The organism is Streptomyces longispororuber (assembly GCF_024448165.1).
GTDB lineage: Bacteria > Actinomycetota > Actinomycetes > Streptomycetales > Streptomycetaceae > Streptomyces > Streptomyces longispororuber_A.
This window is the reverse complement of sequence record NZ_JAMOLN010000021.1, coordinates 1-56654: the sequence shown is the minus strand read 5'-3', so window position 1 is coordinate 56654 and position 56654 is coordinate 1. Positions and strand designations below refer to the sequence as shown.

The following is a 56654-nucleotide window of genomic DNA, read 5'->3' as shown; positions in this document are numbered from 1 at the left end:
GTCTCGTACGGCACGTTCCTGTCCACGATGGTGACGGCGGCGATCCTGTCGCTGTCCGAGACCGTACGGGAACTGCGGGACGCCCGTGAGGAGTTGGCCCGCCGGGCCGTGGAGCAGGAGCGACTGCGCTTCTCCCGCGACCTGCACGACCTGCTCGGCCACACCCTGTCGGTGATCGTGGTGAAGTCGGAGGCGGCCCGGCGGCTCGCGCCGCGCAGCATGGACGCCGCCCTGGAGCAGGTCTCCGACATCGAGGCGGTCGGCCGGCAGGCGCTCACCGAGATCCGCGAGGCCGTCACCGGCTACCGCGAGGGCAGCCTCGCCACCGAGCTGGACCGGGCGCGTTCGGCGCTGACCGCCGCCGGGATCTCCCCCGTGGTGCGCCAGTCGGGCCGGCCGCTCTCCGCGCAGACGGAGGCGCTGCTCGGCTGGGTGGTGCGCGAGGCGGTGACCAACACCGTCCGGTACAGCGGGGCCACCACCTGCACGATCACCGTCGACAGCACGCCGGAGCGGGCCAGGCTGCGGGTCTCCGACAACGGTTCGGGGCCGGCCGACGCCGCGACCCCCGGCATCGGCGGCACCGGTCTCAAGGGGCTCACCGAGCGGCTCGCGACGGCGGGCGGTTCCCTGAAGGCGGGCCCCGGTCTGCGGGGCGGGTTCACGGTGACCGCCGAACTGCCGGTGGGCGAGCGGGAGTCGCAGCCCGACGTGGCGCTGCCCGCGTAATCTCTCCCTGTGACAGAGATGCCTCAGGACCACCGCCCGGCCAAGAGCGTGCGCGTACTGCTCGCGGAGGACCAGGGAATGATGCGCGGCGCCCTCGCCCTCCTCCTCGGCCTGGAGGAGGACATGGAAGTCGTCGCGCAGGTCGCGGCCGGCGACGTCATCGTCGACAAGGCCCTCGAATGCCGCCCCGACGTGGCACTCCTCGACATCGAGCTGCCGGGCCGCAGCGGTCTGGACGCCGCCGCCGACCTGCGCGACGAGGTCCCGGACTGCCGGGTCCTGATCCTCACGACCTTCGGGCGGCCCGGCTATCTGCGCCGGGCGATGGAGGCGGGGGCGGCGGGGTTCCTGGTCAAGGACGGCCCGGTCGAGGACCTCGCCGAGTCCATCCGCAAGGTGCTGCGCGGCGAGACGGTCGTCGACCCGGCGCTGGCCGCCGCCGCGCTGTCGGCGGGGCCCAGCCCGCTGACGTCCCGCGAGGCGGACGCGCTGCGGGCCTCGGCGGACGGGGCGACCGTCTCCGACATCGCCACGAAGCTGCACCTCTCCGAGTCGACCGTGCGCAACTATCTGTCGTCGGCGATCGGCAAGACAGGGACCCGCAACCGCATGGAGGCGATGCGCTCCGCGCGTCAGCAGGGCTGGCTGTAACGGTCACCCGGCGACCGGTCACGGGGCGCTGCCCGGACCCCGCTCCTCAATCTCCCCCGGCTGACGCTGGGAGGTGCCCCCTGAGGGGCTTGAGGAGCGGGGCATCCAGAGAAGCAGTACCGCGACCGCGACGAGCAGGATCCCGGCGCCCGCCCGGAAGGCCGCGGCGTAACCGTGGGTGAGCGCAACGGGATCCGCCGAACCCGCGGAGCGCCCCGCCGCGACGGTCGAGAGGATCGCGAGGCCCAGCGCGCCCCCCAGCGTCCGGGACGTGTTGACGAGGCCCGACACCAGGCCCGCGTCACCGGGCGCGGCGCCCGACGTGGCCAGCGACGCCAGCGGGGTCATCGCGAAGCCCGCGCCCGCCATCATCACGATGCCCGGCAGCATGATGGTCACGACGTAACTGCCGTCGGCGCTCATCGTCGACTGCCAGGCGAACCCGGCCGCGGTCACGAGGACACCGGCCACCGCCACGTTCCGTGCGCCGAAGCGCGGCATCAGGCGCGGCGCGAACTTGGAGCCCGCGACGACCGCGAGCGAGCTGGGCACGAGGGCGAGGCCCGCCTCGATCGGCGTGTAGCCGAGGACGTTCTGCGCGTACAGCGTCATGAAGAACCACATGGCGAACGAGCCCATGCCGCACACGAACATCGCGGCGTTCGCGGCCGCCACCGAACGCACCTTGAACAGGGCGAGCGGCATCAGCGGCAGTCGCGTACGGGCCTCGACGACGAGGAACGCCGCGATCAGCGCGAGGGCCGCACCGAGCGGCACGAGGGTCGCCGCGGCGCCCCAGCCCTCGGCCTCCGTCTGCACGATGGCGTACGCGAGGGTCGCCGTGCCCGCGGTGACGAGCAGCGCGCCCGGCAGGTCGAGGCGGCGCTCGCCGCCCGCGCGGGACTCCTTGATCCAGCGGGCGGCGGCCGCGAGGACGACGGCGCCGAGCGGCACGTTGATGAGGAGCACCCAGCGCCAGTTCAGGCCCTCGGTGAGGACGCCGCCGACCAGGCCGCCGGCCGCGCCGCCGCCCGCGCCGACCGCGGTCCAGGTGGCGATGGCCCGGGCCCGGGCCGCGCCCTCGGGGACGGCGGAGGTGAGGATGGTCAGGGTGGAGGGGGCGAGGACCGCGGCGCCCAGGCCCTGCACGGCACGTGCGGCGAGCAGCTGCCAGTCGTCCTGGGCGAGCCCGCCGGCGAGCGAGGCGAGGGTGAACAGGCCGAGGCCGACCAGGAACATCCGCTTGCGCCCGAACAGGTCGCCCGCGCGCCCGCCGAGCAGCATGAAGCCGGCGAAGGCGATCGAGTAGGCGTTCACGACCCACTGCAGGCCCGAGGCGCTGAGCCCGAGGTCGGCGCGCATGGAGGGCAGCGCGACGTTCACGACGGAGACGTCGAGCACGACGAGGAACTGTCCGGCACAGGCCACGGCGACCACCAGCCAGGTGGGCGGTGCGGGCCTTCGGTCACGTATCGCGGCATCTGCGGCGGTCGGGGTCTGGAGCATGGATGTCATGGTCGCAGGGCGAGCGCACCCCGTACATCAGGATTTCGGCGCAGCGGTCCCGGGGCTCCGGGTCTACGGCCCGGGTCCTAGGACCCGATATTGCGTTGCCGCCGGGCGGTCCGGTCCGGAGAATCCCCGGGTGACCTCCACCGTCTTCTCCCACAAGCCCGTGCTGACCGGCGAGCGGGTCGTGCTGCGGCCGTTCACCGGGGCCGACGCCGAGACCATGGCCGGGATCATCGCGGATCCCGAGGTGCTGCACTTCACCGGCGGTGACACCGCTTTCACGCCGGAGCGGCTGCGCGAGTGGTACGGCTCGCGCGGTGCGCAGGACGACCGGCTCGACCTGGCCGTCACGGACCGTGCGACGGGCGAGCTGGTCGGCGAGGTCGTCCTGAACGAGTGGGACCCGGCCCACCGCGGCGCCACCTTCCGCACCCTGATGGGCCCGCGCGGCCGGGGCCGCGGGCTGGGCACCGAGGCGACCGGCCTGATCGTCGGGTACGGCTTCGAGACCGCCGGCCTGCACCGCATCCAGCTGATGGCGTTCGCGGACAACCACCGGGCCCGGCACGTGTACGAGAAGGTCGGCTTCGTCCTGGAGGGCGTGCACCGCAGCAGTCAGCTGCGGGACGGCGTCTGGCAGGACGAGGTGACCATGGCGGTCCTCGCCGACGACTGGCGGGCCCGCTGACCGTCGGCCGCCGTCAGGCCCGCCGCACCATGGTCACCACGGCCGCGCCGCCGAGCCCGATGTTGTGCGCGAGTCCGGTGCGCGCCCCGGTGACCTGCCGGGCGCCCGCCTCGCCGCGCAGCTGCCAGGTCAGCTCGGCGAGCTGGGCGATGCCCGTGGCGCCCAGCGGGTGGCCCTTGGAGATCAGGCCGCCGGACGGGTTCACCACCCACCGGCCGCCGTACGTCGTCGCGCCGGACTCGACGAGCTTGCCGGACTCGCCCTCGCCGCACATGCCGAGCGCCTCGTACGTGAGGAGTTCGTTGACGGAGAAGCAGTCGTGCAGTTCGACGACGTCCACGCCGTCGATGCCGGTGCCCGACGCCTCGTAGACCTGGCGGGCGGCCGCCCGCGACATGGGCTGTCCGACGACGTCGATGCACGAGCCGGACGCGAAGGACTCCTCGGTGTCCGTGGTCATCGCCTGGGCGACGATCTCGACAGCCCTCTCCCCCAGGCCCCGTTCCTCGACGAAGCGTTCGGAGACGACGACGGCCGCCGCCGCGCCGTCGGAGGTCGGCGAGCACTGGAGCTTGGTGAGCGGGGTGTGGATGGCCTTGGCGGCGAGGATCTCGTCGACCGTGTACGCGTCCTGGAACTGGGCGTACGGGTTGTTGACCGAGTGCCGGTGGTTCTTGGCGCCGACCGCGGCGAGCTGGGCCGCGGTCGTGCCGTACTTCTCCATGTGCTCGCGGGCCGCGTCGCCGAAGATCTGGGCGGTGGGCGGACTCATCTCGAAGCCGTGCCGGGCGGCCATGATGCCGTAGTGGCGGGCCACCGGGGACGTCTTGAAGTCGGCCCCGGCGTCGGCCCCGCCGCCGAGCGCGCCGCGCTGCATCTTCTCGAAGCCGACGGCGAGCACGCAGTCGCTGGTGCCGCCCTCGACGAACTGGCGGGCCATCATCAGGGCGGTGGAGCCGGTCGCGCAGTTGTTGTTGACGTTGTAGACGGGGACGCCCGTCAACCCCAGTTCGTAGACGGCGCGTTGACCTGCCGTGGAGGCCTGGAAGCAGTAGCCGACGGGGACCTGCTGCACGTCGCCGTAGGCGATCCCGGCGTCGGCGAGCGCGGCACCGCCCGCCTCCTTCACCATGTCCCAGTACTGCCAGTCCCGGCTCTCGGGCTTCTCGAACTTGGTCATGCCGACGCCGACTATGTACGACTTCATGGCTGCGCAGCCCTCCTGCCACTACCTGACGGACCGTCAGATAGTGGCAGGGCGGAGCGATTAACGGAAGGCCGCGTGCCCCGTCAGCGCCTGGCCGAGCGCGAGCGTGTGCATCTCGGAGGTGCCCTCGTAGGTGAGGACGGACTCCAGGTTGTTGGCGTGCCGGATCACCGGGTACTCCAGCGAGATGCCGTTCGCACCGAGGATCGTGCGGGCGGTGCGGCAGATCTCGATGGCCTCGCGCACGTTGTTGAGCTTGCCGAAGCTGATCTGGGCCGGGTGGACGCCCGCCTCCGAGTCCTTGAGCGCCGACAGGTGCAGCGCGGTGAGCGTCGCCTTGTGGAGTTCGAGGGCCATGTCGACGAGCTTCTGCTGGGTGAGCTGGAAGCCCGCGATCGGCTTGCCGAACTGCTCGCGCTGCAGGGCGTAGTCCCGCGCCGCCGTCCAGGCCGAGCGGGCCGCGCCGGTGACGCCCCAGACGATGCCGTACCGGGCCTCGTTCAGGCAGGTCAGCGGTGCGCCGACGCCCCGCGCCCCGGGGAGCTGGGCCGAGGCCGGGAGCCGTACGCCGTCCAGCACCAGCTCGCTCGTCACCGACGCGCGCAGTGACATCTTGTGCTTGATCAGCGGGGCGGAGAAGCCGGGGGCGTCGGTGGGCACGACGAAGCCGCGCACCCCGTCCTCGGTCTGCGCCCAGACGACGGCGACGGCCGCCACCGAACCGTTCGTGATCCACATCTTGCGGCCCTCGAGGATCCAGTCGTCGCCGTCCCGGCGCGCCCGCGTCGTCATGGAGGCCGGGTCGGAGCCGTGGTCGGGCTCGGTCAGGCCGAAGCAGCCGATGGCCTCGCCCGCGGCCATCTTGGGCAGCCACTCCTGCTTCTGCTCCTCGGAGCCGAACCGGTGGATCGCGAACATGGCCAGGGACCCCTGGACCGAGACGAAGGAGCGCAGCCCTGAGTCGGTGGCCTCCAGTTCGCGGCAGGCGATGCCGTACGCGCGGGCCGACAGGCCGGCGCAGCCGTACCCCTCCAGGTGCATGCCGAGCAGGCCCATCTTGCCGAACTCGCGGGCGAGTCCGGGCAGGTCCGGCAGCTCGCCCGCCTCGAACCAGCCGGCGATGTGCGGCTCGACCTTGTCGTCGAGGTACTGGCGCACCGTGTCGCGCACGGCGCGCTCCTCGTCGGTGAGGAGTGCTTCGAGGTTCAGCGGGTCGACGGGGTCGAGGGCGGGGAACGGCATGGGACTCAGGCTCCTTGCGGTGAGGGTGGTGGTGCGGCTCAGTCGGACGGGTTCAGGAGACGGTCGATCTCCTTCTCCTCGTACCCGAGTTCGGCGAGTATCGCGCGGCTGTCCCGGCCCAATGTGGGCGGGGCGCTGCGGACCGGCGGGCGTTCGCCGCGGAACGTGACGGGGAACGCGACCTGCTGGAGGGGGCCCACGTCCGGGTGCTCGACCGTCCGCACCATGCCGAGGGCCGCGGTCTGCGGGCAGGCGTAGACCTCGTCGAGGGTGCGGATGGCGGCGACGGGGACGCCGAGCGGCTTCAGCAGGGCGGTCCAGTGGGCGACCGGCTCGTCGACGAGGACGGACTCCAGTTTGGCGTTGAGCGCCGTGCGGTGCGCCACGCGGTCGCGGTTGGCCGCGAACCGGGCGTCGTCCGCCCACTCCGGGTGGCCGAGGGCGGTCACCAGGCGGCGGAACAGGGCGTCGTTGCCGACCGCGATCACGAAGTGGCCGTCGGCGGCCGGGTACGCCTGGTACGGGACGAGGCTGGGGTGGCCGGAGCCGAGGCGCGTGGGGCGCTCGCCGGTCGCGAAGTAGCCGGTGGCCCAGTTGATGTGCAGGGCGAGCTGGGACTCGTACAGGGACGTCGTGACGTACTGGCCGTGGCCGGTGCGCTCGCGTTCGACGAGGGCCGCGTTCACGCCGATGAGGCCGAAGAGGGCGGCGCCGAGGTCGCCCATGGCGTAGCCGGCCTTGACGGGCGGTCCGTCGGGTTCGCCGGTGAGGGACATCAGGCCCGCGCTCGCCTGGGCCACCATGTCGTAGCCGGGCTCGTCGCGCAGCGGTCCGGTGTCGCCGAACGCGGAGATGTGGAGGATGACCAGGCGCGGGTAGCGCTCGCTCAGTTCCTTGTAGTCGAAGAGGCGGGCCAGCGAGGAGCCGGGGCGGAAGTTCTCCACCATGACGTCCGCGTCGGCGAGCATCCGGTGCACGGCCTCCTGGCCGCCCTCGGACTTGAGGTCGAGGGTCACCGAGCGCTTGTTGCGGTTGGCCGCCAGGTAGTAGGTGGCGTCGGGGCCGTTGAAGGGTGGGCCCCAGGAGCGGGTCGGGTCGCCGCCGTCGGGGTGCTCGACCTTGATGACGTCGGCGCCGAGGTCGGCCAGCGACATGGTGACGTACGGGCCCGCGAGGATCTTGGAGAGGTCGACGACCTTCATGCCCTTCAGGGGCGCCGGGTTCTGGTCAGGCACGGTCGGTCTCCCGGAGGTCGGCGAGCGGGACCCGTCCACCGTCCGCCAGCGCGGTGAAGTGGTCCAGGGCGGGGCGGGGCAGCGCGGCCGGGTCGTCGGTGACGGCGCTGTAGGCGCGCGCGACGAGGAGGGCGCGGCCGTCGCCGGTGGTGCGCGTCTCGTGGTCGGCCTGGTCGTGCAGCAGCGTCTCCATGACGGCGCGGGTCAGCTCGTCGGCGTACCGGCCGATCCGCATCTCCTGCTCGTCGGGCGGGAGTTGGAGGAGTGCGTCGCCCTTCTTGCGGAGCAGTTCCCAGCGGTCACGGGTGGCCGGGCGGTCGCCGTAGGCGTCGGCGAGGGTGGCGTGGGCCTGCTGGCGGCGCATGCAGCGCAGGACGTCGAGGGCGATGACGTTCGACGATCCCTCCCAGATGGAGCCGAGGTGGGCGTCGCGCACCAGGCGCGGGTTGACCCAGTCCTCGATGTAGCCGTTGCCGCCGCGGATCTCCATGGCCTCGCCGGTGACGGTGCGGGCCCGCTTGCACAGGGTGTGCTTGGCGAGCGGGGTGAGGACGCGCACCAGCGCGCGGGCGTCGGCGTCGCCGGCGTCGGCCTCCGTGAGCCGGGCGGCCGCCTCGATCACCAGGTGCAGGGCTGCTTCGGTGTCGAGGATCATCGGGAGCAGCGTGGCCCGCATCAGCGGCTGGTCGAAGAGGGGCTTGCCGAAGACGTGCCGGACGCGGGTGTGGTCGACCGACTCGCGGACGGCGCGGCGCATCAGGGCGGTGGCGCGCATGGCGTTGGAGAGCCGGGAGACGTTGAGCATCTCGGCCATCTGCCGGAATCCGTCGGTGAGTTGGCCGACGGGGGTCGCGTACGCCTCGTCGAGGGTGACCTCGCCGCTCGCGATGGACCTGGAGCCGAGCTTGTCCTTGAGGCGGTCGATGCGGATCTCGTTGCGGCTGCCGTCGGGGCGCAGGCGCGGTACCAGGAACATGCCGAGGCCGCGGGTGCCGTCGCCCTGGCCGGGGACGCGGGCGAGGGTGAGGATCACGTCGGCGGACGGGTTCGAGGCGAACCACTTCTTGCCGGTGAGCGTCCAGTGCGTGCCCCGGTCGGTGGCGACGGTCTCCGTCAGCCCCACGTCGGTGCCGCCCTGCTTCTCCGTCATGAACATCGCGCCGGTGGCCCGGAGTCCGGGGTCGGTGGAGGACAGGGCGGCTATCTCGTCCGCGTACCGCTCGGCGTCGAACAGGCGCAGGATGCGGGCGGCGGAGTCCGTCATGGAGAGCGGGCAGGCCATGCCGAACTCGGACTGCACGTAGAGGGAGGAGAGGGCGTACTTGACCGTGTGCGGGACCTTCGTGGGCCAGCCGAGGACACCGGGCCTGTGGGACATCGCGGCGAGTCCGAAGCGCTCGTAGGCGATGGCCGCGGCCTTGTCGTGGGCGGGGTGGAAGGCGATCTCGTCGACGCGCTCGCCGTCGGCGGCGTACTGGACGAGGCGCGGCGGGTGGGCGTCGGCGAGGGCGGCCTGCCGGTCGAGGTCTCCCGCGGCGAGCTCGCCGAGGTCGGCGAGGAGCGGCTCGACCCGGGCGCGGTCGTCGGCGGCGAGGACGCGGTCGAGCAGCGGGCGCAGGGCGGGGTCGCGGTCGGCGTAGTTCAGGGGCGTTTCGGTGGGCACGGGTGACTCCGGGTCAGGCGGGTTGTGCGGTACGGGAGTTGGTGGCCGGTGCGGTTTCGCGGTCGCCGGTGCGGGCGAGCAGCGGCAGGACGCCCGCCAGGGTGATCGCGGTGTAGGCGAGGCCGAGGGCGACGACCGGCCAGATCGAGCCGAAGGCGGTGAGCAGGTACTGGGAGACGATCGGCGCGGTCCCGGCGAAGAGGGTCGTGCACAGCTGGTAGGACAGCGACATGCCGGTGTAGCGGACCTCGACGGGGAACACGCGGGCGAGGATTCCGGCGAGTGCGGCGTAGTACATGGCGTGCGGGAACGTCGCGAGGCCCATGCCGAGGACGGCGAGCCAGAAGTTGCCGGTGCCGACGAGGACGAACATCAGCGGCAGCACGACGAATTCGGGCAGCAGCATCCACAGCACGGCCTTGCGCACCGGCCACTTGCTCGCCAGCACCGCGCCGAAGGGCTGCACGACCACCTGGACGACGAGCGCGAGGGCGATGACCGTGAGGAACGTCGACCGGTCGAAGCCGAGGTCGGAGGTGGCCCAGGACAGGGCGAACGTCGTCTTCACATAGGTGATGGCGACGCCGGCGGTGCCCGCGAGGACGCCCAGGACGACGAGCAGCGGGTAGTGGGTCAGCACGGTCTTGATGGGGAGCTTGACCGGCTTGTCACGGGCGAGGGCGGCCTGCATCTCGGGCGTCTCGGCGAGCCTGAGGCGGATGAAGAGGCCGACGGCGACCAGGACGGCCGAGAACAGGAACGGGACGCGCCAGCCCCACGACTCGAAGGCGGCGTCCGGGAGTTGGGCGATGCCGAGGAAGGCGATCGTGGCCAGCAGGTTGCCGACCGGGGAGCCCTGCTGGGCGAAGGCGCCGTAGAGCAGCTTGCGCCTGGGCGGGGCGTACTCGGTGGCGATGAGCACGGCGCCGCCCCATTCGCCTCCCATGGCGACGCCCTGGATCATGCGCAGCAGGATCAGCAGGACCGGGGCGGCGGCGCCGATCTGGTCGTAGCCGGGCAGCAGTCCGACGCAGAAGGTGGCGGCGCCCATCATCGTGAGCGTGGTGACGAGGGCCTTCTTGCGGCCGTACCGGTCGCCGAAGTGCCCGAAGATCAGGCCGCCGAGCGGGCGGGCGAGGAAGCCGACCCAGAAGGTGGCGAAGGCGGCGAGGGTGCCGACGGCGGGTGAGGCGCCGGTGAAGAAGATCTTGCCGAGGACCAGCGCGGACGCCGATCCGTAGATGTAGAAGTCGAACCACTCGATGGTGGTGCCGACGAAGGCGGTGACGCCGGCGCGACGGGCGTCACGGGCCCGGCTCGCTGCGTCCCCGGGGACGGGGGCGGCTTGCGGCATGACGAGCGTCCTCTCGTAGCGGCAGATCCCGCTGCGGAGAACGACAGGTGCGGCCCGCCCTCGCTCCGTCGCGAGACGTGGATCACTCTGCACCGCGCCATTAGGTGGTGTCCAAGACCAATAACGCCCTGGATTGAGACGTCATCCAGCATGATCCTGTGCGTCGGGCGGCGTCGGCAGCACTTCCTCCGCCACGCGCAGCACGGCCTCCAGGGCCGCCGACTTGTTGCCGGTGCGCCAGCCGAGGGCGATCGGCAGGACGGGCACCTCGTCCCCGACGAGGGGCCGGAACACCACGTGTTCCAGATGGATGCTGCGGGCGGACTCGACGACCACGGCGACCCCGACACCGGCGCCCACCAGGGCCAGCATGTTGTACGAGTCCGGGGCCTCCTGCGCGATCCGGGGCGCGAACCCGGCGTCGTGGCAGGCCTGCACCATCGCCTCGCGCACCGCCGACTCCCGGGAGAGCGGGAACGTCACGATGGGTTCGCCCGCCAGCTCCCGCACGGGCACCTCGTCGCGGGCCGCGAGCGGATGGCTGTCGGGCAGGGCGAGCACGAGGCGCTCCATGCGGACGACGCGGGCGGTGATGCCGCGCCGCACCGGGAGCGCCACGAAGCCGACGTCGAGGGTGCCGTCGGTGACCCGGCGCAGCGCCTCACCGGTGTAGGTCTGCCCCATCAGCACCAGTTCGATCCCGGGGTGCTGGGAGGTGACGGCGCGGGTGAGCAGCGGCAGCGCGGAGTAGCTGCTGGCGCCCGCGAAGCCGACGGTGACCCGGCCGACCTCGCCGAGGTGCGCGGCGCGCACGGTGCGGCGGACGGCGGAGGCGTCGGCGAGCAGCCGCCGCGCGGGCTCCACGAGCGCCTGCCCGGCCGGGGTGAGACGGACGGTGCGGGTCGTGCGGTCGAAGAGCCTGACCCCGAGGTCCCGTTCGAGGAGCCTGATCTGCTGGCTGAGCGGCGACTGCGCGATGTGCAGGCGCTCGGCGGCCCGCCCGAAGTGCAGTTCCTCGGCCACGGCCACGAATCCGGTGAGGTGTTTGAGCTCCACGGGGGCGACGATACGTCGACCTGTGGGATGCTCCGCCCGGAGATCGTTGTGATGACAGCGTGACGAGTGCGTAGAACTCGTGAAGACGTAGGGGGCGTTTTTATGGAGGGTCATCTCATCAAGGGGGCCAACACCTTCATACCGACGGTGCCGTTGCGCATCGCGGTACGCGGTTGGCTGGACGCGTCGGCGCTGCTGCTGACCGGGGACGGAGCGGTCCGGGGGGACCAGGACGTCGTGTCACCGGGGGCGCCCGCGCATCCGTCGGGCGCGGTCCGTCTCGCCGGGGGCGCGAACGGTACGGCGTGGCTGGAGGTCGAACTCCCGGCGGTCGAGCAGGACGTCGAGCGGGTGCTGGTGGTCGGTTCGACGCGCGGCGGGACGGTCCGGGAGACCGGTGAACCGTCGGTGGAGGCCTACGCGCCCGACGGCACGCCCGTCGCGCGGTACGCGGTGACCGAGATCGGCGACGAGAAGGCCCTGGTGCTCGCCGAGTTGTACCGCCGGGCCGGCGGGTGGAAGTTCCGGGCGGTGGGGCAGGGGCACGAGGCCGGGCTCGACGCGCTGGCCGCCGGCCACGCGGCCGGGCCGGTCCGGATGCAGCCGCCCGTCCAGGACGCGGTGCCCGCCGCCGCACCGGCAGCGGCAGCACCGGCACCGGCACCGGCACCGGCACCGGCACCCACGCCCGTACCCCTCGCCCCCGCACCGGCCCCCGCCCCCACACTCGCGGAACCCGGGCCGACGCCCGCCGTCCCGCCCGTCGCGGACTGGACGTTCGGCCCGGTCTTCGAGCCGCACCTGATCACCGGCCAGGACAACGACGTGATCCAGGTGAACGGGCTGCCGCCGGGCCCGGTCGTCGTCGAGCTGCTGGTCCAGGGGGACGGCTGGACGTGCCTGGCCCCGCTGAACAAGCGCAACAAGGAGGGCGACACCCTCGTCAACAGCACCGAGGAGGACTTCGAGGGGCGCCTGCTGACCACGGTCCCGCCGGGCGGCCCGCTGCGGCTGCGGCTCCAGGCCGAGGGACGGTGGCAGGTGACGGTGCTGCCGCTCACCGCGGCCCGGCGGCTGACCGGCGCGTGGCTGGAGGGGCGCGGCCCCGACGTGCTGCTGCACACCGGCGGCCCGGCGGACTTCGCCATCCAGTACAAGGGCGACAGCAATCTCATCGTCAACCGGTTCGAGCCGGCCGGGTCCGACGACCCCACGGCGCTGCCGCGCGAGGAGAACTTCATCAACGAGATCGGCGCCCGCCGCGAGACCCACCCGCTGCCCGGCGGTCCGCTGGTCGTCCGGATGGAGATGGCGGACGGACCGTGGCGGGCCAGGCTCAAGGGGTTCGGTCCCGAGGACGCGCCGGACCCCGTGGCGGCCGTGCCCTTCGCGGCGCCCGTCCCGCTGTCCGGGCAGTCCCCGGCCAAGACGGCCGGGGGCCGGAAGGCGTCGCGCTGGGGCTGGCGCGGCCGGAGCTGAGCGGGAGCCGGGGCGTCGGCACGTCGGCCTGATCCGGCTCCCCGCCGCACCACCCTGTGGCATGCTCCGCTCACGCCGCCCGGCGTGGAGACCGGGCCGACGGGGGGACGTGACGATGACCGGAGTCCGGGGTGCCCGGCGGGTGCTGCTGCCCGTGGTGGGGGCGGTGGCGCTCGTCCTGCTGGTGATGGCGGTGGCGCACGGTGTGCACCGGCCGGGAAGCGCGGGCGACGCCTACCGGCGCGCCCACCCGGCCCCGACCGCGGTCTCGTCGCCGCGCGTCCCGAAGGACTTCCGCTGCCCCGGCGAGGACCCGTCGCCCTCGCCGACCGGGTCCCCCGCCTCCGACGGGGCCACCGCGCAGCCGGGCGACCACTACGCCGAGAACCACGGCTTCCGCGTGCCGTTCCCGCTGCACGGGCAGCGCCGGTGCGACGGGCTGGCCGCGGTCCGGCAGGTGGAGCACGCGCTGCGGCCGCTGCGTGAGCGCGGCGACTTCACCGCGAAGAGCGCCCAGCGGGCGCTGGTCGCGACCGGCTTCCCCGACGGTGGCGTGCGGGCGCAGCAGGACAGCGGCGGGGTGTACTTCCTCGTCACCGTCGACGAGACGCCGCTGTGCGTGGAGGGCGCCCTGTATCCGGCGGGCCTGCGGGCCGACGCCTTCGGCGGCTACCCCGACCACGTCGGCTGCGACCTGCCCTCCGGCGGCCACTGACCGCCGGCCCCGCCGGACGTCAGTCCCTGGGCAGCCCCAGGATCCGCTCGGCCACGACGTTGAGCTGGACCTGGGTGGTCCCCCCGGCGATGGTCAGACAGCGCGACAGCAGGAACCCGTGCAGCGCCCGCTCGCCCGGCCCCTCCCGCAACGCGCCCGCCGGGCCGAGGAGTTCGAGGGCAAGCTCCGCGACCTTCTGCTGGTGCGGGGTCTGCACCAGCTTCCGCACGGACGCCCCGGCCCCCGGCTCCTCCCCCGCGACCTGGCGCATGGTCGTGCGCAGCCCGATGCAGGCCAGTGCGTGCGCCTCGGTCGCGAGGGCGCCGATCCTGGCCCGGTGGGCGCCGTCCAGGTCGCCGGAGCGGGCGAGGAGCGCCTCCAGGCCCGTGTCGAACGTCAACTGGTCGGCCATGTGGACGCGTTCGTTGCCGAGCGTGTGCCGGGCGACCCGCCAGCCGTCGTCGACGTCGCCGACCACCGCGTCCGCGGGCAGCAGCACGTCGTCGAAGTAGACCTCGTTGAAGAGGGAGTCGCCGGTGATCTCGCGCAGCGGCCGGACGTCGATCCCCGTCGTGTGCTTCATGTCGACGACGAAGTAGGTGAGGCCCTTGTGCTTGGGGGCGTCCGGGTTCGTGCGGGCGAGCAGGATGCCGTGGTCCGCCCACTGCGCGGCGCTCGTCCACACCTTCTGGCCGTTGATCCGCCAGCGCCCGTCCGGCAGCCGCTCCGCCTTCGTGCGCAGCGAGGCGAGGTCGGATCCCGCGCCAGGTTCGGAGAACAGCTGGCACCACAGCAGCTCGCCGCGGAGCGTCGGCGGGAGGTAGCGGTCGCGCTGGGCCTCGGTGCCGTAGGTGAGGAGCGAGGGGACGACCCAGGTGGCGATGCCGAGGTCGCTGACCTTCACCCCGGCCGCCGTCAACTCGCTCTGGACGGCGAGCTGTTGGACGGGTCCCGCGCCGATCCCATACGGCGGGGGCAGGTGCGGCGCCGCGTATCCGGTGGGGGCGAGGGCGCGGCGGGCGGCGGCCGGGTCGAGGCCGCGGGCGGCCTCGACGACGGCGCGGGTCTGCTCCCGGTACGCGTCGGCCTCGGCGGGCAGGTCGAGCCGCAGTTCCCGGCGGGCGCCGGACTCGGCGAGCCGGACGGCGCGCAGCCGGTGGGCGTCGCCCGCGCCGAGCAGCTGGCGGGCGACGACGGCCCGGCGCAGATGGAGGTGGGCGTCGTGCTCCCAGGTGAAGCCGGTGCCGCCGAGGATCTGGATGCAGTCCTTGGCGCAGCCGTACGCGGCGTCGAGCGCGGCGCCCGCGGCGAGCGCGGCGACCAGTCCGCGGACGTCGTCGGCGGCCTCGTCCTCGCCGAGGGCCCGGGCGGCGTCCCAGACCAGCGCGCCCGCCTGCTCGACGCGGACGAGCATGTCGGCGCAGAGGTGCTTGACGCCCTGGAACTGGCCGATGGGCCGCCCGAACTGTTCGCGCACCTTGGCGTGGTCGGCCGCGGTGCGCAGCGCCCATCCCGCGGTGCCGCAGGCGTCGGCGGCGAGCAGCACCGCCGCCAGGTCGCGGACGAGGGAGCCGTCCACGGCGAGCACCCGGCCGGCGGGGACGGCCGCGCCGGCCGCGGCGACCTCCGCGGTGGGTCTGGTCGGGTCGGCGCTCTCGTGGGCGCGCACGGTGAGGCCGGGGGTGTCGGCGTCGACGGCGATCCAGACGGGCCCCTCGGCGCTCTCGGCGGCCAGGACGAGCAGGTCGGCGCCGGCTGCGGTGAGGACGGGCGGCGCGGTCCCGTCGAGCACGAGCCCGTCGGGCCCGGCCACGGCCGTGAGCCCGCCGGGCCCGAACGCGACGGCCCCGATCCGGTCCCCCGCGGCGAGCCCGCGCGCGAGCTCCCGGCGCCCCGCCCGGCGCAGCACCTCGGCCGCGAGGGCGCTGCCCAGGAACGGGCCGGGCAGCGCCGCCCGGCCCGCCTCCTCGGCGACCACCGCGAGATCGAGGAGGGTCCCGCCGCCGCCCCCGTACGACTCGGGAAGGTGCACGCCGAGCAGTCCCTGGGCGGCGAGTCCGTCCCAGTGGGGCGGGCGGTGGCCGGGGGCGGCCGGGGCGTCGAGCAGTTTGCGCACCTCGTCGGGCGGTACGGCGCGCGCGATCCAGCCGCGCACGGCGTCCGCGAGTTCCCGCTGTTCCTGCGTGATGGCGATGCCCATGCGGCGCACGGTAGAACACGTTCCAGTAGAGCGGAAGACCGAATCTGACGCCAAGTCAGAAACCATCCAAGGGTGTTCGGGATCCGGCCCGTGTAATGAAAAGGTCAAGGTTGCCGCTCGTACGACGATCGTCGGAATAGTCGCCCGAGGAAACAGGTTCGACCTACACGAAACCTGCCCGCACGCCGCCGTGCACAGACCCCCGAACCTGCCTTCCGGAGGCCTTCCCTGATGCCCCAGCCGACGACCCCAGACCGCCGAACCGGCGGCGTCGTCCCCATTCTCGCCTTCGCCGGCATCGTCGTCGCGGTGATGCAGACCCTGCTCGTCCCGGTCATCAAGGACCTGCCCGAGCTGCTGAACACCGCGCCGTCCAACGCCACCTGGGTGATGACCGCCACCCTCCTCGCCGGCGCCGTCTCCACCCCGATCATGGGCCGCCTCGGCGACCTCGCCGGCAAGCGCCGGATGCTGCTCACCAGCCTCGCGATCATGGTCGTCGGCTCGCTGGTCTGCGGTTTCACGGACAACCTGCTCGTGATGATCGTCGGCCGTGCGCTGCAGGGCTTCGCCATGGGCGCGATCCCGCTCGGCATCGGCCTGATGCGCGACATGCTGCCGCGCGAGAAGCTCGGCTCGGCGATGGCCCTGATGTCCTCCTCCATCGGCGTCGGCGGCGGTCTCGCGCTGCCGCTGGCCGCGCTCGTCGCCCAGCACGCCGACTGGCACGCGCTGTTCTTCGGCGCGGCGGGACTCGGCGTCCTGTCGATCGCCCTGACCCTGGTCTTCGTGCCGGAGAGCCCGCTGCGCGCGCAGGGCACGTTCGACGTGGCCGGCGCCCTCGGCCTCTCCCTCGGCCTGGTCCTCTTCCTGCTGCCGATCACCAAGGGCAGCGACTGGGGCTGGGGGTCGGGCACCACGCTCGGCCTGTTCGCCGCGGCGCTCGTCGTGCTCCTCGGCTGGGGCGCGATGGAGCTGCGCCTGAAGGCGCCGCTGGTCGACCTGCGCACCACGGCCCGCCGCGAGGTGCTCCTCACCAACCTCGCGTCGATCATGGTGGGTGTCGCCTTCTACGCGATCTCCCTGGTCCTCCCCCAGCTGCTCCAGCTGCCGTCCGCCACCGGCTACGGCCTCGGCCAGTCGATGGTCGTCGCGGGTCTGTGCGTGGCGCCGCTGGGCCTGACGATGATGTTCACCGCGCCGGTCTACGCCCGCCTGTCGGCGACGTTCGGCCCGAAGGTCACGCTGATCCTCGGCATGCTGATCATCGCGATCGGCTACGGCGCGGGCCTCGGCCTGATGAGCGCCGCCTGGCAGACGATCGTGATCTCGGTGGTCGTGGGCGCGGGCATCGGCCTCGCGTACTCCTCGCTCCCCGCGCTGATCATCGGCGCGGTCGACCCGTCCGAGACGGGCGCGGCCAACGGCCTCAACACCCTGATGCGCTCGATCGGCACCTCGGTGTCGTCGGCGGTCATCGGCATGGTCCTGGCCAACACCGCGCACCAGGCGCACGGCGTGGCCGTCCCCACGATGCACGGCTTCCACATCTCGTTCCTGATCGCCACGGCCGCGGTCGCGGTGGGCGTCCTGCTCGCCGTCTTCCTGCCGAAGCGCAGCACGGCCCCGGCCGGACAGCTGCGGGCCAGCAGCGAGGAGGACGCCAATCTGGCCCGCGCCGAGGAGGTGCTCGCCGCCTTCCGCGGCCGGGTCCTCGACCCGGCGGGCGCTCCCGTGGCCCGCGCCAAGGTGACCCTGATCGACCGTCGCGGCCGCCAGGCGGGCGCCGCCCTCACGGACGCGGACGGCCGGTACGCCCTCGCGGTCCCGACGGGCGGCTCCTATGTCCTCGCGGCCACCGCGTCCGGCCACGCCCCGCGCGCCTCGGCCGCCACGCACCACGGCGAGGACCGGGCGGTCGACGTGGACCTGGCCCTGGAGGCGCTCGCCGAATCGGTCCGGTAGAGGCGGCCGGCGGGGCTGCGGGCGGCCCGGTCGGACCCCGACGAGGAGACGCGTCGCGCACAGGTGTGCGACGCGTCTTTCCTTGTCCGGCGGCTCCCGATACCGTGCCGAGCCGACGGCCAAGCGGAGGGGGACGATCGCAGTGCGGCGTTACGACTGGTTACGGCGGATCCACCGGCTCGACCCCGATCAGGACTACCACGAGATCTACGGGATCAGCACGACCCACGAGTTCCCCTGGGACTTCATGCAGGCGCTCGGCTTCGCCCTGTACCGCACGTACGCCGTGCCGAGCATCGGCCGGCTCCTCGCCGAGACGGGCGAGTTCACCGCACGGCCGCAGAAGCGGTACGACGACACGGTGCTCATCCTCGACGCCATCGGCGAGCACGGCATGGAGTCCGAGCAGGGGCGCACCGCGATCCGCCGGATGAACCAGATGCACCGCGCCTACGACATCCCCGACGACGACCTCCGCTACGTCCTGGCCACGTTCGTCGTCGTCCCCAAGCGCTGGATCGACGACTACGGCTGGCGGAAGCTGTCCCCGCACGAGGTGCGGGCGAGCACCAACTACTACCGGGCGCTGGGACGGCGCATGAACATCTCCGGCATCCCGGAGACCTACGCCGGGTTCGAGACGCTCATGGACGACTACGAGCGCCGCCACTTCGCCTACGACAAGGGCGCGTTCGCGGTGTCGGAGGCGACCCTCGACCTGATGGCGTCCTTCTACCCCGGCCCGTTCGGCGCGGCGATGCGCACGGCGTCCCTGTGCCTGATGGATCCGCCGCTGCGCGCCGCGTTCGGCTACCAGGACCCGCCCGGCGCCGTCCAGGGAGCGGTCCGCGGCGGGATGCGGCTGCGCGGCCGGTTCGTCCGTCTGCTGCCGCCCCGCCGCACACCGCACCACGCCCGCGAGAGCCGCAACGTGCGGGGCTATCCGAACGGTTACCGGGTGGCCGACCTCGGCACGTTCCCGAACGGCGCGGGCTGCCCGCGCGGAAACTCGCAGGACAAGCCCGGGGCCGGACAGTAGCCTCGCCCGTCATGAGCTGGCTGCCCGACGACTTCGTCCACCCCGTCCACGTCCCCGTGCCCGGCACGGCGCTGCACCTCCGCCCGATCCGGGAGGCGGACGCCCCGATCGACTACCCCGCCGTGATGGGCTCCCGCGAGCGCCTGTGGGAGATCTTCGGCCCCGCCTGGGGCTGGCCGGCCGAGACGATGAGCTACGAGGCGGACCGGGTCGACCTGCTGCGGCACGAGAAGGAGATCGCCGCGCACCAGTCGTTCAACTACGCGCTCCTGGACGAGGACGAGACCGCCCTCCTCGGCTGCGTGTACATCGACCCGCCCGAGCGCGCCGGCGCCGACGGCGAGATCTCCTGGTGGGTGGTGGACGACCTCGTGGGCAGCGAGGCGGAGCACGCGGTCGACGCGCTGGTCCCGCGCTGGATCGCCGCCGACTGGCCCTTCCGGCAGCCCCGGCTCATCGGCCGCGACATCAGCTGGCAGGACTGGCTGGCGCTGCCGCAGCTCCCGTAAGCCCGTCCTTGCCGGGCCGCGGCAGCCGGCGCCCCGCGCAGACTGCCGCGGGGCCTCGTGTCCTGCCGTTGCCCCGCGCGGACAATGAGGCCGAGGGGGCGGACGATGACGACACGGACGAGAGCCACGGCGCAGAGCACGCGGCCGAGGAAGAACGGCGCGGACCGGCGGTCGGCGGGGCGGGTGCGGAGCACCGGCGTCGCGCTGATCCTGGCGTCCCTCGTGGCGGCGGTGCTCAGCACCCTCGCCTTCGCGGTGTGGCTGCCCCACGACCGGGAGCGCTACCAGGCCTACGGGGCGGCCCCGTCGTGCCAGGCGCACGCGCCGCGGCTGGACTGTCTGAGCGTCTGGCACCTCACCGTCGTGGACGTGGTCGACAAGAGCTCGGGCAAGACCAGCCGGTACGAGGCGACCCTGAAGGACGGCGAGGCGTGGCGGGGCGAGGTCGACTTCGGTGACCCCGGTCCGCTCCTGGAGCGGCTGCGGAAGGACGACCGGGTCACCGCGACCGCATGGCGCGGCGAGATCATGGCCCTCGACAAGGACGGCATCCGGCAGAACACCTCCGAGGCGCCCCGCGACGAGCTCCAGATGAACGCCGCGCTGGGCACGGGCGCGGCGCTGCTCGCCGTGCAGACCCTCGTGTTCGGCGCGGTGCGCCTGGCCCGGCCGCGCGAGCTCGCCCCCTTCACCTGGGACTCGTACGGCGCGCGGCTGTTCTTCACGATCCTCGCCGTCACCTTCGGGGTGGGCCTGCCCGCCGTGTGGCTGGGCATCCCGTGGTGGATCGTGCCCGTCGTCGCGGTGCCCGCCGCGCTGGGGGCGGCGGTGCACTGGTACCGCCGGCCGTCAGTGCCCGGTGTCGAACTGCGGCTCTGAGCCGAGGAGTTCGGACACGTCGGCGCCGACCGGCAGTTCCCGCGGCGCCGCCCCGCGGCGGAACAGCCGGGCCGGGCGCCCGCCCTCGACCGTGGCGCGCTCCCCGTCGACCCGCAGCCACGAGCCCTCCCGCAGCCCGAGCACCGGCACGTCGTTCTCCTCCAGGAACTCGGTGAGCCGCTCCTCGCGGGTCTCGCCCTTGTGCGTGGAGGACGGGTCGGGGTCGAGGTAGTGCGGGTTGATCTGGAAGGGGACCAGGCCCAGCGTCGCGAAGGACGGGGGCTGCACGATCGGCATGTCGTTGGTCGTGCGCAGCGTCGGCGCGGCCATGTTGGTGCCCGCACTGGCGCCCATGTACGGCAGCCCGGCCCCCACCGCCTTGATCAGGGCGTCCCGCAGACCCGTCCGGTAGAGCGCGCTCAGCAGCCGGAAGGAGTTGCCGCCCCCGATGAACACGGCGTCCGCGGCGGCCAGTTGCCCCAGCGGGTCGCCGCCCTCGTGGACGCCGTGCACCTCGATCCCGGCGCCCTCCAGCGCGCCGCGCACCTTCGCCGTGTAGGCGTCGTGGTCGGCGAGCGCGTACGGCACGAACGCGAGGCGGGCCTTCGGCGGCAGGAAGCCGGTGACGGTGTCGAGGGCGTGCTCCAGGTAACCCCGGCCGTACTGGGTGGAGTTGGAGAGCAGCAGCAGATTCACGACGGGGTCGCTCCTATCAACGGGCGGTGCGGGTGGGTCAGTCGGCGGCGCGGGCGCGGCGGGTGCGCTGCGGCGGATGGGTGAGACGGCGCTCCAGGAGCCGGGCGGCCCGGCGCAGCGCGTCGAGGCGACTGTCGGGCCCGTCGGGGAAGCGCTCCTTGGCGGCGCCGAGGCTGAGGCTCCCGTACGGCTCGCGGCCGAGGAAGACGGGCACGGCGACGGTGCCGATCCCGGCGTCGTACTCGCCGACCGTCCACGCGTACCCCTGGGCCCGGATGGCGAGGAACTCCCGCTCCAGCTCGTCCGGTTCGGTCACCGTGCGCTCCGTGAAGCGGGCCATGGGGCGGCCGCGGAAGAGGCGGTGGCGCTGCTCGTCGGGGAGGAACGCGTAGTACGACTTGCTGGTGGCGCCCGCGTGCGCCGGGTACAGCTCGCCGACCAGCGGGTAGTAGCGCAGCGGTCCTTCCTCGCCCTCGACGGCGGCCACGCACCGCATGTGGAAGTTGTCGGGCAGGCAGAACAGGACCGTGTCGCCGGTCGCGGCGCGCAGCTCCTCCAGGACCGGTCCGGCGAGCAGTTCCAGCGAGCCGGAGCGCTCCCAGAGCCTGCCGAGCCGCAGGACCGCCGGGCCGATCCGATAGCGCCGCGTCGCCGGGTCGGAGACCAGGAAGCCGCGGCCGGCCAGCGTCGAGAGCAGCCGCTGGGCGACCGAGGTGTCCCAGCCGAACTCGGCGGCGACCTCCGTCACGCCCCAGTCGGGACGCGTCCGCTCGAAGGCCAGCAGCACGAGCAGGGCCCGGTCGACGGTCTGCAGCGCGCCGGCCGGGGTCTTCCGGTCGAGCGGGATCTCCGGCACGCCATCTCACCATCCAGACCTGAATTGCAAATAACGGGAAACAGTTGCCGACAACGCTATCCGATCCCGAATCTGCTGTCAGCACCGGTGGAAACCGCGACCGGGCGCAGCGCAGTGAGAGGGACCCGCATGTTGAAGTACGTCCTCGATGTCGTCGAGCTGCTGGACGACCCCGATGCCGACGGCAAGCGCGCCGTCGCCTATCTCGACTCGGTCGCGGGCCCTGAGGGCTCGGGCGCCGAGGTCACCACCGTCGACGGCGAGCGCGGGTCCACCGACTTCGTGCTCGTCCGCATCCCGGGCGCCAAGGGCCGCAGCCGGGGCGGCAGCGCCCGCACGCTCGGTGTCGTCGGCCGCCTCGGCGGGGTCGGCGCCCGGCCCGAGATGACCGGCCTGGTCTCCGACGCGGACGGCGCCGCCGCCGCGCTCGCGACCGCCGCCAAGCTCCTGGACATGCGCCGCCGTGGCGACGTGCTCGACGGGGACGTGGTCGTCGCCACGCACGTCTGCCCGGACGCGCCGACCGCGCCGCACGACCCGGTCCCGTTCATGGACTCCCCGGTCGACATCGCCACGATGAACCGGCACGAGGTGACCGAGGACATGGAGGCCGTGCTCTCCATCGACACCACCAAGGGCAACCGCATCATCAACCACAAGGGCCTCGCCCTGTCCCCCACCGTCAAGGAGGGGTGGGTGCTGCGGGTGAGCGAACAGCTCGGCGAGCTCCTGGCCGTCGTCACCGGTGAGCCGTTGGTCACGTACCCCGTGACCACGCAGGACATCACCCCGTACGGTAACGGTGCACACCACATCAATTCGATCCTGCAGCCGGCCACGGCGACCGCCGCCCCGGTCGTCGGCCTGGCGGTCACCTCGGCCGCCGCGGTCCCCGGCTGCCAGACCGGCGCCAGCCACGAGACCGACATCGCGGCCGCGGCCCGGTTCGCCGTCGAGACCGCGAAGGCCTTCGGCGGCGGGCGCCTCGACTTCCACGACACCGCGGAGTTCGACGCCCTCGTGAGCCGCTACGGCTCGCTCACCCACCTGCAGACCCTCGGCAACGCACCCACGGAGTCGTGACGCCATGGCCACCACGAAGAAGAACGTGGGCAGCGACGACTACGCGCTGTCCAGAGTCCCGCAGGACAAGCGGCTCGGCTTCTGGACGATGCTGCTCCAGTGGCTCGCCCAGTCCGGCTCCATCTCGCAGTTCACGCTGGGCGCCACCATCGGCGTCGGCATGACCTTCGGCGACGCCTTCCTCGCCTTCACGCTGGGCGCGGTCATCCTCGAAGTCGTGATCTTCCTGATCGGCATGGCGGGCATGCGCGAGGGACTCGCGACGCCGCTGCTGACCCGCTGGGTCGGCTTCGGGCGCAACGGCTCGGCGCTCGTCAGCTTCGTCATCGCGGTCAGCCTGGTGGGCTGGTTCGGCGTACAGAACACGATCTTCGGCAACAGCGTCTCGTCGCTCGTCGGCGGCCCGTCGTGGCTGTGGTGCGTCGTCGCGGGCCTGGCCATCACGGTCCTGGTGATCTTCGGCTTCCGCTACATGGCGATCTTCGCGAAGATCGTCACCCCGCTGTTCTTCGCGATGGTCGCCTGGTCCGTGATCGACGCGCTCAGCGAGCACTCGCTCGGCGACCTGATCAGCTCGCCGCCGCCCGGCCAGGCGATCCCGCTGTCCGTCGCCGCGACCGCCATCGCGGGCGGCTACATGACGGGCGCGATCGTCGCCCCGGAGATGACCCGCTACAACAAGAAGGGCAGCCACGTCTTCCTGCAGACGGCGTCCTCGATGATCCTCTCCGAGTACATCGTGGGCCTGACCGGCGTACTCCTTGGCCACATGGTCAAGAGCAACGAGGTCTCGCAGATCGTGCTCTCCACGTCCGGCGTCTTCGGCGTCCTCGTCGTCCTGATGTCGACCGCGAAGATCAACGACTGGAACCTGTACGGCTCCTCGCTCGGCGTCGTCAACTTCTTCCAGGTCGTCTTCAAGAAGCGCCTGCACCGCGGCGCCGTCACCATCGCCCTCGGCATCGCGGGCACCGTCCTGTCGGCGGTCGGCATCATGACCCACTTCACCGACTTCCTGACGGTCCTCGGCGTGGCCATCCCGCCCATCGGCGGCATCGTCGTCGCCGAGTACTGGGTGGTGCGCCGGATGCGCAAGCCGCTCGACGAGACGCGGGAAGCGGGCACGCTGCCCACCACGTCCCCCACCTGGGTGCCGATGTCCCTCGTCATCTGGGCGGCGGCCTTCTGCGTCGGCAAGTTCTACGACGGCGGCATCCCGGCCCTGAACTCCCTCGCCACCGCGTTCGTCCTCTACACCGTGCTCGGCCTGCTCGGCTGGGTCAGGACGTACGGCACCACCACCCTGGCCGACGACGAGGACGCGCTCCCCGCCGCCGCCGAGCAGACCCCCGTAGGAGCGGCATGACCACCCTTGCTTCCGAGGACGCCCAGCGCGAGGTCGTCGAACTCTGCGCCGAGCTGATCCGCTTCGACACGTCGAACCCGACGAGCGACGAGCGGGCCTGCGCCCGCTGGGTCGAGGGTCGGCTGGCCGAGGCCGGCATCGCGTCCGAGTTCGTCGAGAGCGCGCCGGGCCGGGCCAGCGTCATCGCCCGCATCGAGGGCGCCGACCGCTCGCGCGGCGCCCTGCTGGTCCACGGTCACCTGGACGTCGTCCCGGCCGACGCGGCCGAGTGGCAGGTGCCGCCGTTCTCCGGCGAGATCCGCGACGGCTACCTGTGGGGCCGCGGCGCCATCGACATGAAGGACACGGTCGCCGTCATGCTGGCGACCGCCCGGCACTTCGCGCGGACGGGCACGAAGCCGTCCCGCGACCTGGTGCTCGCGTTCCTCGCGGACGAGGAGGCGGGCGGCAGGTTCGGCGCGCACTGGCTCGTCGAGCACCGGCCCGACCTGTTCGAGGGCGTCACCGAGGCGATCGGCGAGGGCGGCGGATTCTCGTACGCGCTCGACGACACCCGACGCCTCTACCCGATCGAGAACGCGCAGCGCGGCATGGCCTGGATGGAGCTGACCGCGACCGGGCGGGCGGGCCACGGCTCGTCGCCCAACGACGAGAACGCCGTCACGGACCTCGCCGAGTCCCTCACCCGCATCGGTCGCCACACCTTCCCCGTCCGTCTCATCGAGCCGGTGCGGGCCCTGCTCCAGGAGGCCGCCGACCTCCAGGGCGTGAAGATCGACTTCGAGGCGGAGGACCTGGACGCCGAGCTGGCCAAGCTCGGTCACGTCGCCGACTTCATGCAGGTGGTGCTCCGCAACTCCGCGAACCCCACCATGTTCACGGCCGGGTACCAGACGAACGTGATCCCCGGGAAGGCGACGGCCCGCGTCGACGGCCGCTTCCTGCCCGGCCACGAGCAGGAACTCGTCGACACCATCGACGCGTTGCTCCTCCCCTCCGTCTCCCGCGAGTGGGTCAACCACGACATCGCCATGGAGACGACGTTCGACGGCCCGCTCGTCGACGCCATGTGCGCGGCCGTGCGCGCCGAGGACCCGGACGGCCACCCGGTCCCGTACTGCAACCCGGGCGGCACCGACGCCAAGGCCTTCACCGAGCTGGGCATCCGCTGCTTCGGCTTCAAGGGCCTGAAGCTGCCGGCCGACCTCGACTACGGGCGCCTCTTCCACGGCGTCGACGAGCGGGTCCCGCTGGAGGGGCTGCGCTTCGGGGTGCGGGTGATGACCCGGCTCTGGCAGGGCTGCTGAGCAGCCGGTCGGCGGCGTACGGCAGCATGTGGGCATGACCACCACCAGCGCCCGTCCCGCCGCCGACGTCCTCGCCGCCTTCGAGAACGCCAAGGGGTTCATGCCCCTCGGCGAGGGCCTCGCGCTGTACGCCGCCGCGGTCGAGGCCGCGGCGCTCGGGCTGCCGCTCCTGGAGGTCGGCACGTACTGCGGCCGCTCGACGATCCTGCTCGCCGACGCCGCCCGGGCCGCCGGGGTCACGGCCCTGACCGTGGACCACCACCGCGGCAGCGAGGAGCAGCAGCCGGGCTGGGACTTCCACGACCCGGAGACGGTCGACCCGGTCGTCGGCCGGATGGACACCCTGCCCACCTTCCGGCGCACGCTGCACGCGGCGGGCCTGGAGGACCACGTGGTGGCGCTGGTCGGAAAGTCCCCGCAGGTCGCCAAGGCGTGGGGCGGCAGGCTCGGCCTCGTCTTCATCGACGGCGGGCACACCGACGAGCACGCCACCGCCGACTACGAGGGCTGGGCCCCGCACGTCGCCGACGGCGGTCTGCTCCTCATCCACGACGTGTTCCCCGTCAAGCACGACGAGTGGACGGGACAGGCCCCGTACCGCGTGTACCAGCGGGCACTCGCGTCCGGGGCGTTCACCGAGGTCTCGGTGTGCGACTCGTTGCGCGTCCTGCGCCGAACGGGCGCGGGGATCTGAGGGCGCGGTTAGGCTCGCCTGGTGTCGTACGACGGTCCGGATCCCGATGGCTTTGATGACTACTACAACAACCTCCCCGCGAACTCCGGGGGCACGTCCCGTCTGAACTGGCGGCCGATGCTGATCGCCTTCGCCGCGCTCGTCCCGACGGCGCTCGCCGCGTGGCTGATCTGGCAGGTCGTGAGCGGTCCGGCCGAGAGCGAGCCGCCGAAGGTGCTGCCGGCCCCCGGCCAGTCGTCGACGTCGTCGGCCGGGTCGCCGTCGGACGCCAAGGAGTCGAGCGCGTCGGCATCACCGTCGAAGTCGTCCGCGTCCCCGTCGCCGTCGAAGTCCGCGCCGAAGAAGTCGTCGAAGCCCGCGGGGGGCGGCTCGGGACCGCTCGCGGGCAAGGTCGTCGTCATCGACCCGGGTCACAATCCGGGTAACTTTCGGCACCCGGCCGATATCAATCGCAGCGTGAACGTGGGCAACGGCTCCAAGGAGTGCGACACCACCGGGACGTCCACCAACGCCGGTTACACGGAAGCCCAGTTCACCCTGGACGTGGCGCGCCGCATGAAGGTCATCCTCGAACAGCAGGGCGCCACCGTGCAGTTGACGCAGAACGGTGACCGGGCCTGGGGCCCCTGCGTCGACGAGCGGGCCCGGATCGGGAACAACGCCAAGGCTGATGCCGTGGTCTCGGTCCACGCGGACGGTTCCGCCGCGGGCAACCGCGGCTTCCATGTGATCCTTCCCGCATCCGTGCACGCGGGCGCCGCGGACACCCGTCCGATCGTCGCCTCCTCGCGCGACCTCGGCGAGCGGGTCGCGGGCAAGTTCCTCCAGGTCACGGGGCAGCCCCCGTCGAACTACATCGGTGGCGGCACCGGTCTGGACACCCGCAGTGACCTGGGCGGACTCAATCTGTCGAAGGTTCCCAAGGTCTTCGTCGAATGTGGCAACATGCGGGACTCCCAGGACGCGGGCCGGCTGACCTCCGGCTCCTGGCGGCAGAAGGCGGCTCAGGGCCTGTCTGAGGGAATCGTGAGTTTCCTGCGCGGGTGACCGTCACGCTATGGATCTCGGCAGACACCTCCAGTCGGCGGACGATAGTGTCCTCCGTACGATGAGGGGCCACCCCCGTGCTTGGCGCCGCCTCCTCCGAAGACGAGACGACTGAGAAGGACCTGAAGTGAATATCCGCTCCCTCACTCGAGGCGACGGCGTGGTGATCGGAGCAGCGGTGTTGCTGTTCATCGCCTCGTTCCTCGATATCTACTCCGCCGACGACGCTCCGGACAGCGTCGATTTCCCGAACGCCTGGGAAAGCGGCCCGATCCTGATGAGCGTCGTCCTCTCGGGGATCATCGGAGCCGTACTCATCGTGGTGGCCCGCGGCCTGCCGCAGCCGCGCAAGGTCGCCGGTCTCGACCTCGGCCAGTTCGGCGTCGCCGCCACGGTGTTCGCCGCCTGGGGCGCGCTCGCCAACATCTTCGACCCGTTCAGCGGCGTCAACAACCTCGGCGGATCCAGCGACTCCGGCGTCGACGCCGGCATCGGCCTCATCCTCGCCCTCATCGCCACGCTGGTCATGGCCGCCGCGGCCGTCGCCACCCCCCTGGTCCCCGCCCTCAAGGCGGCCCTCGTCGGTGCGCCGCGTCCGCAGCAGCCGCAGCCGTACGGCGGGCAGCCGCAGGGTGGTTACGGGTACCCGGGCGCCCAGCAGCCCGGCCCCGGCCAGCCGTACGGTGCCCAGCCCGGTCACCCCGGCCAGCCCGGCCCGGGCCAGCCCTACGGCGGTCAGCCGCAGCAGGGCGCCGCTCCGGCGCCGCAGCAGCCGTCGCAGGGCGGGCAGCCGGGTGCGGCGGACTTCTCGCCGTTCTGGTTCGCCGTGCCGGTGCCGCGCCCGCTGTACGCGGAGGACGGCTCGCCGTCGCCGATCGCCGAACTGGCTCCCGGCACCTGGTACTTGGCCGTCGAGCAGCGCGGTCCCGGCCTGGTCGCCCAGACGCAGGACGGCCGTCGCGGCGTCCTCCAGGACACCACCGGCATCCAGCGCGGCTGACGCGCCCGCCGGCCGTAGCGGCCCCTCGCCCGTCTTCCGGGCGAGGGGCCTTTCGCGTACAGTCCCCGGGAAGCAGACCTGACGCACCGTCAGATGACCTGGAGGGGCGCGCATGCGGCTAGGAATCGCACTCGGCTACTGGGGGCGCGGCCCGAACCCGGACCACCTCCAACTGGTGCGCGATGCGGAGGAGTTGGGGTACGACTCGGTCTGGACCGCGGAATCGTGGGGCAGCGACGCGTTCACCCCGCTCACCTGGTTCGCCGCGCACACGTCCCGGATCCGGCTGGGCACGGCCATCGCGCAGATGGCCGCCCGCTCCCCCACCACGACCGCGATGCACGCGCTCACCCTCGACCACCTCTCCGGCGGGCGGATGATGCTCGGGCTGGGGCTGTCGGGGCCGCAGGTCGTCGAGGGCTGGTACGGGCGGCCGTTCCCGAAGTCGCCGCTGACGGCCACCCGCGAGTACGTCGACGTCGTGCGGCAGGTGCTGCGCCGCGAGGGGCCCGTCGAGGTCGAGGGCCGGTTCCACGCCCATCCGTACCGGGGCGAGGACGGCACCGGGCTCGGCAAGGCGCTGAAGCCGATCACCCACCCCCTGCGGGCCGATCTGCCGCTGCTGCTCGGCGCCGAGGGGCCGAAGAACATCGCGCAGACCACGCGGATCGCCGACGGCTGGCTGCCCCTGTACTGGTCGCCGACCCGCACGGACGTCTACGAGGCGTCCCTCACCGGTCTTCGCGACGACTTCATGATCGCGCCGATGGCCCGCGCCAAGGTCTGCGACGACGTCGCCGAGGGGCTGCTGCCCGTCAAGGCGATGCTCGGCTTCTACATCGGCGGCATGGGGCACGCGACCCGCAACTTCCACGCCGATCTGATGGCGCGGATGGGGTACGAGGCCGAGGCGCGGCGCATTCAGGAGCTGTTCGCCGAGGGGCGGCGCGAGGAGGCGGTGCTCGCCGTGCCGGACGCCTTCGCCGACGAGATCTCGCTCGTCGGCCCGCGGCAGCGGATCGCCGAGCGTCTCGAACTGTGGCGCAAGGGGCCGGTGACGGACCTGCTCGTCCTGTCGCCCGACCCCCACACCCTCAAGGTGCTGGCCGAGCTCAACTCGTGAGCCGGTCCGCCCGTCTCAGCGGAATATGGCCACCGCGTCCAGCGTGAGTTCACCCGCCGCCGGATTCCAGGCGCGCACCTTGCCGAGGCAGCGCGCCCGGAACTCGCCCGTGTAGTAGTCCTCGTTCTTCAGCTCCTCCGCGATGCCCTCCTTGAAGCAGGTGACCTTGACCTTCGCCCCGGAGTCCCGGCCGCCGTAGGGGGCGTACAGGATGACGTCGTGGCCGGGCGTCTCGGTGGCGGTGAAACGGCCGGTGACCGAGACGAACTCGGTGGTCACCCTGGACAGGGGAACCGGCGACCCGGCGCCCGCCTGCCCCTCCTCGGCGTCCTCGGTGAGCACGTGCGCGAGGCGCCGGGTGGGGGTCAGCCGGCCGGTGGTCAGATCCACGTCGACGACGTTGTCCTCCTTGCGCAGGGTGTCCATCAGCAGCCGGATGACCGTGATGGGCGTGATCTCCTTCAGATACGTGGTGAGCGTCTCCCGCGTCGTGGACCCCTCCAACTGGCCGTCCACAATCGGCGACTTGGCCTTGGCGCCGATGCCGCGACTGGTCTTCGTCGACTCGGCGACCTCCTGTTCCATCGCGGCCAGGAAGCCGCTGGACTTGTAGAGGTTCATGATGCGCTGCTCGTGGAGGTAGAAGCACAGGCCAGGAATGGTGCCCCGGTTCGGGACCCGGCCGCGGCGAGCGCCGAGCGCGCGGGCCGCCGCGTACCGGACGACGACCAGGCAGAGCGCGGCGGTCACGCACCACAGGGCCATCTCCGGCCAGAGCCAGAGGCTCCACCACGTACGGTCAAAGACACCCACGGATCTCCTTGAAGGCGTCGGAGAGGGAGGAGGACGGGGCGGCGGCGACGGTGCGGCCGCCGGTGTCCCGGGCCGCGCGGCGCAGTGCCGCCGTGTCGGCCTCGCCGATCGGGACGGGGTACGTCGGTGTGCGGGGCTGCCCGGCGGCGCGGGCCGTGAACTCGGCATAGCTGATGCCCGCGTTGTTGGCGCCGTCCGTCATCAGGACGATCGCGACGGGACGGCCGGGGTCCTCGGCGAGGGAGCGGGCCGCGACGGCGCGGCCGTGGTCCAGGGCCGACCAGACGGCCGTGGCGTTCGCGAAGTCGCCGCGCGCCACGAGGGAGTTGAGCGCGTCCAGGTCCCGCTGCCCGCGGACCGTGACCGTGCGTTCGTCGAGCACCTCGCCGCCGAACCGCACCACGGTGATCCGCTCGCCCCGGTAGAAGCGGGCGAACTTGCCGGTGGCCGTCCGGTCGGCGCCGCTGAGTCCGGCGAACGCGGAGCGCAGTGCGGCGATCCGCGTGCCGCGCATGGACGTGGAGAAGTCCAGCAGGAAGACGACGTGGTCGGAGGTGGCGCCGCGGGCCGGGTCACCGTAGTCCGCGAGCAGCCGGTCGACGACGGAGCGCCGGTCGGGGTAGGACAGGGCGTTGCCGATCGGCGCCCGCAGTTCGCGCACGCGCGGCAGGTCCTGGCCGGCCGGGCGGCGCCACGTGATCCGCATCAGCCGCTGCTGCGCGTCGGCGCCGAGCAGCCAGTCGACGACCTTGCGGTAGGCGTCGTGGCGGTCCGGGTCGAGCAGCAGCAGCGGGAAGTCGGACAGGACCGTGCCGTCCTCGGGCCGGACGATGGTCAGCGGGTGTGCGAGGCGGCCGCCGGCGTTGAGGGCGAGCAGTTCGTTCTCGTGGGCGATCAGCGCGTCGGCGCGGTCGGGCCGGCGGACGTAGGCGTCGATCAGGTCGGCGGTCGTGGGTCCCGTCAGCACCTGGCCCGACTTGAAACCGCGCAGCCGGTCGCAGGACACGTCCTGGACGCGCAGGGCGTCGCCGGTGCCGGCCGCCGCGGTGGCGACGCCGACGAGGGCGGCGCGGCCGGTGTCGCTGCGCCGGGGGTCCGGCATCCCGAAGCGGAGCGCGCCGTCGGCGGCGGCGTCGGCGAGGTCCGCCCAGGTCGGACGGCCACCGGCGGCGCGGGCCCGCAGTCTGCCGGCGGCATCGGCGTCGAGGCCGACGACGACCGGTGAGCGCATGATCGTGGTGGACTCGGGACGGGCGCCGCCCTGCCGGGCCGCCTGGAGAGCGAGCAGGAAGGAGCGGTCGGAGGCGGGCCACGCCAGATCGTAGGAGGCACGGTCGGTGAGGTCGGGGGTGGCGGTGTAGTCGATGTCCAGGGTGACACCGGTGTCGTGCGCGAGGTCCTTCAACAGGGGCCGCACATCGGCGAGTTCGGGCCCGGCAAGGACCCTCAGGGTCACCTTGTCCCGGCCGCCGGAGCAGCCGCCCGCCGCCAGTACGGCGCACGCCAGGAGGAGCATGCAGACGGCGAGCGGACCGTTCCTGCCCCGCGGCGGCCGCGTCCCGCTCACTCCTGTGTCTCCTTCTGTACGAGCGGGCAGTTGCCGACCCGGTTGATGATGCGCTCCAGGCTGTCGAGGTCGGGGGCGTCGACCTTGGTCCGGTCGGGATTCGGCGTGGGGACCTGTATGCCGCGCGAGCGCAGGTAGTCGTTGAGCTGCGCGCTGGTGCCGTCCTCGCCGGAGAAGCGGACGCGGAAGCCCAGCTCGATGGCGCGGCGGCGCAGTTCGGGGTCGCTCTCCATGAGGTCGGTGAGCTCGTTCCCCCTGTCGTCGATCGCGATCAGCTCGGGCTCGGTGAGGGCCTGCGGCGTGGGGTAGAGCAGCACCCGGCTGGTGTCCTGCTCGTGGTGCCGGCGCTGGTGGGCGACCTGGTGGGCCAGGTACTGGTGCTCGTAGATGACGGAGACCGGCGCGATGTTCTCGCCCTCGTCGGAGAAGTAGCTGTCGGCCTGCTCGTCGGCTGCCATGCCCTGGAGGTTGATGAGGGGCTTGATGTCGTCGGCGACGGCGAGGACCGGGTCACCGGCCGCCTCGGGGCGGGTGCGGGGCTGGGTGCCGGGGGCCTGGTTCCCGTTGCGGACGAAGGCGACGAGGCTGAGGTAGGTGCCCGCCGCGTTGGACTCGCAGACGCTGGAGGTGCGCACCAGGACGCGGCCGCTGTTGCTGCGGCCGCGGGCCACCTGGTCGTAGCCGATGTCGTTCCAGGTCCTGCGGGCCTCGATCCGTTCGAGGAACGCGTCCATGCGCAGGTCGTAGTAGAGCGTGGGCCCGCCGCCCGGTGCCTTCTGCGGTGTCGCGACCCCGGCGCGCACGAGGGTCTGCGCGTAGTCCCGGAAGGTGCCGAGCACGAGCGGTGTCACGAACGGCCGGGCGCTGCGCACGGAGCGCTGCTCGCGCGCCATGACCAGCTTCGCCGCGGGCTGCCCCGACGGGAACACCACGTCCATGCCCTCGAAGGACTGCTCGGCGATGCCGCGCGAGCCGAGCCGGTGGATGTCGACGCGGATGCCGTGCTTCAGCAGCAGGCGCTGGACCTCGGGGTCCTTGAAGTAGTCGGACTTGGAGGCCATCTTGGCGTCGATGACGTCGATGCGGTCGAAGGGCCGCAGCGCGTTGCCGGTGACCGTGAGTGCGACGAGGCCGGCGACGGCCAGCGGCGCGGCCACGAGGACGTGCCACGGGTGACGTCGCCGGCCTCCGCGCGCACGCGTGGCGAGCCGGGGCTCCGTGACGGTGGTGGGCGGTGCTGTGTCGTGGTCGGCCACCGGACTCTCCTGCCTCTCCCGGGGCCAGGATCATCAGGTACCACAGCGAACGGCGTGCGGCGGAGCGGCGAACTCCACGCGAACCGCCCGTCACGGACTGCGGTGAACTCCCGTCAGGAACCCGCGAGTTGGGAAGCCGACGGCACCTTGTCGGTCACCGTGGCGCCGGCGCTCTTCCCGGCGTCCTTGACGTTGTTGATGATGTCGTCGAACGACGAGGAGACCGAGTCGACGCCGTCGCCCTTGCGCAGCTTGCCCGGCAGGTCCTTCAGGGACTCGATGCCGGCCGCGAGCGGTGCGACCGCCTTGGAGAGCGTCGGGTCGCCCTCGGCGTTCTTCACGGCGGCCTTCAGCCGGTTGTACGTGAAGGCGCCCGCGACACCGGCCTTGATCAGGGCGAACTTACGGCCGTCGGCGCCGTTCTTGAACTTGCCCGCGCGCCACGGCTTCACGATCCACTGGTAACTGGCCCCGGCCGCGAGCCCGGCGTTCGCCACGAACCGGGTCTTGGCGAACTTCTGCCGCTCGGCGGAGCTGGTCGCCGTCGGGCTGGCGGCCGCGTCGCTGTCGTCTCCGCCGCACGCCGTGGTTCCGGCGAGCAGGGCGCCGCACAGGAGGACGGCCACGACCATGCGGCGTACGGGCTGGGCGAAACTGGGCACCACGGGTACCTCCGGGGCGGCTGGGGCTGCACTTCCCGCAGCGTCACCCGAGGTCGGGCGCTGCGCCACCCGGGCGAGCCCGTCCGTGTTTCCCGGGCGAAATCCGGGACAACCGAAAAGCATGTCTCCGAACCGGCACTACAGAGGCACCAACGAAGCAGCCCGCGTCATCATGATCGTCGCGGACGTCCTGGCCGTGATCCTCGGACTGTGGATCCTGATGTACCTCCTGGACGCGAACCGGGGCAACGACCTCGTGCAGTTCGTCCACGACGCGGCGAGCTGGCTGGCCGGCTGGTCCCACGACCTCTTCACGTTCGACGAGGCGTGGGCGCGGGTGGTCGCCGGCTACGGGCTCGCGGCCGTGGTCTACCTGTTCGTCGGGCACGCCGTGGCGAACAGGATGCGCCGCTACTGAGCCACTACTGAGCAGGGTCAGACGCAACAGTCCGGTTCGACGCCGGACGGGAGCAGCTCCCCGCCGAACACCTGGCACGTCGCGTCGTCCCCGCCGAGGGCCGCCACGGCGAGCAGCACCGACCCCGCGGTCCACGTCGTGAGTTCCTCGGGCCACACGGCCCGGTCCTCGAAGACGTAGCCGGTCCAGTAGAGACCGGTCCGCGGGTCCCGCAGATGCTGGATGTCCTGGAGGATCGTGAGGGCCCGGTCGGACTCGCCCATCGCCCAGAGGGCGAGGGCGAGTTCGGCGCTCTCACCGCCCGTCACCCACGGGTTGGGCACGACGCAGCGCACCCCGAGCCCGGGCACGACGAACTTCTCCCAGTCGGCCTCGATCCGGTCCCTCGCCTCGGCGCCGCGCAGCGCGCCGCCGAGCACCGGGTAGTACCAGTCCATCGAGTAGCGGTTCTTGTCGAGGAACCGCTCGGGGTGGCGCCGAATGGCGTGGCCCAGCGCGCCGAGCGCCAACTCCCAGTCGGGCTGCGGGGATTCCACCGCGTCGGCGATGGCGAGGGCGCAGCCCAGCGCGTGGTGGATCGACGAACTGCCGGTCAGGAGCGCGTCATCGACGGGCGTCCCGTCCGTCTCGCGCTTCCAGCCGATCTGGCCGCCGGGCTGCTGCAGCCCGAGCACCCACTCGACGGCCGACCGCACCGTCGGCCACATCCGGTCGAGGAACGCCTCGTCCCCCGTCGACAGATAGTGGTGCCAGACGCCCACGGCGACGTACGCGACGAAGTTGGACTCGCGGCCGCGGTCCGTGACGTCGCCGGCGTCGCCGTCCTGGTAGGCGGCGTACCAGGACCCGTCGTCGTTCTGGTGCCGGCCGAGCCAGTCGTAGGCGCGCTCGGCGGCCTCGTGCTCGCCGGCCACGTCGAGCGCCATCGCGGCCTCGGTGTGGTCCCACGGGTCGAGGTGGTGGCCGCGGAACCAGGGTATGGCTCCGTCGGAGCGCTGCACGGCGAGCAGCCCGCGGATCGTGTGCGCGGCCTGATCGGCCGTCAGGACACCTGGGAGGACGAGGAGTTCGGTCCGCTCCGGACTGCTCACGCAGCGGCCCCGCTGGCATCCTTCTTCGGCAGGTTCGGCAGGTTCGGCAGGTGCGGCTTCGTGGCGTAGGCGACGAAGCTCTTGCCGACGACCGGGTTGAGCAGCTGCTCGGCGACCCGCGTCAGGGCGGGCTTCTTCATGATGTCCCAGACCAGGAGCTTGTGGTACGCCTTGACCGGCAGCGCCTTGTCGTTGTCGACGCCGAACGCGCACTTGAGCCACCAGTACGGCGAGTGCAGCGCGTGGGCGTGGTGGGTGCCGTACGGCTTGAGGCCCGCCTCGCGCATCCGGCCGAGCAGCTCGTCGGCCTTGTAGATGCGGATGTGGCCGCCCTCGACCTCGTGGTACGCGTCGGAGAGCGCCCAGCAGACCTTCTCGGGTCCGTAGCGCGGGACGGTGACGGCGATGCGGCCGCCCGGCTTGAGGACGCGCACCATCTCGGCGAGCACACCCTTGTCGTCGGGGATGTGCTCCATCACCTCACTGATGATGACGACGTCGAACGACTCGTCGGGGAAGGGGAGTTGGAGCGCGTCGCCCTCCATGGCCGTCGCGGTGGCGCCCGCGGGGGCCTCGCCGGCCTCCTTCATGGCGGCGAACCACTTGGCGACCTCGGCGATCTCCTCGGCGTTCTGGTCGAGCGCGACGACCTGCGCCCCGCGCCGGTAGCACTCGAAGGCGTGCCGTCCGGCCCCGCACCCGAGATCGAGTACGCGGTCGCCCGCGGCGAGCGGGAAGCGGGTGAAGTCGACGGTCAGCACGTGGCCCTGCTTTCCTGAGCGGTTTCCTGGTGAGGTCGTACGGAGGTGGGGGCGGCGGAGCGCCGCGGTGCGACGTCCATGGCCGCGCGGTACAGCTCGGCGGTGCCCTGGGCCGCCCGCGCCCACGTGAAGCGCTCCAGGACCCGGGCGCGGCCCGCGGCGCCGAGTACGGCCCGCAGGCCGGGGTCACCGAGGAGCCGGTTCAGGCCAGCGGCGAGGGCGCCCGCGTCACCGGTCGGCACGGCCAGGCAGGTCTCCCCGTCGGGCCCGGCGACCTCGGGGATCGCGCCGCCGGTGGTGGCGACGAGCGGGGTGCCGGTGGCCATGGCCTCGGCGGCGGGCAACGAGAAGCCTTCGTAGAGGGAGGGCACGCACGCGACCTGCGCGGACCGCACCAGGTCGACGAGCTCCTGGTCGGTGATGCCCTTGACGAACCGGATGGCGCCTTCCAGGCCGTACCGCTCGATGGCCGCGGCGACCGGGCCGTCCTCGGCGCGCTTGCCGACGACGACGAGGTGCGCGTCCGGGTGCTCGGCCCGCACCTTGGCGAGCGCCTCGACGAGGAAGACGAGTCCCTTGAGGGGGACGTCGGCGCTGGACGTCGTCACGATCCGGCCGGGCACCTCCGCCACGGCGGGATCCGGCGAGAAGAGGTCGGTGTCGGCGCCGATGTGGACGACGCTGATCCGGTCCCGGCGCACTCCGAGGTGGTCGACGATCTCGTCGCGCGAGGTGCCGGAGACGGTGAGCACGGACGGCAGCCGGCGCGCGACGCGCTTCTGCATCCGCGTGAACGCGTACCAGCGGCGCTTGGACATCCGCTGCTGCCAGTTCTCGGCGGCGTCCAGCTCCAGCTGCCGGTCCACCGTGATGGGGTGGTGGATGGTGGTGACGAGGGGTGCGCCCAGTGCGTCGGGGCCGCCCAGCAGCCCGTACCCGAGCGTCTGGTTGTCGTGCACGACATCGAACTGGCCGCGCCGGGCGCGCAGATGGCGGCGGGCGCGCAGCGAGAACGTCAGCGGCTCCGGGAATCCGCCGGTCCACATCGTCCCGACTTCCAGCGCGTCGATCCAGTCGCGGTACTCGTCGCGCTTCGGGGTGCGGAAGGGGTCGGGGCTGCGGTACAGGTCGAGGCTGGGCAGCTCGGTGAGCGAGAGCCCCGCCAGCTCCTCCCCCTCGTCGAGCACGGGGTACGGCTGGGCGCCGATGACCTCCACGCGGTGCCCGAGACGGGCCAGCTCACGGGAGAGGTGCCGTACGTACACGCCTTGGCCACCGCAGAACGGGTTGCCCTTGTACGTGAGGAGAGCGATGCGCAACGACTCCGCGGTCACTCCAGGCCACCCTTCTCTCCTGCTTGCCCGTGGACATCCCTGCCTGCCCGTGGACACTACGTGGGGACGCTAATCTAGAACAAGTTTCAGACTTGATCGTTCAATGAGGATCGAATCTACCGGCAGGTAGCCAGCCTGTGACAGGTGGATCAGGTGATTCACGCCACGGCTGGGACGACGGGACACGGAAGCGAACAGATGACTGCTCCGGACGCGAGAAACTCCTCCGCCCTCGACACCCCGCCGCTCACCGAGCGGCAGGAGGCCAGGCGCCGCCGGATCCTGCACGCGAGCGCCCAGCTCGCGGCGCGCGGCGGCTTCGACGCGGTGCAGATGCGGGAGGTCGCGGAGTCGTCCCAGGTCGCCCTCGGCACGCTGTACCGCTACTTCCCGAGCAAGGTGCACCTCCTGGTCGCCACCATGCAGGACCAGCTCCAGCACATGCACACCACGGTCCGCAAGCGCCCGCCGTCCGCCGCCTCCCCCGCCGAGCGGGTCGCCGAGACGCTGATGCGCGCCTTCCGCGCCCTGCAGCGCGAGCCGCACCTCGCGGACGCCATGGTGCGCGCCCTGACGTTCGCGGACCGCAGCGTCAGCCCCGAGGTCGACCAGGTCTCCCGGCAGACGACGGCGATCATCCTGGACGCGATGGAGCTGGACAGCCCGACGCCCGAGCAGCTCTCGGCCGTCCGGGTCATCGAGCACACCTGGCACTCGGCCCTGATCACCTGGCTCTCGGGCCGGGCGTCGATCGCACAGGTGAAGATCGACATCGAAACGGTCTGCCGCCTGATCGACCTCACAGCCCCCGAATCGGGCAAACAGGGCCCCTCCGGCGATTGAGGAGCGGGGCCCGGGGCAGAGCCCCGCGACCGCGCACCGTCGCAGCGTGACCTCAGTCCTCCGGCGGAAAGACAACCTCCCCCGAATCGGCCAGCGCCAGCGTGATCGCCTCGACGGGGCACCCCTCCGCCGCCGCGAGGACCTTCTCGTTGGCGTCGACGTCCGGCTCGTCCGGGTGGGACTGCCGGGCCGAGTCGAGGCGGAACGCACCGGGCGCGTGGTTCACGCACATGCCCGACCCGATGCACACGCTCCGGTCGACCTCCACGTGCCACCGGTCGCCCATGCTCAGCCCTCCCAACCGGCCGGCAGGTGGATCATCTTGTGCTCCAGGTACGCGCTGAAGCCCTCGGGCCCGAACTCCCGGCCCACGCCGCTGTTCTTGTAGCCGCCGAAGGGGCCGAGCATGTCGAGGCTGAAGGTGTTCACGTTGTAGGTGCCGGTGCGCACCTGCCGGGCGACGTCGATGCCGTGCGCGACGTCGGCGGTCCAGACGCTGCCGCTGAGCCCGTAGTCGGAGTCGTTGGCGATCTTCAGGGCCTCGGTCTCGTCCCCGTACGGGAGCAGGCAGATGACCGGGCCGAAGATCTCCTCGCGGGCGATCCGCATGGTGTTGGTGACGTCGCCGAAGAGGGTCGGCTCGACGTACCAGCCCTGCTCGTACCCCTTCGGCACGCCGCCGCCGGTGAGGATCTTGGCGCCCTCCTCCTGGCCGATGCGGATGTAGTCGAGGTTGCGCTGCTGCTGGCGCCGGGCGACGAGCGGGCCGACCTGGGTGGCGGGGTCGAGCGGGTCGCCGACGACGAGGGCGGAGGCGGCCGCGGTGAACGCCTCGGCGAACTCGTCGTAGCGGGAGCGGGGCAGCAGGATGCGGGTCTGGGCGACGCAGGCCTGGCCGTTGTTCATCCAGGCGGCCGGGACGACGCCCGCGACGGTCGACTCGACGTCCGCGTCCGGCAGTACGACGGCCGCCGACTTGCCGCCCAGTTCCAGGGTCACGCGCGTGAGGTTGCGGGCCGCCACCTCCATGACGCGCCTGCCCGCGCCGACGGAGCCGGTGAAGGAGATCTTGTCGATGCCCGGGTGCCCGACCAGGTACTCGCTGACCTCGCGGTCGGCGGGGAGGATGGAGAGCACGCCCTCCGGCAGCCCGGCCTCCTTGGCGATCTCGCCGAGGAGGTACGCGTCGAGCGGCGACTCGGGCGACGGCTTGAGGACGACGGTGCAGCCGGCCAGCAGCGCGGGCGCGAGCTTGGCGGCGGCGACGAACTGCGGGACGTTCCAGGGCACCACCGCCGCGACGACGCCGACCGGTTCGCGGCGCACGAGCAGCTTGCCGAGGGCGCCGTCGCGCGTCTCCTCGTACGTGAAGTCGCGCGCGACGTTGATCGCCGAGTCCCAGACCATCATCGCGCCGAGCGCCTGGGCGAGGACGGACCAGGAGTACGGGGAGCCGTTCTCCTGCGAGATGATCCTGGCGATCTCCTCGTGGCGGACGGCGACGGCGTCCTTGATCCGGGTGACGACGGCGATCCGCTCGTCGAGGGTCATCCGCGGCCAGGGGCCCTCGTCGAAGGCGCGGCGGGCCACGGCGACGGCCCGGTCGACGTCGGCGGGCGCGGCGTGCGGCACCCGCCCGAAGACCTCGCCGGTGTGCGGGGAGACGACCTCGATGACGTCCTTGCCGAGGGGATCGGTCAACTCCCCGCCGATGAACAGCTGTCCGTGTTCCACGAGCTCGGGCATGGTGACTTCCGCTTCCGTGAGGCGTCCTGCGTACGGTTTCTGACGGTGTCTCAGAACTGATACCAGTTCTAGTTGGGATGCGGAAGGGTGGGAAGGGGCGCGGCATAGGGTGCGGGGATGATTCCCGGGCCGATCCGCACCGAGCGCCTCACCCTGCTGCCGCTGGAGGTCGCGCACGCCGACGAGATGGCGGCCGTGCTCGCCGACCCCGCGCTCTACGTCTTCACCGGCGGCGAACCCCCGACGCCCGCAGCGCTGCGCGTCCGGTACGCCCGGCAGGTGGCGGGCCCGCCCGACCCCGGCACCGACTGGCTCAACTGGGTGGTGCGCGTGGCCACCACAGAGGACGCAGGGGACGTGAAAGGCCCGCTCGCCGGGTACGTCCAGGCCACGGTCACGGCGGGGCGATCGGCCGAGGTCGCCTGGGTCGTGGGGGTCGCCTGGCAGGGCCGGGGCATCGCGCGGGAGGCGGCGCTCGGCATGGCGCGGTGGCTGGCCGGGCACGGAACGAGGGAGCTCACCGCACACATCCACCCGGACCACCACGCGTCGGCGGCGGTGGCCCGCGCGCTCGGCCTGACGCCGGCCGGCACCCCCGACGCCGACGGGGAGGTGCCCTGGACCGGGCAGACGGTCGACTCGGGCGACCATTGAAACAAGTTCTACAAGTTCCATTACAGTGACGGGAGTTCGGCGCGACGTCAGGTGTCCAGGCGTCCAGGTGCCCTTGGCGACGGAGAGGCGGCCCGATGGCGAAGGCGACAGAGGCGACGCAGGTGTCCGATCACGGCGGTGGGGTGCAGAGCATCCGCGTGCCGATCCCCGACAACCCGCTCGGGTACACCCTCATCTACGTCCTCGACACCGACGCGGGCCCCGTCCTCGTCGACACCGGCTGGGACGACCCGACGTCCTGGGACACCCTCGCCGCCGGCCTGACGGCGTGCGGCACCTCGGTCACCGACCTCACGGGCGTCCTGATCACCCATCACCACCCCGACCACCACGGCCTGTCGGCGAAGGTGCGGGAGGCGTCCGGGGCGTGGATCGCGATGCACGAGGCCGACGCCGCGGTGGTACGGCGCACCCGGGAGAACGCCCCGGCCCGCTGGTACGCCTACATGGCGGCCAAGCTGACGGCGGCCGGCGCCCCCGACGAGCACGTCGCCCCGCTGCTCGCCGCCCGTGACGCGGGCCGCCCGCGCCGCCTGCCCGGCCTCGACCCGGCGCTGCCCGACCGCACCATCACCCCCGGCGACCTGCTCGACCTGCCGGGCCGCCGACTGCGCGCGATCTGGACGCCGGGCCACACCCCCGGCCACGTCTGCCTCCACCTCGAAGAGGACCACCCCGCCCGACTCGCGGGCAACGGCCGCCTGTTCAGTGGCGACCACGTGCTGCCCGGCATCACCCCGCACATCGGCCTGTACGAGGACCCCGACGACGCCACCGTCACCGACCCGCTCGGCGACTACCTCGACTCCCTGGAGCGCGTCGGCCGCCTCGCCCCCGCCGAGGTCCTCCCCGCACACCAGCACCCCTTCACCGACGCCCCGGCCCGCGTACAGGAGTTGCTCGACCACCACGAGTCCCGCCTCACCGACCTCCTCGGCCTGCTGGCGACGCCCCTCACGCCCTGGCAGCTCGCGGAACGGATGGAGTGGAACCGCCCCTGGGCCGACATCCCCTACGGCTCCCGGAACATCGCGGTCTCCGAGGCGGAGGCCCATCTGCGCAGGCTGGTGAAGTCGGGGCGGGCGGAGGCGGTGACCGGCAGCGATCCGGTGACGTACGCGGCGGTCTCCTGAGCGAGACTGCCGGGATGGGCAGACGGTTCGCGAAGGCCGGGGAGTTCACCGGGGTCGTACGGCAGGCGGTCGGGGCACGGGTCGTGGCGGCCGTGCGACTGCGCGGCGGCTCCCGGAAGGGGGTGTACCGCGTCACGCTGGACGACGGGGGCAGCGTCGTCGTGTACGTGTGGAGCGCCGAGGAGAACTACTGGGTGGGCAACGGCAGTTCGGCGGGCAACGCGGCCGGTCACGTGGACGGGATCGGGCACTTCGAGACCGCCCACCGACGGCTGTCGGCGGCCGGGGTGCGGGTCCCCCGGCTCCATCTCGCCGACCGGAGCCGCGCCCGGTACCCGGCGGACGTCGCCGTCCTGGAGGACGTGCCGGGCGAGAGCCTGGAAGGACTGATGGCGCGGGATCCCGCGCGGGCCAGGGGCGTGCTCGGGCGGCTCGGCGACGCGCTGCGGCTGATGGCCCTCGACCGCGGCCCCGGCCACTACGGGAGGCCCGCCGACCTCACCTCGGTCACTGCCCCCCAACCACCCTGCGAACAGGGCGTGTTGACCTCCGCCCTGCGCGACGTCGACGAGGCCGCCGCGCGGGAGCCACGGGCCGCGCGAGGGCGCGAGCTGCTCCGCGACGCGGTGCGCGAACTCGCCGGACGGGTGCGGCCCAGGACCGAGTACGGGCTCGTGCACGGCGAACTCGGGCCCGATCACGTCCTGGTGGACGGCGCCGGGACGCCCGTGCTCATCGACTTCGAGGACCTGCGGTACTTCGACGTCGAGCGGGAGCACGCCTTCCTGCACATCCGGTTCCACGAGGAGGCGCGCGGGCTGCGCGTGCCGGGGCTCGACGAGGACCGTCTCGACTTCTATCTGCTCGCCCACCGCATCTCGCTCGTCGCCGGTCCGCTGCGCCTGCTCGAAGGCGACTTTCCGTACCGCGACGCCATGCGCGGCATCGCCGAGCACAACCTCGCGGAAGCCCTTCGACACGGCCGGCGGATCTTTGCCGCGCGTAGATAGTCCGGGCGTCGGCGCAGGCGTATGGTCTGGGCTCTCAGGGCTCTCACGAGCCGGAACGACAAGGGGGCGGCCGCCGATGGCGCCGGACGAGGCTGTGGTCGGCTGTACGGGGAAGCTGGTCGTCGGCACGCGTGGGGCCGGTGGTCCGGGTGAGGTGCTGGTGCGGGTCAGGGGCGGGACCGAGACGTTTCTCGCGTACTCCGACGAGCCCCTGGACCGGGGCTCCACCGTGCTCGTGATCGAGTCCCGCGGGAGCCGGCAGGTCGTGGTCATGGCCTGGGCCGATCCCCTGCTCGCCGGTGACGAGGACGGCGCCCGCTAAGGAGACACCAGGGATGTTCGGATATCGCGTTCCCGCACCCGACGAGGCGATGCTGATCTCGGGCGGCAGGCGGGGACTTGGGGGAGCGCCGTTCCGCGTCGTCACCGGACACGGGAAGTTCGTCCTGCCCGTGTTCCGCAAGACCCGCTTCCTCTCGCTCGCCATGAGCGAGTCGGAGGTCGTCGAGAAGTGCGTCACCCGGCAGGGCATCGCGCTGACGGTGCGGGCCGTCATCGCGTTCAAGGTCGGCAACGACCACGAGTCGATCGTGAACGCCGGGCAGCGGTTCCTGTCCGACCAGGAGCAGATGTCCGTGCTCACCGGGCGGATCTTCGCCGGGCACCTGCGGTCGATCATCGGCTCGATGACGGTCGAGGAGATCGTCACCGAGCGGCAGAAGCTGGCCACGGAGGTCCTCGACACGTCGAAGGCCGAGATGGCGAAGATCGGGCTGCACGTCGACTCGCTGCAGATCCAGTCCATCGACGACGGCAGCACCGGATACATCGAGGCGATGTCCCGGCCGCACAAGGCCGCCATCCAGCGGCAGGCGCAGATCGCCCAGGCGCAGGCCACCCAGGCGGCGACGGAGGCGGAGCAGGCGGCGGCCCGCAAGCAGGCCGAGTACGCGCGGCAGACCGCGGTCGTGCAGGCCGAGTACAACGCCGAGATCGACCGGGCCAAGGCGCAGGCCGCGCAGGCCGGTCCGCTCGCCCAGGCGCACGCCCAGCAGGAGGTGCTCGCCGCCCAGACGGAACTCGCGCTGCGGCAGGCCGAGTTGCGGGAGAAGCAGCTGGTGGCGGAGATCGTGAAGCCGGCCCAGGCGGACGCCGAGCGGATCCGGGTACTGGCCCTGGCCGAGGCCGAGCGGATGAAGATCCAGGCGGAGGCGGCGGCGTCGTACGACCGGGTCGCGCTGGACCGGATGCTCATCGACCAGCTGCCGCAGATCGTGAAGGAGGCGTCGGCGGGTCTGGCCGGGGCCAATGTGAACGTGCTGAACGGGGCGGACGGGCTGGGCGAGATCGCGGCCGGTCTGGTCGGCCAGGGGCTCACGATCCTGGACTCGGTCCGCAAGAACCTGGGCGGCGAGAACGGGGACGTCGGCTCCGCCGTCGAGCGGTACGTGGGTGGGCGGCGAGCGGGCGAGGACGACGGGCCCGTCGACATCCGGTAGGCATCGGCGCCGTCGTGGGTCGGGGATGCGTCGGCCGGTGCGGCTCGCGTCGTGGCTGGTCGCGCAGTTCCCCGCGCCCCTGGCTCGTCCGCGGGGCGGAGCCCCGGGGCCGTTCCCCCGGGGAGGCGGGGCGGGGCGGCCGGTACAGTGGGCTGGTCGTCATAATGCGCTCGTGAGGGGAAGCCGGTGGAAGTCCGGCGCTGACCCGCAACCGTCACAGTCGGACTGCCTCACCCGCGTCATGATCGGCTCAGGACCGTCGAGGCATACGGAACCGGAGCCGCCCGGTGCCTGAGCGTGCCGTGCCGCCCGGCTCCCCGCAGGGAGAGGCACCCGCCCCACCATGAACATTCGCCGCAGCGCCGCGCTCGTCGCCGCGACCGTCGTGATCGGCGCCGCCGCCGCACCGGTCGCCGCCGCGGACAGCGCCTCTCCCTCCCCCAAGGTCGTCGTACCGAGCGGTCTGTACGGTACGACGGACCCCACGTACGACGGGGTGTGGCGGCAGTCCCTCGCCTTCGTGGCGCAGGACACCGTGGGCGTGCGGCCCGCCGGGAAGGCCGTGGACTGGCTGGCCGGGCAGCAGTGCGAGGACGGCGGCTTCGCCGCGTTCCGTGCCGAGCCGGGCAAGGCCTGCGACAAGAAGACGGTCGTCGACAGCAACAGCACGGCCGCCGCCGTGCAGGCCCTCGTCGCGGTCGGCGGCCGGGACGGCGAGGTCGCCAAGGGCGTCGCCTGGCTGAAGAAGAACCAGAACGCGGACGGCGGCTGGGGGTACAACCCCGGCGGCGCCAGCGACGCCAACTCCACCTCCGTCGTGCTCGGGGCGCTCGCCGCCGCCGGCGAGAAGCCCGCCGACGTGACGTCGGGCCCGGGCAAGTCCGGCATCGACGCCCTCGCCGCCCTCGCCCTCCCCTGCTCCGCGGGCAAGAGCGGTGGCGCCCTCGCCTACCAGCCCGACAAGAAGGGCGAGCTCACCGCGAACGCCGACGCCACCGCCGCCGGTGTCCTCGGCGCGCTCGGCACCGGTTTCGCGCCCGGCAAGGGCACGGCCCCGGACGCGTACACCTGCGAGAAGGACGGCAGCAGCGCCGAGGCCCTCGCGCACAACGGCGCCGTCTACCTGCAGAACCAGCTCTCCACCCACCTGTACCTGAAGTCCCAGCTGGCCGGCGCCGAGGACCAGCCCGACTACGGCAACACCGCGGACGCGGTCACCGCCGTCGCGGCCGCCGAGGGCATCAAGTACACGAAGGACCCGTACGCCTGGCTGGAGAAGAACGCGCAGGCGTGGGCCGAGCAGAGCGGTCCCGCCGCCTACGCGCAGCTGGTCTTCGCCGCGCACGCGACCGGCAACGACCCGCGGGACTTCGGCGGCACCGACCTGGTGAAGGCCCTGAACAAGACGGGCCCCGCGCCCGCCTCCGCCTCGTCCGGCGACTCGGACGAGGACAAGAAGAAGGACGACGACGGCAGCGGCGTGTCGTGGTGGATCGTCGGCGTCATGTTCATCGCGGCCGTCGGTGTCGGCATCATGCTCAGCGGCCGCAAGAAGAAGCAGTCGTGACGGCCCTGACCCGCAGGTACCGGGGTGCCGTGCTCGCACTGGCCGGCGCGCTCGCCGTGCTGCTCGGCACGGCCGTCGCCCCGGCCCAGGCCGCCGGGTACCGGTACTGGTCGTTCTGGGAGCGGGACGGCGGCGCGTGGACGTACGCGTCGACCGGGCCCTCGCAGACCAGGCCGGACGACGGCGCCGTGCAGGGCTTCCGGTTCGCGGTGAGCGCCGACTCGAAGGACGCCACGCAGCCGCGCGGCGCCGCCGACTTCGCCGCCATCTGTGCGGACACCCCCGCGAAGGACGGCACGAAGCGGGTCGCGCTCGTCATCGACTCCGGCACCGCGCAGGACGCGCCGTCCGGTGAGACGCCGCCGAAGCCGCGGACCGTGTGCGCGCAGGTCGGCGCGGACGCCACGAGCGCCGACGCGCTCGCGGCCGTCGCCAAGCCGCTGCGCTACGACAGCAACGCGCTGCTGTGCGCCATCTCCGGCTATCCGCGGACCGGCTGCGGCGAGCAGGTGGCCGGGAAGGCGTCGAAGACGGCCGCGCCGTCCGCGAAGTCGTCCGGGTCGGGGTCGAGCGGGCCGTCCGTCGGTGTCATCGCGGGGGTCGCCGCCGTCGCCGCGCTCGGTGTCGGTGCGATCTGGCAGGCCCGCCGCCGCCGCGGCTGACCCCATGGCCGTGTCCTCGCTGCGGGCCCCGCGCGCCCACCGTTCCAACGCCGTGCATCCGGGCGCCTGGTGGATCTGGGCGCTCGGCCTGGGCACGGCCGCGTCCCGCACCACGAACCCGCTGCTGCTCGCCCTGCTGATCGGGGTCGCCGGGTACGTGGTGGCGGCGCGCCGGACGGAGGCGCCGTGGGCGCGTTCGTACGGGGCGTTCGTGAAGCTGGGGCTCGCCGTCATCGGCATCCGGCTCGTTTTCGCCGTCTTCCTGGGCTCGCCGATCCCCGGCACCCATCTCGTCGTCACGCTGCCCGAGGTGCCGCTGCCGGACTGGGCGCAGGGCGTGCGGATCGGCGGCCGGGTGACGCTCGAAGGGCTGGTGTTCGCGTTCTACGACGGCCTGAAGCTGGCCACGCTGCTGATCTGCGTCGGCGCCGCGAACGCCCTCGCGTCCCCGTCCCGGCTCCTCAAGTCCCTGCCGGGCGCCCTGTACGAGGCCGGGGTCGCGGTCGTCGTGGCGATGACGTTCGCCCCGAACCTGATCGCCGACGTGCGCAGGCTGCGTGCGGCCAGGCGGCTGCGGGGGCGTCCCGACAGCGGGCTGCGCGGGCTGCTCCAGGTCGGGCTGCCGGTCCTGGAGGGCGCGCTGGAACGGTCGGTGTCGCTCGCCGCGGCGATGGACGCGCGCGGCTACGGCCGGACCGCCGAGGTGCCGCCCGCGGTGCGCCGGGCCACCGCGGCGCTGACCCTGGGCGGTCTCATCGGGGTGTGCGCGGGCACGTACGGCCTGCTCGCGTCGTCCGGCGCGGGCTACGGCCTGCCGGTGCTGCTCGCCGGGGTCGCCGCCGCGCTGGGCGGGCTGTGGCTGGGCGGCCGGCGCACGGTGCGCACCCGGTACCGGCCCGACGTGTGGGGCGTGCGGGCCTGGCTCGTCGCGGCGTCCGGGGCGGCTGCCGCCGCCGTCATGGTCTGGAGCGGCGGCCAGGACCCGGCCGCGCTGCAGCCCCCGGTCGTGCCGCTCGCGATGCCGCAGCTGCCGCTGTGGCCCGCGGCGGGCATCCTGCTCGGCCTGCTCCCCGCCTTCGTCACCCCCGCACCCCATCCCCCGACCAAGCCGACGGAGGCAGCGTCATGATCCGCTTCGAGGACGTCTCCGTGACGTACGACGGCGCCCAGGGGCCCACCGTGCGCGGCATCGGGCTCCATGTCCCCGAGGGCGAGCTGATGCTGCTCGCCGGTCCTTCCGGGGTCGGCAAGTCGACGCTGCTCGGCGCGGTCAGCGGTCTCGTGCCGCACTTCACCGGCGGCACCCTCGCCGGCCGGGTCACCGTCGCGGGGCGTGACACCCGCACCCACAAGCCCCGGGAGCTCGCGGACGTCGTCGGCACGGTCGGCCAGGACCCGCTCGCCCACTTCGTGACGGACACCGTCGAGGACGAACTCGCGTACGGCATGGAGTCGTTGGGGCTGCCCGCGCCGGTGATGCGGCGCCGCGTGGAGGAGACCCTCGACCTGCTCGGCCTGGCAGACCTGCGCGACCGCCCCATCGCCACGCTCTCCGGCGGCCAGCAGCAGCGGGTCGCGATCGGCTCGGTGCTCACCCCGCACCCCCGGGTCCTGGTCCTCGACGAGCCGACGTCGGCCCTCGACCCGGCCGCCGCGGAGGAGGTCCTCTCGGTGCTGCAGCGCCTGGTCCACGATCTCGGTACGACGGTCCTGATGGCCGAGCACCGTCTTGAGCGGGTCATCCAGTACGCGGACCAGGTCGCCCTGCTGCCGGCCGCCGGGGAACCGCTGCGGGTCGGCGACCCGGCCGCGATCATGGCCGAGTCACCGGTGTTCCCACCGGTGGTGGGCCTGGGCCGGCTGGCGGGCTGGGACCCGCTGCCCCTGACGGTCCGCAATGCGCGGCGTGCGGCGGGCCCGCTGAGGGACCGCCTGAGCGCACTCCCGCCCCACCAAGCTCCTTCGCCCCTTCAGACCCCTCCGCCCAATCAAGCCCCTCCGGCGATTGAGGAGCGGGGTCCGGGGCGGAGCCCCGTGGCGTCGGCTCACGTGCCGCTGGTCGAGACGCGCGGGCTCAGCGTGCGCCGTGGCCGCATCGAGGCGTTGCGGCGCGTCGACCTCCAGGTCGCCGGAGGCGAGATCGTCGCGCTGATGGGCCGCAACGGCGCCGGAAAGTCGACGCTGCTCTCCACCCTCGTAGGACTGGTCAAGCCCACCACGGGAACGGCCACGGTAGGCGGAGCCGACCCGCACAGGGCCACCCCCCGCGAACTGATCCGCAAGGTCGGCCTCGTCCCGCAGGAACCCCGCGACCTGCTCTGCGCGGACACGGTCGCGGCGGAGTGCGCGGCGGCCGACAAGGACGCGGACGCCGCACCCGGCACCTGCCGCGCCCTGCTCTCGGACCTGCTGCCGGGCATCGCCGACGGCACCCACCCGCGCGATCTGTCGGAGGGCCAGCGCCTGACCCTCGCCCTGGCGATCGTGCTGACGGCGGCCCCGCCGCTGCTGTTGCTCGACGAGCCGACCCGCGGTCTGGACTACGCGGCGAAGACCCGCCTGGTCGCCGTCCTGCGGAACCTGTCGGCGGCGGGCCACGCCATCGTCATGGCGACGCACGACGTCGAGCTGGCGGCGGAGCTGACGCACCGGGTGGCGATCCTCGCGGACGGCGAGGTCGTGGCGGACGGCCCGACCCCGGACATCGTCACCTCGTCCCCGTCCTTCGCCCCGCAGGTCGCGAAGATCCTCGCGCCGCAGCGGTGGCTCACGGTGTCCCAGGTCGAGAAGGCGCTGGCATGACCGCGCCGCACACCCCGCACACCCCTCAGGTCAGGCCGGTCCGGCTCGGCCCGCGCTCCGTCGCCGCGCTGCTCCTGGTGAGCGCCGTCGGCGTCGTCGGCATCGGCTGGCCGCTGATCACCGGGCCCGGTTCGCAGGTGAACGCGCACGCGCAGGACGCGCCGTGGCTGTTCGCGGGCCTGCTCGTGCTGCTGGTGGCCGTGGTCGCCGCGACGATCTCGGAGTCCGGCCTGGGGCCCAAGGCGGTCGCCATGCTCGGCGTGCTGGCCGCCGCGGGGGCGGCGCTGCGCCCGATCGGCGCGGGCACGGCGGGCATCGAGCCGATGTTCTTCCTGATGGTGCTCAGCGGGCGGGTCCTCGGTCCGGGTTTCGGCTTCGTGCTCGGCTCGCTCAGCATGTTCGCGTCGGCGCTGCTGACCGGTGGGGTGGGGCCCTGGATGCCGTTCCAGATGCTGTCCATGGGCTGGTTCACGATGGGTGCGGGCCTGCTGCCGGGACCGCACCGGCTGCGCGGCCGGGCCGAGCTGGTGCTGCTCGCCGGGTACGGGTTCCTGGCCGCGTTCGCGTACGGCACGATCATGAACCTCGCGGGCTGGCCCTTCATGGACGCCCTCGCGTCCTCGGTGGCGTACCAGCCGGACGCCGCGCTGCACGAGAACCTCGCCCGGTTCCTGGCGTACTGCGCGGCCACGTCGCTCGGCTGGGACCTGGGGCGGGCCGCGCTGACCGTGGTGCTGACGCTGACCGTCGGCGGCGCCGTCCTGAAGGCGCTGCGCCGGGCCACGCGGCGGGCCGCGTTCGAGGCGCCGGTCACATTCGACGGCGCGTGAGCGTCCGGGCGTCGTGAAGCGTCCCACATGACCGAGGTCACCTCCTACCGTCGTTCGTAGTCGCGCTTTACTTTCCCTTGACCGACGTCGACGCGCTGACCTGGGCTTTGAGATCCAGAACACAAAATGGACATATAACCCAGGTACGACTTCCACTAGCAAAGAGGGGCATTGCATTCGCCCCGCGGTCCTGTTTCTGTGGAGCAGTCGCACGGCGCCGCAGCCCCCGCCAGGGCCCGGCGCCGACGCACACCCCGTCCCCCACGGAAGGTTCCGCCTTGTCCGCCACGCTCCTCCGCCGCATCGCCACTCCGAAGAAGGCCATCGCCGGCGCCACCATCGCGGCCGCCACGACCGGCCTGCTCTTCGCCTCGGCGCCGGCCCAGGCCGCGCCGGCCTCCGCCAAGGCGATCGCGCAGCAGAAGATCTCGGACTCCGCGCAGTTCTCGTGCTTCGACAACATCGTGTCCCGCGAGAGCGGCTGGAACCCGAACGCGACGAACTCGTCCACCGGCGCCTACGGCCTGGTGCAGGCGCTGCCCGCCAACAAGATGGCGTCCGCCGGGTCCGACTGGAAGACCAACCCCGAGACGCAGATCAGCTGGGGCGTCACCTACATGAACGAGCGGTACGGAAGTGCCTGCGGCGCTTGGGCGCACTGGCAGGCCAACGGCTGGTACTGACCGGCACCTTCGATGGGCGGCACCTTTTGGTGCCGCCCATTTCGTCTTCACAGTACTGCTGCGTGGGGGCTGGTCGCGCCCCGCGGCGGAGCCGCTGACAGATACAGCCCCGCGCCCCTTCAGCCCATCGTGCCGAACCAGCGTGTCACCTGAGGCGCCGACCTTGTGAAGCTGCCGAAGTGGTCCGCATCCTTGCCCTGGTCCAGGACCGGGACCCGCACTCCCCCGGCCGCCAGCCGTGCCGCGCAGCTCTTCGCGTTGCCGATCGGGACGTCCGTGTCGGCCGCGCCCGCGTACAACCGCACCGGGACGGACGGCTTCCAGGCGCACGCGCCGTCGTTCCCCTCGATGGCCTCCTTCAGGGCGCCCGTGGGGTGCCGCATCAGGTCGTAGAACTCAGGCGTCAGCAGCTCCCGCACCGTCGCCGGCAGCCCCTTGATCACGTCCTCCTCGGAGTGGTCACCGTCGAAGAGCGCCTCGACCCGGTCCGCGTACGGGGCCCGGAAGACCTCGCCCGGGTCCTTGTAGATGGGGTGCAGCCGGTTCTGGGCGACCAGGAAGTACGCGGTGTAGAAGAGGCCGCTGGTGTCGTTGACGCGGCCGTCGTAGAGAGCCGGGATCTCCTGCCCCGACAGGTCGTACGGGCCACTGACCGGCGCGAGCGCCCGCAGCCTGAAGTGGCGGTCGGCGCCGTCCTGGAGCGCCTTGCCGAGGGCCATCGCGACCTGCCCGCCCTGCGAGAAGCCGGTCGCGTAGACGTCGCCGGTGAGCGGGCGGCCGAGCCGGTGCGCGGCCTCGCGGGCGGCGCGCAGCATGTCGACGGAGGCCGTGACGGACGACGCCGTGTCCATGTAGGGGTGGCGGCCGGGCCCCTTGCCGAGGCCCAGGTAGTCCGGCGCGGCGACGGCCTTGCCCGCGGCGGCGTTCAGATAGGAGGGGACGCGGCCGAAGTCGTCGCCCACGGACGGCGCGTAGTCCCGGTTGACCATGGTGCCGTGGGTGTCGGAGACGAGGCCGAGGCGGTGGCCGCCGCCGGTGGGGAGCGTGAACAGTCCGGTCGCGGTGGTCGGCCGGCCGTGCGCGTCCAGGGTCCGGTAGGTCAGCCGGTACGCGGTGACGCCGTGCCGCACGGTGCCCGTGTCCATCTCGCGCTCGGCCAGCCACCGGGTGACGGCGGCGCGGTCGAAGGAGGCGACGGGCTCCAGGGCGACCAGGCCGCCGCGCCAGGCCGCCGCGGCGTGCTGCGCGGGCCTGCCGGTGTCGGCCGCCGCGACCGCGGCCGGGGCGGCGACGCCGCCGGCCAGCAGCAGGGCGGCGGCCACGGCGAGACCCCGGCGGGAGAGCGAAGTACGGCCGGTGGTACGGGAGTTGTGCGTCGAGTTCGTCATGGCTCGACGGTATGGACGCCCCCCGGGTCCCGGACATCCGAGCCACCCCCGGCCCCGGGGTGGACTTGAGTCCACCCCGCCCCACGGGGAATCCCCAGGGCCTAGAGCCGCTGGATGATGGTGCCGGTGGCGAGCGCCCCGCCCGCGCACATGGTGATCAGCGCGAATTCCTTGTCCCTGCGCTCCAGTTCGTGCAGCGCGGTGGTGATGAGGCGGGCGCCGGTCGCGCCGACGGGGTGGCCGAGGGCGATCGCGCCGCCGTTCACGTTCACCTTCTCCAGGTCCTGCTCGAAGACCTGCGTCCAGCTCAGCACCACCGAGGCGAACGCCTCGTTGATCTCGACGATGTCGATGTCCTTGAGCGTCATGCCCGCCTTGCCGAGCACCGCGCGCGTCGCGTCGACCGGGCCGTCCAGGTGGTAGTGCGGGTCGGCGCCCACCAGCGCCTGGGCGACGATCCGGGCCCGCGGCTTGAGCTTCAGGGCGCGCGCCATCCGCTTGGACGCCCACATGATGGCGGAGGCGCCGTCGGAGATCTGCGAGGAGTTCCCCGCCGTGTGGACGGCCGTGGGCATCACGGGCTTGAGGCGGGCCAGGCCCTCCATGGTCGTGTCGCGCAGCCCCTCGTCCCGGTCGACGAGCCGCCACATGCCCTGCCCGGCGGCCTGCTCCTCCTCGGTCGTCGGGACCTGCACGGCGAACGTCTCTCGCTTGAACCGCTCCTCCGCCCACGCGACGGCGGCCCGCTCCTGCGAGACGAGGCCGAGCGCGTCGACGTTCTCACGTGTCAACTCGCGGCGTCGCGCGATGCGTTCGGCCGCCTCGAACTGGTTGGGCAGATCCACGTTCCACTCGTCGGGGAACGGCTTGCCGGGGCCGTGCTTGGAGCCCGAGCCGAGCGGCACGCGCGACATCGCCTCGACGCCGCACGAGATGCCGACGTCGATGACGCCCGCCGCGATCATGTTGGCGGTCATGTGCGAGGCCTGCTGGGACGAGCCGCACTGACAGTCCACGGTCGTCGCGGCGGTCTCGTACGGGAGGCCCATGGTGAGCCAGGCGGTGCGCGCCGGGTTCATGGACTGCTCGCCGGCGTGGGTCACGGTGCCGCCGACGATCTGCTCGACGCAGTCCGCATGGATGCCGGTGCGGCCGAGCAGTTCCCGGTACGTCTCGCCCAGCAGGTACGAGGGGTGGAGATTGGCCAGCGCGCCACCGCGCTTGCCGATCGGGGTACGTACGGCTTCGACGATGACGGGCTCCGCTGCCATGACCCTCGTCCTTTCCACGCAATCCCGGACGGAAGAAACTAGAACGCGTACCAGTTCTCCGTGCAGTCTCGGCGCGCTTACCCCCGGTACGCAAGGGGCGTGCAAGCACAACACACGGAACCGACACACCCGCGGCCCTTGCCACTTCTAGAACCCGTTACTACCTTTCCAGCCAGACCTGACGGAGTGTCAGAACATCACGGGAGTTGCCCATGCCGTGCCCCGCGCTGCCCGACGGGTTCGACTTCACCGACCCGGACCTGCTCCAAGACCGCGTGCCCCACCCGGAGTTCGCCCAGCTGCGGCAGGCCGAACCGGTTCGCTGGATTCCGCAGGAACCCGGCATCTCCGGCTTCGCCGACGCGGGCTACTGGGCGGTGACCCGGCACGCGGACGTCAAGTACGTCTCCACCCACCCGGAGATCTACTCCTCCAACCTGAACACCGCCGTGATCCGCTTCAACTCCTCGATCCAGCGCGACCAGATCGAGGTCCAGAAACTGATCATGCTGAACATGGACCCGCCCGAGCACACCCGGGTGCGCCAGATAGTGCAGCGCGGCTTCACCCCGCGCGCCATCCGGTCCCTGGAGGAGAAGCTCCGCGACCGGGCCCGCGCCATCGTCACCGAGGCCGCCCGGCAGGCGGGCCCCGACGGCTCGTTCGACTTCGTCACGAACGTCGCGGTCGAGCTGCCGCTGCAGGCCATCGCCGAACTCATCGGCATCGCGCAGGACGACCGGTCCCGGGTCTTCGACTGGTCCAACAAGATGGTGGCGTACGACGACCCCGAGTACGCGATCACCGAGGAGATCGGCGCCGAGGCCGCGATGGAGATCGTCGGTTACGCGATGAACCTGGCCGCCGAGCGCAAGCAGTGCCCGGCGAAGGACATCGTCAGCCAGCTGGTCGCCGCCGAGGACGAGGGGAACCTGTCCTCCGACGAGTTCGGGTTCTTCGTGATCCTGCTCGCCGTCGCCGGCAACGAGACGACGCGCAACGCCATCACGCACGGCATGCACGCCTTCCTCACCCACCCCGACCAGTGGGAGCTCTACAAGCGGGAGCGGCCGAGCACCGCCGCCGAGGAGATCGTCCGCTGGGCGACGCCCGTCGTCTCCTTCCAGCGGACCGCCACCCAGGACACCGAGCTCGGCGGACAGAAGATCAAGGCGGGCGACCGCGTCGGCATCTTCTACTCGTCCGCCAACCACGACCCGGAGGTCTTCGAGAACCCGGACGTCTTCGACATCACCCGCGACCCCAACCCGCACCTCGGCTTCGGCGGCGGCGGACCGCACTTCTGCCTCGGCAAGTCCCTGGCCATCCTGGAGATCGACCTGATCTTCAACGCCATCGCGGACGCCCTGCCCGACCTGCGGCTCGCGGGCGATCCGCGCCGGCTCCGCGCGGCCTGGCTCAACGGTGTCAAGGAGCTGCAGGTGGCGACGTCCGTCCGGTAGACCCCGGGACGATTCGGCCGAATCCGTGCCCTGAGTGAACATGTCCGTTGCGTGACGCGTCTTCGTCCGTGAAACATGCCCCACCCATCCGAAGACGCACCGCAACGGAACGGACCGCTACCCGTGGCCACGGTCGACCTGCCCCTCGCACGCCGACGACCCACCCTGTCCTCCCTGTCCTCCCCGTCCTCGCTGCCCGAGCACCACCGCGTCGCCCTGCTCGCCACGGCGCCCACCCTGCCGCTGTACGTGGTGTGGGCGCTGTTCCTGGCCACCGGCGGCGGCGATCTCGCGGCGCAGGAGGCCTGGGCGCGGTTCGCCGCCGACCACGGGGCGTCGGCGTACAACCTGTTCTGGTACGGCGGCATGCACACCGCCAACTACTCGCTGATCTCGCCCTACTTGATGGCCGAGATCGGGGTGCGCCCGGTGACCGTGGCGTCCGGGCTCGTGGCGGCCTGGCTGGGCGCGGTCCTGGTGGTGCGGACCGGGATCGCCCGCCCCGTCGGCCCCGCGCTGCTGCTGTCGCTGGCGCTGTGGTGCAACGTGGCGTCGGGCCGGACCACGTTCGCGCTGGGCCTCGCCTTCGGCCTCGGGGCCTGTGTGCTGCTCAGGGGCCGCCCCGCACACCTCGCCGCTGTGCTGTGCGCGGTCCTCGCCACCATGGCGTCCCCGGTGGCGGGTCTGTTTCTGGCCGTTGTCGGCGCGGGCCATCTGCTCGTGAGGGACTGGTGGCGGGCGGCGGTCTGCATGGCGCCGCCCGCGCTCGTCGTCGCGGCGACGACGCTGCTCTTCCCCTTCAAGGGCGAGCAGTTGATGCCGCCGGACCGGATCTGGCCACCCGTCCTCTTCGCGCTCGCGGCCGTGGTGGCGGCTCCGGCGCGCTGGCGGGTGACGCGGTGGGCGGCGGCCGTCTACGCGCTGGGCACCGTCGTCACGTATCTGGTGCCCTCCCCCGTCGGCACGAACGTGGAGCGCCTCGCCGAACTCGCCGCGCCCGCCGTCCTGTTGGCAGCCCTGCGCACGCCGGGCCTGCGGCGCACGCGGGCGGCGCTGCTCGCCGTCGCACTCGTGCTGTCCTCGGCCTGGGTGGCGCAGAAGACCGCCGACGACCTGCGGGTGTCCACCCGGGTCCCGACGTGGGCGGCCGAGACCGGCGGCGTCGTACGGGAGTTGCGGCGGCTCGGCGCCGACCGCACCCGCGTCGAGGTGATCCCGGCCCGCAACCACCGCGAGGCCACCGCGCTCGCCCCGTACGTGAACATGGCGCGCGGCTGGAACCGGCAGCTCGACATCGAGCGCGGGCGGCTCTTCTACGACGGCTCGTTCTCGGCGGCGACGTACCGGGCGTGGCTGGACCGCTGGGCGGTCGGCTTCGTCGTACTGCCGGAGGGCAGGCCGGACGGGTTCGCCGAGCAGGAGGCCGCGTTCGTGCGCCGCGGCATCCGCTATCTGGAGCCGGTGTGGCGCGACCCGCACTGGCGCGTGTACCGGGTGCGGGACGCGGTGCCGCTGGTGTCCGCGCCCGCGGCCGTCGTCCGGTCGGACGGGGCGCGGGTCACGGTCCGCTTCCCGCGCGCCGGGACGGCGACGCTGCGGGTCGCGTACTCGCCGTGGCTGAAGGCGGAGGGCGGCTGCCTGACGGTGCGGCGGCGCGGCGAGTTCACCGAGCTGACCGCGCCCGCCGCGGGCACCTACCGGATCGGTTCGGGCTGGGAGACCGCGTCCCCGGCGCCGCCGTCAGGCGCCGGGTGTCGCGCAGGGTGAGGCGGAGTCCGTCGGGGTGTCGGTGGGGGTCGGCGTCTCGGTCGGCGTGGCGCTGTCGGACGGGCAGGCGTCGGTCGGCGTGCCCGGGTCGGTGGGCTCGTCGGTGGTCGGCGGGTCG

At 72.6% G+C, this 56654-nt stretch carries 52 protein-coding genes and 1 riboswitch (1 of these 53 running past the window's edge); of the genes, 31 read left to right on the top strand and 21 right to left on the bottom strand.

The genetic code is table 11. The features are described 5' to 3' along the window. A protein-coding gene (locus tag M4J07_RS08800) for a sensor histidine kinase (protein WP_255969209.1) crosses the window boundary here: on the top strand, nt 1-729 show its 3' portion. It extends 516 nt beyond the left edge of the window; 729 of the gene's 1245 nt are visible here — the last part of the coding sequence; the start codon falls outside the window, past its left edge; it ends in the stop codon at nt 727-729. A gap of 18 nt (nt 730-747) precedes the next feature. Beyond that, nucleotides 748-1380, top strand: a complete 633-nt coding sequence (locus M4J07_RS08795; protein WP_255969256.1) for a response regulator transcription factor — start codon at nt 748-750, stop codon at nt 1378-1380. 18 nt (nt 1381-1398) lie between these two features. Here M4J07_RS08795 and M4J07_RS08790 read toward each other — a convergent pair whose 3' ends face one another. Beyond that, complete coding sequence (locus M4J07_RS08790) at nt 1399-2895, bottom strand: MFS transporter (RefSeq protein WP_374215015.1); 1497 nt, start codon at nt 2893-2895, stop codon at nt 1399-1401. A gap of 130 nt (nt 2896-3025) precedes the next feature. Here M4J07_RS08790 and M4J07_RS08785 point away from each other — a divergent pair, with 130 nt between their 5' ends. Continuing rightward, nucleotides 3026-3580, top strand: coding sequence for a GNAT family N-acetyltransferase (locus M4J07_RS08785; protein WP_255969205.1), 555 nt, complete (start codon nt 3026-3028; stop codon nt 3578-3580). Nucleotides 3581-3593: 13 nt separating this feature from the next. Here the strand turns inward: M4J07_RS08785 and M4J07_RS08780 are convergent, their stop codons facing one another. The 6 genes from M4J07_RS08780 to M4J07_RS08755 form a co-directional block, all read right to left on the bottom strand. Then, the gene (locus M4J07_RS08780; protein WP_255969204.1) at nt 3594-4787 is read right to left on the bottom strand and encodes a lipid-transfer protein; all 1194 of its coding nucleotides are present in this window, start codon (nt 4785-4787) and stop codon (nt 3594-3596) included. Nucleotides 4788-4847: 60 nt separating this feature from the next. Continuing rightward, a complete protein-coding gene (locus M4J07_RS08775) occupies nt 4848-6029 on the bottom strand; it encodes an acyl-CoA dehydrogenase family protein (protein WP_255969202.1) in 1182 nt (393 codons plus the stop codon). A gap of 38 nt (nt 6030-6067) precedes the next feature. Next, nucleotides 6068-7264 carry a CaiB/BaiF CoA transferase family protein gene (locus tag M4J07_RS08770; protein ID WP_255969201.1) on the bottom strand — a complete coding sequence of 399 codons (1197 nt, stop codon included), beginning with the start codon at nt 7262-7264 and terminating at the stop codon, nt 6068-6070. Then, nucleotides 7257-8927 (bottom strand): acyl-CoA dehydrogenase family protein, encoded by a 1671-nt coding sequence (locus M4J07_RS08765; protein ID WP_255969199.1) that lies wholly within the window; start codon nt 8925-8927, stop codon nt 7257-7259. Before M4J07_RS08765 ends, M4J07_RS08770 begins: the two co-directional genes overlap by 8 nt. A gap of 13 nt (nt 8928-8940) precedes the next feature. Further along, nucleotides 8941-10281: an MFS transporter gene (locus M4J07_RS08760; RefSeq protein WP_255969197.1), complete on the bottom strand. Its 1341-nt coding sequence runs from the start codon at nt 10279-10281 to the stop codon at nt 8941-8943. Between the two features lie 141 nt (nt 10282-10422). Next, a complete protein-coding gene (locus M4J07_RS08755; protein ID WP_255969195.1) occupies nt 10423-11337 on the bottom strand; it encodes a LysR substrate-binding domain-containing protein in 915 nt (304 codons plus the stop codon). Nucleotides 11338-11439: 102 nt separating this feature from the next. Between M4J07_RS08755 and M4J07_RS08750 the strand changes: the two genes are divergently transcribed. Both M4J07_RS08750 and M4J07_RS08745 read left to right on the top strand, forming a co-directional pair. Then, a complete protein-coding gene (locus M4J07_RS08750; RefSeq protein WP_255969193.1) occupies nt 11440-12816 on the top strand; it encodes a TerD family protein in 1377 nt (458 codons plus the stop codon). Between the two features lie 115 nt (nt 12817-12931). Next, nucleotides 12932-13531, top strand: a complete 600-nt coding sequence (locus M4J07_RS08745; RefSeq protein WP_255969191.1) for a hypothetical protein — start codon at nt 12932-12934, stop codon at nt 13529-13531. Nucleotides 13532-13550: 19 nt separating this feature from the next. Here the strand turns inward: M4J07_RS08745 and M4J07_RS08740 are convergent, their stop codons facing one another. Further along, complete coding sequence (locus M4J07_RS08740) at nt 13551-15731, bottom strand: acyl-CoA dehydrogenase (protein WP_255969189.1); 2181 nt, start codon at nt 15729-15731, stop codon at nt 13551-13553. A gap of 231 nt (nt 15732-15962) precedes the next feature. Here M4J07_RS08740 and M4J07_RS08735 point away from each other — a divergent pair, with 231 nt between their 5' ends. From M4J07_RS08735 to M4J07_RS08720, 4 genes are all read left to right on the top strand, one after another. Beyond that, nucleotides 15963-17696, top strand: coding sequence for an MFS transporter (locus tag M4J07_RS08735; protein WP_255969187.1), 1734 nt, complete (start codon nt 15963-15965; stop codon nt 17694-17696). A 142-nt stretch (nt 17697-17838) separates the two neighbouring features. Next, nucleotides 17839-18735, top strand: a complete 897-nt coding sequence (locus M4J07_RS08730; protein ID WP_255969185.1) for an oxygenase MpaB family protein — start codon at nt 17839-17841, stop codon at nt 18733-18735. Nucleotides 18736-18746: 11 nt separating this feature from the next. Next, on the top strand, nt 18747-19244 hold the full coding sequence (locus tag M4J07_RS08725; RefSeq protein WP_255969183.1) for a GNAT family N-acetyltransferase: 498 nt from the start codon (nt 18747-18749) through the stop codon (nt 19242-19244). Nucleotides 19245-19349: 105 nt separating this feature from the next. After that, nucleotides 19350-20123, top strand: a complete 774-nt coding sequence (locus M4J07_RS08720; protein WP_255969181.1) for a hypothetical protein — start codon at nt 19350-19352, stop codon at nt 20121-20123. Here M4J07_RS08720 and pepE read toward each other — a convergent pair. Then, nucleotides 20094-20819, bottom strand: coding sequence for a dipeptidase PepE (gene pepE, locus M4J07_RS08715; RefSeq protein WP_255969178.1), 726 nt, complete (start codon nt 20817-20819; stop codon nt 20094-20096). The genes M4J07_RS08720 and pepE overlap by 30 nt on opposite strands. A gap of 37 nt (nt 20820-20856) precedes the next feature. Beyond that, nucleotides 20857-21675 carry an IclR family transcriptional regulator gene (locus M4J07_RS08710; protein ID WP_255969175.1) on the bottom strand — a complete coding sequence of 273 codons (819 nt, stop codon included), beginning with the start codon at nt 21673-21675 and terminating at the stop codon, nt 20857-20859. Between the two features lie 129 nt (nt 21676-21804). Here M4J07_RS08710 and M4J07_RS08705 point away from each other — a divergent pair, with 129 nt between their 5' ends. From M4J07_RS08705 to M4J07_RS08675, 7 genes are all read left to right on the top strand, one after another. Then, the gene (locus tag M4J07_RS08705) at nt 21805-22758 is read left to right on the top strand and encodes a DUF1177 domain-containing protein (protein WP_255969172.1); all 954 of its coding nucleotides are present in this window, start codon (nt 21805-21807) and stop codon (nt 22756-22758) included. 4 nt (nt 22759-22762) lie between these two features. Continuing rightward, on the top strand, nt 22763-24124 hold the full coding sequence (locus tag M4J07_RS08700; RefSeq protein WP_255969169.1) for a cytosine permease: 1362 nt from the start codon (nt 22763-22765) through the stop codon (nt 24122-24124). Beyond that, nucleotides 24121-25431, top strand: a complete 1311-nt coding sequence (locus M4J07_RS08695; protein WP_255969166.1) for a M20/M25/M40 family metallo-hydrolase — start codon at nt 24121-24123, stop codon at nt 25429-25431. The genes M4J07_RS08700 and M4J07_RS08695 overlap by 4 nt, the downstream gene beginning before the upstream one ends. A gap of 34 nt (nt 25432-25465) precedes the next feature. After that, on the top strand, nt 25466-26125 hold the full coding sequence (locus tag M4J07_RS08690; RefSeq protein ID WP_255969163.1) for a class I SAM-dependent methyltransferase: 660 nt from the start codon (nt 25466-25468) through the stop codon (nt 26123-26125). 21 nt (nt 26126-26146) lie between these two features. Continuing rightward, nucleotides 26147-27172, top strand: a complete 1026-nt coding sequence (locus M4J07_RS08685; protein ID WP_374215014.1) for an N-acetylmuramoyl-L-alanine amidase — start codon at nt 26147-26149, stop codon at nt 27170-27172. Nucleotides 27173-27299: 127 nt separating this feature from the next. Next, nucleotides 27300-28172, top strand: a complete 873-nt coding sequence (locus M4J07_RS08680; protein WP_255969160.1) for a DUF5336 domain-containing protein — start codon at nt 27300-27302, stop codon at nt 28170-28172. Nucleotides 28173-28284: 112 nt separating this feature from the next. Further along, nucleotides 28285-29295 carry an LLM class F420-dependent oxidoreductase gene (locus tag M4J07_RS08675; protein ID WP_255969157.1) on the top strand — a complete coding sequence of 337 codons (1011 nt, stop codon included), beginning with the start codon at nt 28285-28287 and terminating at the stop codon, nt 29293-29295. A gap of 15 nt (nt 29296-29310) precedes the next feature. Here M4J07_RS08675 and M4J07_RS08670 read toward each other — a convergent pair whose 3' ends face one another. The 4 genes from M4J07_RS08670 to M4J07_RS08655 form a co-directional block, all read right to left on the bottom strand. Beyond that, nucleotides 29311-30108 (bottom strand): hypothetical protein, encoded by a 798-nt coding sequence (locus M4J07_RS08670; RefSeq protein ID WP_255969154.1) that lies wholly within the window; start codon nt 30106-30108, stop codon nt 29311-29313. Beyond that, on the bottom strand, nt 30095-31675 hold the full coding sequence (locus tag M4J07_RS08665) for a vWA domain-containing protein (protein ID WP_255969151.1): 1581 nt from the start codon (nt 31673-31675) through the stop codon (nt 30095-30097). Before M4J07_RS08665 ends, M4J07_RS08670 begins: the two co-directional genes overlap by 14 nt. Beyond that, the gene (locus tag M4J07_RS08660; RefSeq protein WP_255969148.1) at nt 31672-32931 is read right to left on the bottom strand and encodes a hypothetical protein; all 1260 of its coding nucleotides are present in this window, start codon (nt 32929-32931) and stop codon (nt 31672-31674) included. The genes M4J07_RS08665 and M4J07_RS08660 overlap by 4 nt, the downstream gene beginning before the upstream one ends. Nucleotides 32932-33044: 113 nt before the next feature. Further along, nucleotides 33045-33563 (bottom strand): hypothetical protein, encoded by a 519-nt coding sequence (locus M4J07_RS08655; RefSeq protein ID WP_255969250.1) that lies wholly within the window; start codon nt 33561-33563, stop codon nt 33045-33047. 151 nt (nt 33564-33714) lie between these two features. Between M4J07_RS08655 and M4J07_RS08650 the strand changes: the two genes are divergently transcribed. After that, entirely contained in the window at nt 33715-34011 is a 297-nt protein-coding gene (locus M4J07_RS08650; RefSeq protein ID WP_255969145.1) for a hypothetical protein, read from the top strand. Between the two features lie 17 nt (nt 34012-34028). Here the strand turns inward: M4J07_RS08650 and M4J07_RS08645 are convergent, their stop codons facing one another. Genes M4J07_RS08645 through M4J07_RS08635 form a run of 3 tightly spaced genes read right to left on the bottom strand, consistent with a single transcriptional unit; the run spans nt 34029 to nt 37197 of the window. Further along, nucleotides 34029-35102, bottom strand: a complete 1074-nt coding sequence (locus M4J07_RS08645) for a prenyltransferase (protein ID WP_255969141.1) — start codon at nt 35100-35102, stop codon at nt 34029-34031. Continuing rightward, entirely contained in the window at nt 35099-35863 is a 765-nt protein-coding gene (locus tag M4J07_RS08640; protein WP_255969139.1) for a class I SAM-dependent methyltransferase, read from the bottom strand. Before M4J07_RS08640 ends, M4J07_RS08645 begins: the two co-directional genes overlap by 4 nt. Next, nucleotides 35857-37197 (bottom strand): glycosyltransferase family 4 protein, encoded by a 1341-nt coding sequence (locus M4J07_RS08635; protein ID WP_255969137.1) that lies wholly within the window; start codon nt 37195-37197, stop codon nt 35857-35859. Before M4J07_RS08635 ends, M4J07_RS08640 begins: the two co-directional genes overlap by 7 nt. A gap of 198 nt (nt 37198-37395) precedes the next feature. Between M4J07_RS08635 and M4J07_RS08630 the strand changes: the two genes are divergently transcribed. Continuing rightward, nucleotides 37396-38040: a TetR family transcriptional regulator gene (locus M4J07_RS08630; RefSeq protein WP_255969136.1), complete on the top strand. Its 645-nt coding sequence runs from the start codon at nt 37396-37398 to the stop codon at nt 38038-38040. Between the two features lie 52 nt (nt 38041-38092). Here M4J07_RS08630 and M4J07_RS08625 read toward each other — a convergent pair whose 3' ends face one another. Together M4J07_RS08625 and M4J07_RS08620 are read right to left on the bottom strand one after the other, a co-directional pair. Next, nucleotides 38093-38326 carry a ferredoxin gene (locus tag M4J07_RS08625; RefSeq protein ID WP_255969134.1) on the bottom strand — a complete coding sequence of 78 codons (234 nt, stop codon included), beginning with the start codon at nt 38324-38326 and terminating at the stop codon, nt 38093-38095. A gap of 2 nt (nt 38327-38328) precedes the next feature. Beyond that, on the bottom strand, nt 38329-39786 hold the full coding sequence (locus tag M4J07_RS08620; protein WP_255969132.1) for an aldehyde dehydrogenase: 1458 nt from the start codon (nt 39784-39786) through the stop codon (nt 38329-38331). Between the two features lie 117 nt (nt 39787-39903). Between M4J07_RS08620 and M4J07_RS08615 the strand changes: the two genes are divergently transcribed. The 11 genes from M4J07_RS08615 to M4J07_RS08565 all read left to right on the top strand — a co-directional run bounded on the left by M4J07_RS08615 (nt 39904) and on the right by M4J07_RS08565 (nt 50647). Next, on the top strand, nt 39904-40440 hold the full coding sequence (locus tag M4J07_RS08615; protein WP_255969130.1) for a GNAT family N-acetyltransferase: 537 nt from the start codon (nt 39904-39906) through the stop codon (nt 40438-40440). Nucleotides 40441-40535: 95 nt separating this feature from the next. Continuing rightward, complete coding sequence (locus M4J07_RS08610) at nt 40536-41594, top strand: MBL fold metallo-hydrolase (protein WP_255969128.1); 1059 nt, start codon at nt 40536-40538, stop codon at nt 41592-41594. A 14-nt stretch (nt 41595-41608) separates the two neighbouring features. After that, complete coding sequence (locus M4J07_RS08605; RefSeq protein ID WP_255969126.1) at nt 41609-42604, top strand: phosphotransferase family protein; 996 nt, start codon at nt 41609-41611, stop codon at nt 42602-42604. Nucleotides 42605-42680: 76 nt separating this feature from the next. Further along, on the top strand, nt 42681-42926 hold the full coding sequence (locus tag M4J07_RS08600) for a hypothetical protein (protein ID WP_255969123.1): 246 nt from the start codon (nt 42681-42683) through the stop codon (nt 42924-42926). 13 nt (nt 42927-42939) lie between these two features. Further along, nucleotides 42940-44103, top strand: coding sequence for a flotillin family protein (locus M4J07_RS08595; protein WP_255969120.1), 1164 nt, complete (start codon nt 42940-42942; stop codon nt 44101-44103). A gap of 167 nt (nt 44104-44270) precedes the next feature. Then, nucleotides 44271-44342: riboswitch (adenosylcobalamin-variant (AdoCbl-variant) riboswitch) on the top strand. Between the two features lie 104 nt (nt 44343-44446). Continuing rightward, on the top strand, nt 44447-45670 hold the full coding sequence (locus M4J07_RS08590; RefSeq protein ID WP_255969117.1) for a prenyltransferase/squalene oxidase repeat-containing protein: 1224 nt from the start codon (nt 44447-44449) through the stop codon (nt 45668-45670). Between the two features lie 5 nt (nt 45671-45675). Then, complete coding sequence (locus M4J07_RS08585; protein ID WP_255969247.1) at nt 45676-46332, top strand: SCO2322 family protein; 657 nt, start codon at nt 45676-45678, stop codon at nt 46330-46332. A gap of 4 nt (nt 46333-46336) precedes the next feature. Next, on the top strand, nt 46337-47461 hold the full coding sequence (locus tag M4J07_RS08580) for an energy-coupling factor transporter transmembrane component T (RefSeq protein ID WP_255969114.1): 1125 nt from the start codon (nt 46337-46339) through the stop codon (nt 47459-47461). Further along, a complete protein-coding gene (locus tag M4J07_RS08575) occupies nt 47458-49134 on the top strand; it encodes an ABC transporter ATP-binding protein (protein ID WP_255969112.1) in 1677 nt (558 codons plus the stop codon). The genes M4J07_RS08580 and M4J07_RS08575 overlap by 4 nt, the downstream gene beginning before the upstream one ends. Continuing rightward, nucleotides 49131-49964, top strand: coding sequence for an ECF transporter S component (locus M4J07_RS08570; RefSeq protein ID WP_255969110.1), 834 nt, complete (start codon nt 49131-49133; stop codon nt 49962-49964). The genes M4J07_RS08575 and M4J07_RS08570 overlap by 4 nt, the downstream gene beginning before the upstream one ends. 278 nt (nt 49965-50242) lie before the next feature. Then, nucleotides 50243-50647 carry a transglycosylase SLT domain-containing protein gene (locus tag M4J07_RS08565; RefSeq protein WP_255969108.1) on the top strand — a complete coding sequence of 135 codons (405 nt, stop codon included), beginning with the start codon at nt 50243-50245 and terminating at the stop codon, nt 50645-50647. Nucleotides 50648-50766: 119 nt separating this feature from the next. Here the strand turns inward: M4J07_RS08565 and M4J07_RS08560 are convergent, their stop codons facing one another. Together M4J07_RS08560 and M4J07_RS08555 are read right to left on the bottom strand one after the other, a co-directional pair. Beyond that, nucleotides 50767-52035, bottom strand: a complete 1269-nt coding sequence (locus M4J07_RS08560) for an alpha/beta hydrolase (RefSeq protein WP_255969105.1) — start codon at nt 52033-52035, stop codon at nt 50767-50769. Between the two features lie 101 nt (nt 52036-52136). After that, nucleotides 52137-53306, bottom strand: coding sequence for a steroid 3-ketoacyl-CoA thiolase (locus tag M4J07_RS08555; protein WP_255969102.1), 1170 nt, complete (start codon nt 53304-53306; stop codon nt 52137-52139). A 212-nt stretch (nt 53307-53518) separates the two neighbouring features. Between M4J07_RS08555 and M4J07_RS08550 the strand changes: the two genes are divergently transcribed. Both M4J07_RS08550 and M4J07_RS08545 read left to right on the top strand, forming a co-directional pair. Continuing rightward, nucleotides 53519-54769, top strand: a complete 1251-nt coding sequence (locus M4J07_RS08550; RefSeq protein ID WP_255969100.1) for a cytochrome P450 — start codon at nt 53519-53521, stop codon at nt 54767-54769. Nucleotides 54770-54934: 165 nt separating this feature from the next. Beyond that, nucleotides 54935-56536, top strand: coding sequence for a hypothetical protein (locus tag M4J07_RS08545; protein WP_255969245.1), 1602 nt, complete (start codon nt 54935-54937; stop codon nt 56534-56536). The last annotated feature ends 118 nt before the right edge of the window (nt 56537-56654 follow it).

Excerpts from the sequence above, each read along its gene's own strand:
- M4J07_RS08745 (WP_255969191.1), top strand. The coding sequence starts at position 12,932 with ATGACCGGAGTCCGGGGTGCCCGGCGGGTGCTGCTGCCCGTGGTGGGG.
- M4J07_RS08700 (WP_255969169.1), top strand. The coding sequence starts at position 22,763 with ATGGCCACCACGAAGAAGAACGTGGGCAGCGACGACTACGCGCTGTCC.
- M4J07_RS08780 (WP_255969204.1), bottom strand. The coding sequence starts at position 4,787 with ATGAAGTCGTACATAGTCGGCGTCGGCATGACCAAGTTCGAGAAGCCC.
- M4J07_RS08625 (WP_255969134.1), bottom strand. The coding sequence starts at position 38,326 with ATGGGCGACCGGTGGCACGTGGAGGTCGACCGGAGCGTGTGCATCGGG.
- M4J07_RS08675 (WP_255969157.1), top strand. The coding sequence starts at position 28,285 with ATGCGGCTAGGAATCGCACTCGGCTACTGGGGGCGCGGCCCGAACCCG.
- M4J07_RS08795 (WP_255969256.1), top strand. The coding sequence starts at position 748 with ATGCCTCAGGACCACCGCCCGGCCAAGAGCGTGCGCGTACTGCTCGCG.
- M4J07_RS08580 (WP_255969114.1), top strand. The coding sequence starts at position 46,337 with ATGGCCGTGTCCTCGCTGCGGGCCCCGCGCGCCCACCGTTCCAACGCC.
- M4J07_RS08740 (WP_255969189.1), bottom strand. The coding sequence starts at position 15,731 with ATGGGCATCGCCATCACGCAGGAACAGCGGGAACTCGCGGACGCCGTG.
- M4J07_RS08555 (WP_255969102.1), bottom strand. The coding sequence starts at position 53,306 with ATGGCAGCGGAGCCCGTCATCGTCGAAGCCGTACGTACCCCGATCGGC.
- M4J07_RS08720 (WP_255969181.1), top strand. The coding sequence starts at position 19,350 with ATGACGACACGGACGAGAGCCACGGCGCAGAGCACGCGGCCGAGGAAG.
- M4J07_RS08550 (WP_255969100.1), top strand. The coding sequence starts at position 53,519 with ATGCCGTGCCCCGCGCTGCCCGACGGGTTCGACTTCACCGACCCGGAC.
- M4J07_RS08590 (WP_255969117.1), top strand. The coding sequence starts at position 44,447 with ATGAACATTCGCCGCAGCGCCGCGCTCGTCGCCGCGACCGTCGTGATC.
- M4J07_RS08775 (WP_255969202.1), bottom strand. The coding sequence starts at position 6,029 with ATGCCGTTCCCCGCCCTCGACCCCGTCGACCCGCTGAACCTCGAAGCA.
- M4J07_RS08695 (WP_255969166.1), top strand. The coding sequence starts at position 24,121 with ATGACCACCCTTGCTTCCGAGGACGCCCAGCGCGAGGTCGTCGAACTC.
- M4J07_RS08760 (WP_255969197.1), bottom strand. The coding sequence starts at position 10,281 with ATGCCGCAAGCCGCCCCCGTCCCCGGGGACGCAGCGAGCCGGGCCCGT.
- M4J07_RS08610 (WP_255969128.1), top strand. The coding sequence starts at position 40,536 with ATGGCGAAGGCGACAGAGGCGACGCAGGTGTCCGATCACGGCGGTGGG.
- M4J07_RS08605 (WP_255969126.1), top strand. The coding sequence starts at position 41,609 with ATGGGCAGACGGTTCGCGAAGGCCGGGGAGTTCACCGGGGTCGTACGG.
- M4J07_RS08735 (WP_255969187.1), top strand. The coding sequence starts at position 15,963 with ATGCCCCAGCCGACGACCCCAGACCGCCGAACCGGCGGCGTCGTCCCC.
- M4J07_RS08630 (WP_255969136.1), top strand. The coding sequence starts at position 37,396 with ATGACTGCTCCGGACGCGAGAAACTCCTCCGCCCTCGACACCCCGCCG.
- M4J07_RS08690 (WP_255969163.1), top strand. The coding sequence starts at position 25,466 with ATGACCACCACCAGCGCCCGTCCCGCCGCCGACGTCCTCGCCGCCTTC.
- M4J07_RS08725 (WP_255969183.1), top strand. The coding sequence starts at position 18,747 with ATGAGCTGGCTGCCCGACGACTTCGTCCACCCCGTCCACGTCCCCGTG.
- M4J07_RS08595 (WP_255969120.1), top strand. The coding sequence starts at position 42,940 with ATGTTCGGATATCGCGTTCCCGCACCCGACGAGGCGATGCTGATCTCG.
- M4J07_RS08655 (WP_255969250.1), bottom strand. The coding sequence starts at position 33,563 with ATGGTCGTGGCCGTCCTCCTGTGCGGCGCCCTGCTCGCCGGAACCACG.
- M4J07_RS08790 (WP_374215015.1), bottom strand. The coding sequence starts at position 2,895 with ATGACATCCATGCTCCAGACCCCGACCGCCGCAGATGCCGCGATACGT.
- M4J07_RS08560 (WP_255969105.1), bottom strand. The coding sequence starts at position 52,035 with ATGACGAACTCGACGCACAACTCCCGTACCACCGGCCGTACTTCGCTC.
- M4J07_RS08650 (WP_255969145.1), top strand. The coding sequence starts at position 33,715 with ATGTCTCCGAACCGGCACTACAGAGGCACCAACGAAGCAGCCCGCGTC.
- M4J07_RS08600 (WP_255969123.1), top strand. The coding sequence starts at position 42,681 with ATGGCGCCGGACGAGGCTGTGGTCGGCTGTACGGGGAAGCTGGTCGTC.
- M4J07_RS08575 (WP_255969112.1), top strand. The coding sequence starts at position 47,458 with ATGATCCGCTTCGAGGACGTCTCCGTGACGTACGACGGCGCCCAGGGG.
- M4J07_RS08620 (WP_255969132.1), bottom strand. The coding sequence starts at position 39,786 with ATGCCCGAGCTCGTGGAACACGGACAGCTGTTCATCGGCGGGGAGTTG.
- M4J07_RS08615 (WP_255969130.1), top strand. The coding sequence starts at position 39,904 with ATGATTCCCGGGCCGATCCGCACCGAGCGCCTCACCCTGCTGCCGCTG.
- M4J07_RS08705 (WP_255969172.1), top strand. The coding sequence starts at position 21,805 with ATGTTGAAGTACGTCCTCGATGTCGTCGAGCTGCTGGACGACCCCGAT.
- M4J07_RS08570 (WP_255969110.1), top strand. The coding sequence starts at position 49,131 with ATGACCGCGCCGCACACCCCGCACACCCCTCAGGTCAGGCCGGTCCGG.
- M4J07_RS08750 (WP_255969193.1), top strand. The coding sequence starts at position 11,440 with ATGGAGGGTCATCTCATCAAGGGGGCCAACACCTTCATACCGACGGTG.